The following is a 57,671-nucleotide window of genomic DNA, read 5'->3' on the forward strand; positions in this document are numbered from 1 at the left end:
AGTGCCGGCCGCTGGCCGGCAACCTGGTTCACCGTGATGCCGGCCAGCGGCCGGCACTACCCAACCCGCAATGCCGATGCGGTGCCGACCAACGGTCGGCACCCACCATCATCAGGGGTCAGACCTGCGCCGCACCCGGCGTGGCGTACAACCGGCTGGGACTATCCACGTTCGGCAGCTGGACCACCCCACGTTCCTGCATGCCCAGCCCCAACAGGATGCGCCCGGAAGCCACATTGTCCAGGTCGGTGATGCCGTAGAGATCATCGATGCCCAGCTCCGCACGCGCATGCGCGAACACCGCCCGCGCCGCCTCGCTGGCGTAGCCGTGCCCGGCGAACGCCGACAGCACCGCGTAGCCGATATCCGGCCCCGGCAGGCCATCGCGCCGCACCAGGCCTGCATTGCCCAGCCAGGCACCATCGGCCAGCCGTTCAATCGCGTACATGCCGAACCCGTTCAACGCATAGCTGTGCAGCACCCGCAGCGCGATGTATTCCCGCGCCTGTTCCTCGCTGCGCACGTTGCGGTCACCGATGAAACGCAGGAAGCCCGGATCGTTGAGCAGTGCCAGCATCGGCGCAGCATCCCGGTCTGGCTCCAGGCGGCGCAGCCGCAGGCGTTCGCTTTCAATGGGTTGCATGCGCGGATCTCCGCTGGGATAGGCCGATTGTAGAGCCGAGCCAATGCTCAGCTGATCCGTCGATGCGCACGCCGAGCATGGGCTCGGCTCTACAGCTGCGCTCCGCTCAATCAAACAGCGCTTCGATGGCGGCCAGACCCGCCGTGGCGCGCTCTTTCTTGCGCGCTGCATCGGCCACCGGGTCGGCACCATCGCGCTGGATCTCTTCAGCCGGAATCTCATCGAAGAACCGGCTCGGCTTCAACCGCACATGCTCGCCGAACTTGCGCGTCAGCTTGCTGTAGCTCATCCACAGCTGGATCTTGGCGCGGGTGATGCCGACGTACAGCAGGCGCCGCTCTTCCTGCAGGTTGCCCTCGTCCAGGCTGACCTGGTGCGGCAGCACGCCGTCCTCGCAGCCGACGATGAATACATACGGGAATTCCAGGCCCTTGGAGGCGTGCATGGTCATCATCCGCACCTGGTTGCCGCCCTCGTCCTTGTCACTGCGCGACAGCAGGGCGAGCTGGCCGGCCAGATCGGCGGCGGTGGCACCACGCGGGCCGCCCTCGAACCACTGCGCCAGTTCCTCGATGTTGTTGGCGCGGCGCTGGTAGCTGGCCTCTTCCTTGGCCTGCTGGCGCAGCTCGCTCAACAGCCCCGACTCCTTGGCCACCTTGCGGATCATGTCGCCGGAGCTGACCTGGCGCATCTGCGCGCGCAGGTCGCGCAGGATGTCGGTAAAGCGCGCCAGGCTGTTGGCCGCGCGCGGCGGCAGCTGCTGCAGCGCGCCGATGGCCTCGGCCGCCTGCGCCATCGGCATGTCTTTTTCCTGTGCCAGTTCGGCCAGCTTGGCCAGGGTTCCGGCGCCGACATCACGCTTGGGCGACTGCACCGCACGCATGAACGCGGTGTCATCGTCGGGGTTCACCAGCAGCCGCAGCCAGGCCAGGGTGTCCTTCACTTCCTGGCGTTCCAGGAACATGGTGCCGCCGGTCAGGTGGTAGGGAATGCGCAGCAGCTGCATCGCCTTTTCCAGCGGCCGCGACTGGAAGTTGCCACGGAACAGGATGCAGAAATCACTCCAAGGTACCTTGCGCGCCTGCGCCACGAAGGCGATCTCGGCGGCGACCTTTTCCGCTTCGTGTTCGCTGTTGCGGCACTCCCACACGCGGATGCGCTCGCCGTCGGCCTGGTCACTCCACAGCTTCTTCAGGTGTTCGTGCGGGTTGTTGGCGATGAGGGCATTGGCCGCGCGCAGCACGCGGTTGGAACAGCGGTAGTTCTGTTCCAGCTTGATGATTTCCAGCGCGGGATAATCGCGCCCCATCTGCTGCAGGTTTTCCGGGTTCGCACCACGCCAGGCATAGATCGACTGGTCGTCGTCACCCACGCAGGTGAAGTTGCCCTTGTCGCCCGCCAGCTGCTTGAGCAACCGGTACTGCGCGTCGTTGGTGTCCTGGCATTCGTCCACCAGCAGGTAGCCGATGCGCTCGCGCCAGGCCACAGCGATATCCGGGTTCTCTTCCAGCACCTGCACCGGCAGGCGTATCAGGTCGTCGAAGTCGACCGCGTTGAACGCGGTCAGGCGCAGCTGATAGCGCTCGTAGACGCTGGCCGCTTCCTTCTCGCGGTTGCTGCGCGCGGCAGCCATCGCCTGTTCGGGCGACAGGCCGGCGTTCTTCGCGCGCGACACCAGGTTCTTCATGTCCTCGATGTCGTCGGGCTTGGCACCGGACATCAGGTCCTTGATCTGTGCGGCGGCATCGTCGGCATCGAAGATCGAGAAACCGCGCTTCAGGCCGACCGCCGCGTGTTCGATCTGCAGGAACTTCAGGCCCAGGGCGTGGAAGGTGCAGATGGTCACCTCGTCGGCGTCCTGCTCACGCAGGCGCTTGGCCACGCGCTCGCGCATTTCCTTGGCCGACTTGTTGGTGAAGGTGATCGCGGCAATGCGGCGTGCGGGGTAGCGCCCGCAGCCGATCAGGTGGGCGATCTTCTCGACGATCACGCGCGTCTTGCCGCTGCCCGCGCCGGCCAGCACCAGCAGGGGGCCTTCGATGTGCAGGACGGCGGCGGCTTGGGGGGGATTGAGACCGTGCATTGGAGGGGGATTGTAGCGGGCCCGAATGGCGACCACAGCCGCAGGCCGGTGGGGATGCTGAACGGCTTCGGCGGGCCGGGGCGGCGGCGTACAATCGGACGATGGCCAAGCTCTATTTCTACTATTCGGCGATGAACGCCGGCAAGACCACCACCCTGCTGCAGAGCGCGCACAACTACCGCGAGCGCGGCATGCGGGTGGCGATCCTGACCCCGCGCCTGGATGACCGCGCCGGTGCGGGCGTGGTCGCCTCGCGCATCGGCCTGCGCGCCGAGGGCATGGCCTTCGACCGCGACAGCGATCTGCAGCGCTGGGTGGCCCAGGATCTGGCCGACAACGGCCCGATGGGCTGCGTGCTGGTGGACGAAGCGCAGTTCCTGACCCGCGCGCAGGTCTGGCAGCTCAGCGAGGTGGTCGACCAACTGCGCATTCCGGTGCTGTGCTATGGGCTGCGCACCGATTTCCGCGGTGAGCTGTTCGAGGGCAGCCAGTACCTGCTGGCGTGGGCCGACGAGATGCAGGAGATCAAGACGATCTGCCACAGCGGCAAGAAGGCCACGATGACCGTGCGTGTGGACGAGCATGGCCACGCGGTGCAGGACGGCCCGCAGGTGGAGATCGGCGGCAACGAGCGCTATGTGTCGGTGAGCCGGGCGGAGTTCAAGAAGATCACCCGCGGGGAAGGCCGGATCGACCCGGCGCAGGCGCCACTGCCCTTGTAAGGGGTCTTTTCGCAGGGCTTGCAGCCCTGCACCTGCGGTAGTGCCGGCCGCTGGCCGGCAACCTCAACATCAACAGCGGCATTCCGTGGGATGGCGGGGCACTGTGGGTGCGCGGGGACGGCGCAAGTACATCCATGTAGCCTTGGTCGCGCCATCCATGGCGCTCACACCCCGCACACCCACAGTGCCCCGCCTTCGACAGGTTCACGCAGCTGTTGGTAGGTGCCGACCGTTGGTCGGCACATCAGTCAGATATCGAACGAATTCATCCACGCATGGCGTGGATCTACTGTGTCGACCAAGGTCGACACCCACCAAAGCAGAATGCCGTTCCGACAGCTCGCGGGAAACTGTCGAAGGCGGGGTGGGTCCGGTTGAGGGGGCGTGAGCCGCATGGATGCGGCGACCGAGCTTACAGGGACGTACTTGCAGCGTCCCCCTCAACCGGACCCACCCCGCCATCCCACGGAATGCCCGCTTTTGACGTTGACGTTGACGTCTGCGGGTGCAGGGCTGCAAGCCCTGCAATCCCAACCCACTCAGTACAGCGTGCGCTCCGGTGCGCCCGCCGGCGGCGGGGTGTACTGGTATAGCCAAGTCTCGGTGAGCGGCTTTCCCCCCCTGCGCAGGTACAGGCGGATGTCGATCTGCTCGCTACTGCCCTCCGGCGGCACCAGGTCGAACATCGCGCGGTAACCCTTGATCTCGCGCAGCGGCCGCGCCGACACGATCTCCACCCGGCCGCGGCTGGCTTCCACCACTGCCTCGACGTCGCCCTTGTCGATCAGGCTGGCCAGTTCGCCGCCTTCAAAGTCCACCGCAAAGCGCCAACTGAAGTACTCGCGTTTCTTGCCCACCACGCCACCGAGGCCGGTGCGGGTAGCCACGCAGTGCGCCAATGGCGTGCGTGCCGGCGGCTCGGCACCCCAGAACAGACGGTAGCCCACCAGCACTTCCTGACCCGGCTGCGGCTTTTCACTCGGGTTCCAGAACGCCACGATGTTGTCGAACGTCTCGTCCACGGTGGGAATCTCCACCAGCTGCACCGAACCATTGCCCCAGCTGCCCTTCGGTTCCACCCACAGGCACGGGCGCTTCTCGTAGAACACGCCGTCATCCTGGTAATGGTCGAAGTTGCGGTCGCGCTGCAGCAGGCCGAAGCCGCGCGGATTGTTATCGACGAACATGTTGAAGCGCAGGTTGCGCGGGTTCACCAGCGGGCGCCAGATCCATTCGCCGGCACCGGTCCACATCGACAGGCCATCGGTGTCATGGATTTCCGGGCGCCAGTCCCAGCCCATGCGGCGATCATTCTCGCCCACCTGGTACATGCTGGTGCACGGTGCGATGCCCATGCGCTCGATGGCCTTTCTCGGGTACAGCGCGCTGTCGATGTCCATCAGCAGCACGTCGCCATTGGTGATGGCAAAGCGGTAGGCACCGGCCACGCTGGGCGAATCGAGCAGCCCATAGACCACGATCGTGTCCGAGTCGGCCGCCGGCTGTTCCAGGTAATAGGCGATGAAGTCGGGGAATTCCTCCGGCTTGCCCATGCCGGTATCGATGGCCAGCGCGCGCGCCGACTGGCCATACTGGCCTTCCTTGCCGACGGCGCGGAAGTAGCTGGCCCCCAGGAAAGCGGCAAAGTCGCGGTCGGTGTCCGTGCGGGTGTTCAGGCGGAAGCCGGCGAAGCCCAGATCGGCCGGCAGCTCGCCGTTCCTGATGCCGCTCCTGCCGTAATTGAAGGCGGCACCGTCGTAGGCAAGTTCCTGTGCCTTGCCATCGACCACATCGAACATGCGCACGGGCGAATGGAAGTACAGGCCCAGATGGAAGAACTTGGCCTGGAACTTGCCCGCCTGGTCGGCCCACAGGGCATGGTCCTGCCGGTAGCTGATCGATTGGTACTGGTCCCAGTCCAGCCCCTCCAGGCGCCCGGGCAGCACCCGCTTGTGGCTCTGGTAGGGCGCCTGCGCCAGCGCGCGGGCCTGGCCCTTCAGGGTGGCGAAATCGAACGGCTGCGGCTGGCCGAGCCGGCGCAGCCCGAGCTGGCCACTCTTCCCGGCCGCGCAGGCCGGCAGGATCGGCAGGCCGAAGGCGGCCAGGGCCAGGGAGGCATTGCGGAGGAAGTCGCGTCGTTGCATGCAGGCGCGGAAGCAAGGGAAAGGTCGGCCATCATAGGCACACAAACGTTAACGGGCAGCGGAGGGCTGCATGCCCGGTTCAGCCTTCGCCAACATAACCTGCTGTGTGTCCAGATCGCGAAGGGCCGGGGCCTGTGGCCCGCGCTGGGCCAGCAGCAGCTGGCGCGCTTCGGCCAGCGCGGCGTGCGCGGCGACGGGCTGCCCGGCCTGTTGCAGCGCCTGCGCCTGGGCCAGCAGCGCCTGCGGCAGCAGGGCGGTGTGGTCGGGCTGGCGCCAGATCGCCACCGCTCGTGCGTAGTGCCGGGCCGCCAGGGCGAAATCGCCGCGCTTGCTGGCCCACTGCCCCAGTGCGAACTCGCCCTGGCCCACCTCACGATGGGCCGGGCCCAGCGCGCGCAGCTGCTGCGCCTGCACCTGCTGCAGTTCCTGCCCGGCCCACTCACCCTGCCCGCGCTGCAGCGCAAGCAGCGCGCGTGCGCGGCGCACCACCAATGTCTCGGGGTGGCGCGGGCCCCAGGCATCCTGGGCGGCATGCCAGGCCAGATCCAGTTCGGAGGCGGCGGCCTCGGTCTGGCCCTGCCGTGCCAGCACCTCGCCCAGCTGACGGTGCAGGGCAATCACCTGCGGGCTGCGGCCGTCCGCGGGCTGGCCCAGCAGCGCCAGCGCCTGCTGGTAGCCAGCCCGTGCGGCCGGCAGGCGCCCGGCGCTGGCATCCAGCGCGGCCAGATCGGCCAGTGATTCGGCGCGGCCAAAGCGCTGGCCGATACCCTGGTGGCGCAGGGCGAGCGCTCGCTCGAACGAGGCCCGCGCCGCGTCCGCATTGCCCAGCTGCGCCTGGCAGCGACCCAGCTGGCTGTGGAATTCGGCCACGGTGGCCGGCAGGGCATCGGCCTGGCGGGCGGCCAACGGCTGCAGCGGCTGCAGGTGCGCCAGGCAGTCGCGGTCGCGGCCCAGCATGCGCAGCGCGCGCCCGCGCTGGGTCACCGCTTCCAGCTGCAGCACCGGCGGCACCGCGTCCACCTGCTGCAGCAGCCGACGCTGCTGGTCCAGCGTCTGCAGGGCCAGCTGGTAGTCGCCCAGGCCGATGCGCAGGCGACCGATCACCCCTTCCAGCTCGGCCAGCGCCAGCGGCTGGTCGGCCAGTTCGGCCTCGCCGCGCTGCTGCCCGGTGGCCAGCAGCTGGGGCACGTCGAAATGGCCGTGGCGCTCGCTGGCCGCCTTGTCGAACAGGCTGACGGTGAAATCCTGCATGGCCTGTGCGCGGGCCATTTCCACCTGCGCCTGACGCGCCTGCCAGAGCGCGATGGAGGTCGTGGCGAGCAGGGCCAGTACCGCCACCGAGGCCAGCGCCACACCCCAGCGGTGGCGGCCGATGTACTTGTTCACGCGGTAGCCCACGCCAGGCGGCCGGGCCTGGATCGGCCGGCCCTGCAGGTAGCGTTGCAGGTCGCCGGCCAGTGCCTCGGCCGAGGCGTAGCGTTGTGCGGGATCTTTCTGCAGCGCCTTTTCCAGCAGCATGTCCAGATCGCCGCGCAGCTGCCGGGCCTGCCGCCGCAGCGTGCGCCGTTCTGCACCGGGCTGCTCGGCCAGGCGCAGCAGCAGGGTCGATGCACGCGGCACCTGCACATCCAGGATCGAACGTTCCCATTCGGCATCGCTGTGCCGGCGCAGGCGGTAGGGTTTGTGCCCGGTCACCACCTCGAACAGCACCACGCCCAGTGAATAGACATCGGTGAGGGTGGTGACCGCCTCACCGCGCACCTGTTCCGGTGCGGCGTAGTGCAGAGTGAACGCGCGCACCTCGGTGGACGGGTGGGTGGCGTCGGCATCATCGTGGTCAAGCAGCGCGGCGATGCCGAAATCGAGCAGCTTCACCGTGCCATCGGCGCGGACCAGGATGTTGGACGGCTTCAGGTCGCGGTGTACCACCAGGTTGGCGTGGGCATGGCTGACCACCGCGCAGACTTGCAGCATCAACTGCAGGCGGGCGTCCAGCGAGGGCTGCAGGCGCCGGCAGTAATCGCTGATCGGCTCGCCTTCCACGTAGTCCAGGGCCAGGAAGGGCTGACCGTGCTGGTCCACGCCGGCATCCAGCAGCTGGGCCAGGTGCGGGTGCTGCAGCCGGGCCAGGATCTGCCGCTCGCGGCCGAAGCGCTGCCGCAGGCCCGGATCGGCCACGCCACTGCGCAGCAGCTTCAGCGCCACCTGGCGCTGGTACAGGCCGTCGCAACGTTCGGCCAGCCAGACTTGGCCCATGCCGCCCTCGCCCAGCGGGCGCAGCAGCCGGTAAGGCCCCACCTCGGTACCGGCACGGCCCGGCGGCGCAGCCGTCCACAGCGGTTGGGCCATGAACTCCTCGCTGTCGGCCTCCTGCAGCAGCAGGTGCTCCAGGTCGCGGCCCAGGGTCGGGTCGTGCTCGGCCAGGCGCTGCAGGCGCAGCTGTCGCGCTTCCGGGGCCAGCTCCAGCAGCTGGTCCAGCCAGCACGACAGTTGCTGCCAGCGCGCAGCGTCCATGGTCGGTCTGCGCGCCTCAGTCGCCGCGCATCGCTGCCAGCAGGAACAACCGCGCTTTCTGCCAGTCGCGGCGGATGCTGCGTTCCGAGCGCTGGCTGAGTTCGGCGATCTCCTGTTCGGACAGGCCGGCGAAGTAGCGCAGCTCGACCACGCGCGCCAGGTGCGCGTCGACCGCCTGCAGCCGTTCCAGCGCCACGTCCAGGGCCAGCAGGTCCTCGTCCAGGCGCACGCCGCTGCTGCTGTTCTCGGGTATCTCGGCCACGCGTTTCAGGTCGCCACCGCGCTTGCGCGCCAGCCGGTTGCGCGCGTAGTCGACCACCACGCTGCGCATGGCCGAGGCCGCATAGGCGAAGAAGTGCGCGCGATCTTCAAAGCGCGCCGCGCCGCGGCTGCCGAGCAGCTTCAGGTAGGACTCGTGCACCAGCGAGGTGGCGTCCAGGGTGCGCCCCTGCTGGCCGGCCAGCTGGCGCCGGGCCATGCCGTGCAGCTCCTGGTACAGCGTGGTCAGCACGCGGTCCAGCGCCGTGCGGTCACCACCGCGCGCGGCATCGAGCCACACGGTGATATCCGGAGCCTCGTCCATCGCAACCTCCCCCGCAGCGGATGCTGTGCGGACTATAGCGCTGCCGGTGTGCGCTGCATGAAGCGGTTCAGCGCTGGCAGCGGCTGCACCACACGCTGGCGCGCTGGCCGATCATCGCGTGCTTGAGCGGACGGCCGCACTGCGGGCACGGCAGGCCGTCACGGCCATAGACCAGCAGCTCCTGCTCGAAATAGCCCGGGGCGCCATCGGGGCTGATGAAATCGCGCAGGGTGGTGCCGCCCCGGGTGATGGCGTAGCCGAGGGTGTCCTTCACCTCGCGGGCCAGCCGCCGGTAGCGCTCGCGCGACACCTTGCCGGCCTCGCGCAGCGGGCTGATGCCGGCCTTGAACAGGCTTTCGGCGGCGTAGATGTTGCCCACCCCGACCACCACCGCCTGGTCCATCAGGAAGGTCTTCACCGGCGCGCTGCGGCCGCGGCTGCGCTCGAACAGGTAATCGCCGTCGAAGGCCTCGTCCAGCGGCTCCGGGCCCAGCCCCTGCAGCAACGGGTGGATCTCGCCGGCCGGCTGCCAGAGCAGACTGCCGAAACGGCGCGGATCGTTGAAGCGCAGCAGGCGGCCGTTGTCCAGGCTGATGTCCACGTGGTCGTGCGTGCGCAACGGGGTGTCACCGGGCAGCACGCGCAGGCTGCCGGACATGCCCAGGTGCAGCACGGCGCTGCCCACGGCGGTGTCCAGCAGCAGGTATTTGGCCCGGCGGCGCACCGCGTCGATGCGCTGGCCCGGCAGCTGCTCGGCCACCTCGGGCGGAATCGGCCAGCGCAGGTCGGCGCGGCGCAGGATAACCCCGTGAACACGGCGGCCTTGCAGATGCGGCGCCAGGCCGCGGCGGGTGGTTTCTACTTCGGGCAGTTCAGGCATGGAGGGATTCTACGCCGGGCCATGCGAAGCCGCCGGGCATGGCCCGGCGCGGGCTACGATTCCAGACTGTCTGCTTCGACAAGGAAGGCACCCTCGACCAGTGCGCCCCGACCGCCCAGCCGCCAGAACGCCAGGTAGGGAGCGAAGTCGATCGCCGTCGGCGCCAGTGGCTGGGTGATGTACCACCCCAGGTAGAGGTCGGACGCGATGTGGTACAGCACCTCGTCCAACCCATTCACCTGCGGGGTCTCCACCGTGCGTGCCTCGCGCACCACATCGCAGATGACATCGTGGAGGTAGTCGGCCGGGCCCGATCCGCGCCAGGCCGCGTCCAGTCGCGCCGCCGGAGCGATCACCACCGGCACCTCGCGCAGCGTAGCCTGCAGTCCAGGTTCGCCGGCGGCACCGGCCGCCTTCGCCAGTTCATCAAGCCAGGCACGCGCGGCAGTCGTCCGTGCCTGCGCATCACCTACGGTAGCTGGTTGCAGGTACAGATGCTCGCCCCACTCGCCAGCAGCAAGCACGTCCAGCGCGCGTGTCCGTAGCGCATCGGCGTGCGCGAAGCTGGCAAACACCGCCGCCAGCGTATCCGGGTCGGTCACGCCCTGCAGCAGGCCGGAGAAGTACCAGCCCTCCTGCTCGCTGCGCCCGGCGCAGAAGTCGATCCATTCCCCGAAAAGCTCGTCGTCCATCTGTTCATCCATGGTCAGCGCGGCGGTGCCGAAAGTTCGCGTGCATCCAGGCAGCCATCACCGTTGGCGTCCTGCTTGTGGAAGCGCTGCACGATGACCTGCCGCTGCTGTTCGCGGGTGATGGTCCTGCCCTTGCCGCCGGGCAGTTCGTCGGCGGTCAGCACGCCGTCGCCATTGCGGTCCATGTGGTCGAAGGCGTACAGCATCCACTGCACATACTCGGCCTCACTGACCTTGCCATCGCCGTCGCTGTCCATGCGCTGCAGGTAGGTGGCCGTATCACTGACCTGCGCGGAGGCGGCCAGCGGCAGCAGGCACAGCAGTGCAACCAGCAGCTGCCTCATGCGCCCACCAGGGTGTAGCCCTTCAGCCGCGCGGCATAGGCCTGCAGGGCGGCGATGCCGCTTTCCTCGGCCTCGTGGCACCACGCCTGCAGCTGGCGCAGGCGCTCGGCGGCGTCATGGCCGCGGGCTTCCAGCAGTGCAGCCAGGCGCGCGCGGTGTTCCACCAGAGTGCGGATGCGTGGGCGCTGCGCGACCCATTCGCTGAGCTGGGCGCGGCTGTCCGGCTGCAGCCAGCGGCCATCGTTGACCAGGCCGCGGCGCAGGCGGCGCGGCAGCAGACGGCGCAGCTTCGCCCCGGCATGGGCGGCTTCCTCGCGCAGGGCCGGCATGAACACGTTGCGCTGGTAGTCGGTCATCGCCTGGAAGCGGTGCGACAGCAGCGCCTTCAGCGTTTCGGCATCGGGCACGGCGATGTTCGGGCGCACGTCCATGGCCGGTGCCACCCGCAGCACCTTGGCCAGACGCAGCGCCTGCAGCAGGCGGATCGCGCTCCAGCCGATGTCGAACTCCCAGCGCCGCATCGCAAAGCGCGCCGAGCTGGGGAACGCATGGTGGTTGTTGTGCAGTTCCTCGCCACCGATCCAGAACGCCCAGGGCGTCAGGTTGGTGGAGGTATCGGCCGACTCGTAGTTGCGGTAACCCCACCAGTGACCCAGGCCGTTGACCACGCCCGCCGCCCAGAACGGAATCCAGGCCATCTGGATCGCCCACAGGGCCACGCCGGGCAAGCCGAACAGCACGCTGTTGATGGCCAGCAGCAGTACCGGGCCGAGGGTGGCGCGCGGCGTGTACAGGTGGCGCTCGATGGCGTCGTCCGGCGTACCACGCCCGTACTGTTCGATGTCCGCACGCATGCCGCGCGCCTCGCGGTACAGCTCCACGCCATGCCAGAACACCTTGCCGATGCCGCGGGTGACGGGGCTGTGCGGGTCGTCCTCGGTTTCCACCTTGGCGTGGTGCTTGCGGTGGATGGCCACCCATTCGCGGGTGATCATCGAGGTGGTCAGCCACAGCCAGAAGCGGAACACGTGCGCCACCACGGGATGGAAATCGACCCCGCGGTGGGCCTGGCTGCGGTGCAGATAGAGCGTGACCGAGAAGATGGTGAGCTGGGTGAAGACCAGCAGCACCGCCAGCATGGCCCAGCCACCCAGGCCGAGCACGCCACCGGTCAGCAGGGAGATCAGGGCATCGGGCATGGCGGCACTCCAGATCGACGCAGGGTTGGCAGACATGATGGGCGCTTGCGTTGCAAACTGTACCCTCGCGGCGGTATTCCTGCACCGTCATGAAGTGGCACTGTTCACAGTTGGGGACCTGAGTTGTCGAGTCTTGATCCGCGCGCCCGCGCCGTTACCACTGCCCCCTCCGGCGGGGAGCTGCCCTCCCTGATCGAACTGGACCATGCCAGCGTCATCCGTGGCCAGGTGAAGGTCCTGCACGGGCTGAGCCTGCGCATCGCCCAGGGCCAGCACACCGCGCTGCTGGGCCCGAACGGCTGCGGCAAGTCGACCTTCATCAAGCTCATCACCCGCGAGCTGTATCCGCTGGCCCAGGCCGACGGTCGGGTCGCGGTGAAGGTGCTGGGGCAGAACCGCTGGCAGGTCGACCGCCTGCGTTCGCAGCTCGGCATCGTCACCGGCGATCTCAGCAGCAATCTGTCCGACATGCCCGGCCTGACCGTGGAACAGGCGGTGCTGTCGGGTTTCTTCGCCAGCTACGTGGTGCCAGCGTTCCGCGAGGTGACGGCGGACATGCGGGTGCGGGTGGGCGAGACGTTGGCGATGACCGGCGCACTGGCGCTGCGCGAGCGTGCCTATGCCGAACTGTCGGCCGGCGAGACCCGCCGCGTGCTGATTGCCCGCGCCCTGGTCAACCGGCCGCAGGCACTGCTGCTGGATGAACCGTCTACCGGCCTGGACCTGGTAGCGCGGCAGCAGCTGGTGGCCACCATGCGCGTGCTGGCCCAGCAGGGCATCACCCTGGTGCTGGTGACCCACCACATCGAGGAAGTGATTCCTGAGATCGAGCGGGTGGTACTGCTGCGCGACGGCCGCGTGCTGGCCGATGGCACCCGCAGGGAACTGCTGCGCGATGAACCGCTGTCGGCGGTGTTCGGCGGAGCGATCCGCGTGGTCGAACACGAGGGACGGCTGACCGCGTACGCGGGGTAACGCGTCGGACTTGCGGGACGGCGGGACGGCGGGACGGCGGGACGGCGGGACGGCGGGACGGCGGGACGGCGGTAGAGTCGACTGTCAGTCGACTATCGCGCGCAGCGCGGGATTTTCGCGGTCCGAACGCAGAGCAGTCGACTGACAGTCGACTCTACCCCGTCGAGGTTCCGCCCCCGTCACCCTGCCGGTGGCGGGCCGGGGTATCCAGCCCGCCACCTTCCATTCAGAACCGCAGCGCCAGCGCGCGCGATTCGATCGGCGCCATCCGGCTCTGATCCTGCAGCTGCAGGTCACGCAGCTCATACGGTGCGCCGAAGCCAGCGGGCAACGCGGCCTGGTCAAACGGCAACACCAATGCGCCACGTCCGGGGCCCTCGAACCAGGCCGCCGCATGCGCCTGCGCCACCGGCCTCAACTGGCCATCGGCACCGGTGGCGTACAGGGTGCCGCGTGCTTCGTAGCGACCGGCAGCGGCCACCTGCAGCGGCAGGGCGACCTGGCGGCTGGCGACATCGGGCGTGGCCTGGCCGCTGAAACGCGCCGTCGGCTGGGCCACGGCGAACGCGACCTTGCCATCGCGCAGCACGCCGTCGGCCTGGGCAAATACCTGCAGTTCCCACAGCCCCTGCGTGGTGCTGGCCTCGGCCGGAATACGCACCTGCGCGCCCAGGCTGCCATCGGTGGTGCGCAGCAGGCGTTGCGGCCAGCTGCGCCCATCCGGTGCCACCAGCAGGGCTTCACCGCCCAGGCTGCCGCGGCGCGTGGCCAGCTTCGCCGTACTGGCGCCATCTTCCAGCAGGCGCGCCTGCAGCTGCACGCTGCCACCCGCCAGCACCTGCGCCTGGTCGGCCTGCACTTCCAGGCGCACCGGGCTGTTGGGTTCCAGCACCTGCACCACGTAGCGTCCCTGCGCCTGCGCGCTCTGCAGCCGGTAGGCGCCCACCGCGCTGCCGGCCCCGGTGCGCAGCATGCTGCTGCCATCGCTCACCGGCATGCCGGCGGCCTGCAGTTGGCGTGCATCGACACTGCGCGCCACGCCGGTGAGGCCGGCGGCATCGCGTACCTGCAGCGCTTCGGCGGGCAGCGCGCGCGCGCCGGCAGCGGGGCTGAGCTGTATCACCGCATCCGGTGCGGTCAGCGGCAGATCCACGCCGCGCTGCAGTTCGGCCGCGTCGACCTGCTGCCAATAGCTGCGGCTGACCGCCGCGTAGACGCCCGGGGCCTGCAGCGGCTGCGCCGGGTCCAGCGCCCAGGCGAAGGCCAGCGGTACGCGTTCGCTGTCGCTGGCCGGCAACGGCGCTGCCACCAGCGTCGCCGGAACCTGGTCACCGGCGATGGCGGCACGCAGCGTCTGCGCGGCCTGTGCGGGTGCGGCGGCAACGGTGGCAGCGGCGCCCATTACGGCCGCAGCCAGCAGGGTGGAATGCATCTTCATGGTCATCTCCCTCACTGGGTCAGGTCGTTGCGCAGGATCGTGCCAAGGCCGAAGCACTCACGGCGGCTCTGGTTGTGGCTCAGCGGCTCGGCGCCCTGGGTACGCGCCTTGTCGGTGAACAACAGCGTGCCGGCAGCCTTCTGGCTGCTGCATTCCAGGAAACCGTCCGAACAGGACGACAGCCAGTTCTGGGTGAACTCCAGGCCGACATTGGCCGCATAGCCACCGCAGTAGCTGTTGCTGTCCCAGACGGCCGATTCCACATCGCTGCCGACCACCGCGCGGAACGGCTTGGGCAGCGCCGGGCGGCCAGCCGTGCCGTACAGGTTCTGCGCGTTGTAGGTGGCCATGTGGCTGACCTGCTGCATGCGTACCGCATCGTTCTGGTAGCCCAGCAGCCACCCCAGCGAGGTTTCAAAGCTGTTGCCGTTGAGCACCGCTTCGGCCAGCGGCGTACCGGCCGAGGACGGTGCCAGCGCGGTCACCTTGCGCAGCCTGCTGATGATCTTCGGGTAGCGGCTGTCGTAGGTGGGGTTGGACAGGATCCAGCGCACCACGTTGCCGCCGTTGGAATGGGTGATGACCACCAGCTGGGTGATGCCACGGCTGTCGATGAAGCCGGTGAGCTGGCTGGCCAGGCAGCCGGCGGCCTCCGGCTTCCACATGTACTGGGTGAAATCGCAGTTGATGACCACGTAGTTGCTGGTGTTCGGCAGACCCTGGCGCACGGTGTCGATGATGGCCGGCTGCCAGTAATCCTGGGTGGCGTTGGTCTGTGCGCCGGTGCCGTGGACGAATGCCACGCCATAGACATCGGCGGCCTGCGCCGGGGTGCAGGCCAGGCCCAACAGCAGGGCCAGGACGGTACTTCCTGTTGCGGTGCTGCGCATCGCATCTCTCCCTTGTCAGCGGATCCCCCCGGCCCGGCTGTGCGCCGATGCTGGCCGCGAACGCGCGTGAAAGTCCGTGCGCTGCGCCCAAGTTCGGGCCATTGGCGACCTGCCGGCGTCTGTTGCAGGTTCGTGACCCTCCACACGCACCATGCCAGGTCTGGCCGTATGACCGATGGCCGCTGCGGGCAGCAGGACGGACTGCGATCATGGCCGCTGTGTTTCCTGTCCTGAGCCTGCCCATGTCCTTGCCCGCCCTCCCCGCCCGTGCCCTGCTCGGCCTGGCCGTCACCCTGTCGCTGGCCGGCTGCGCGACCACCGCCCCCCCGCCAACGGCGGTGGAAGCCTCTGTGACCACCAAGGCGGTGGGTTACCTGGACAAGGCGGCCGTGCCGGCCAGCATCGCTCTGGTGCCATCGCCACCGGCCACCGGTTCGGCCGGTTTCGCCCTGGACGAACAGGTCAGCCGCGAGGCCCGTGCCCTGCGCGGCACGCCGCGCTTCGCCCAGGCCAACCGCGATGCCGAACTCGGTTTCCCCGAAGGCGCCAACCAGTTCTCCTGCGCGGTGGATATCGACGTGGACGCGGTGAAGACCCCCGCCCTGTACCGCCTGCTGGAGCGCAGCCGCATCGATGCCAGCGCGGCCACCAAGGCAGCCAAGAACCAGTACCAGCGCCCGCGCCCGTTCATGGTCAACGGCGAGCCGACCTGCACGCCGGACGATGAAGCCGGGCTGCGCAAAAACGGCTCCTATCCGTCCGGCCACACCTCCATCGGCTGGGCCTGGGCGCTGATCCTGTCGGAGATCGCGCCGGACCGCGCCGATGCCATCCAGGCACGCGGCCGCAATTACGGCGAGAGCCGCCTGGTGTGCAACGTGCACTGGCAGAGCGACATCCTTGAAGGGCGCTTCATGGGCGCGGCTGCCGTTGCCCGCCTGCATGACAACGCGGCGTTCAACCAGGATCTGCTGGCGGCACGCAAAGAGATCGCCGCTGCACGCAAGGCCGGCCTGCATTCCAGCCGCGACTGCGCGGCCGAGGAAGCGGTGCTGAAGGTGCGACCGGAAAGCGCGCTGTAAGCGTCCGTAACGGATCAATCGTTGCCGGCCAGCGGCCGGCACTACCACGTGGGGTATGGGTAGCGCCGGGCCATGCCCGGCGGCCCTGGAAAGCAGAAGGGCCGGCAGTGCGCCGGCCCTTCTTCATTGCATCACGCCATCAACCACATCAGAACTTCGCGGTGAACTCGACGCCGAACGTGCGCGGCTCGTTGAGGAAGCCGGTCAGGTTGTTGAAGTCGATCGCGCCCACCACGCGGGTCTGGTTGGTCAGGTTGCGGCCGAACACGGCTACGTCGTACTGGCCGTAATCCCAGTTGTAACCCACGCGCAGGCCACCTTCCAGCGAGCTGCGGCTGCGGAACTCCGGCGACTCGTACAGGAAGAAGTTCACCGGGCTCTTGTAGGCCCAGTCGGTGTAGACGTAGATCTCGCTGGCGTCGTTCACCGGGAAGCCGGCACGCAGGGTCAGGTTGTGGATCCACTTCGGCGCCTGCGGCAGCGGGTTGCCGTTGACCAGCGCGTAGGTGCCGCCGTTGATGACGGTGGTCGGGTCGGTGATGGTGCAGCCACCGCCACAGATCGCCACCGCAAGGTTCTTGTCCTTGATTTCGGTGTCGTTGTAGCTGCTGCCCAGGGTCATCAGTACGTGGTCGGTCAGGTAGGCCTCGAAGTCCAGCTCGAAGCCTTGGCCAAGGGTCTTGTCGGCATTGAGCAGGGTGGCGGTGTTGTTGCTGCCACCCACGGCGATCAGCTGCTGGCCATCGACGTTGTAGCGGAACACGTTGAAGCCCAGGCGGGCGCGACGGTCGAACAGGTCGGCCTTGATGCCGGCTTCGTACGAGATCACCTTCTCTGAATCGGCCTGGGTGACGCCGCCGAAGGCCAGGCGGCCCTGGATCGACGGTGCACGGAAGCCCTTGGCCACGCGCGCATAGGCGTTGATGTTGTCGGTGATCTGGTAGACGCCGCTCAGGTCCCAGCTGACATCGTCGACATCGCTGTTGGCCAGGTACGGGCCACTGACCGGCGTGCCGCCCGGCACGGCCTGCAGCACGCTGGCGGTGAAGTCCTTCTTGTCCTGGGTGTAGCGCACGCCGGCACGCAGCTTGAAGCGGTCGGTCACGTCCAGGTCGCCGGAGGCGAACGCGGCCCAGGCCTTGTTGCGCTGGCTCTGCACGGCGTGGCCGGTCTGCGGGTTGCCCGGCGTCAGCGAATCGTAGTTGAAGCTGTCGATGGTCACGTCTTCATCGAAGTAGAAGACGCCGGCCTGCCAATCGAAGCGGCCCCACTCGTTGGATTCGACGCGGAATTCCTGCGTCCACTGGCGGTGGTGCGGCAGGCCGTCAGCCGATTCGGACGGGAACGGAATGTTGCCCGGGCCGTAGTTGCCCGCGCCCAGGAACGAGGCGCCGTAGCCACCATCGACGTCGCCGTGGTTCAGCGATTCGGCGGTTTCATAGCCGGTGATCGAGTGCAGGGTGACGCGGCCCAGATCCCACTTGATGCGTGCGCTTCCGCCCCAGGTTTCCAGGTTGGAGAAGTTCAGGCCATCGGTGGAAACCTTGTCGCGGTCGAAGTTCTCGACCAGCGCGTTGCTGCCGGGCTGGATGATGTTGGCGCGGAACAGGCGGGCAGTGCCGTTGAGCTTGCGCTTGTGCAGGTTGAACAGCGCTTCGACGTCATCGCCTTCGTACAGGAACTGCACGCGGCCAGCGGCTTCGTCATAGCCTTCAAAGCCCGAGCTGGGCGCGTTGGCAACCGTGTTGTCCACGTAGTTGTCGCGGCGCTGGTACAGCGCCGACACGCGGGCCGACCAGCGGCTGGTCAGCGGGCCGCCGTAGGCACCCTGCACGTTCCAGGTGTCATAGCTGCCGTAGGAGACCTTCATGTAGCCATCGGCGTCCTGCGACGGGCGGGCCGAATCGAACTTCACCACGCCAGCCGGGGTGTTGCGGCCGAACAGCGTGCCCTGCGGGCCGCGCAGCACTTCCACGCCAGCCAGATCGAACAGCGGGAAGCCCTTCAGCAGCGGGCTTTCCTGCACCACGTCGTCATACACCAGCGACACCGGCTGCGACGCGTTGAGATCGAAATCGGTGTTGCCCAGGCCGCGGATGTAGAAGCGCGGGAAGGCACGGCCGTAGGACGATTCGATGTTCAGGCTGGGCACGCGCGCGGACAGGAAGCGGATGTCATCGCCGGCAGAGCCGAGCACATCCAGCTTCTCGCCCTGGATCGCGGTGATCGCGACCGGCACGTCCTTGGCGTTCTCGACGCGGCGCTGCGCGGTGACCTGGAGGGCGTCAAGGGCAACCGGATCCTTGGCAGCGGGGGTTTCCTGGGCGGCTGCTACCAGCGGCAGCAGGGCGGAAAGAGCGGCAGCGAGGGGACGCGCGACCGGAAATCGGCCACGGGAAGTGCGGGTCGGAGACATGGCGGTAGGCTGTGTTTGGAGGGGTGGTAAAACGGCGCTACCAGATAATTGTTGCAATACAGCACGCACGCCGCAAATGCCGATCATTCATGCCGCCCTTCCAGCAGGGCCACGTGCGTGCCGCTAGACTCTGGTTCTTCCCCTTGCAACGGACCTGCTGTGATGACCCAGTGGTACTTCCATGCTGCCGGCCAGGCCGAGCGCATCGGCCCGCTCGATGAAGACGCCGCGCGTCATTTTGCACGGGACAATCCACGCGCACTTGCGTGGTGCCAGGGCATGGGCGGGTGGACACCCGTGTCCGAAGTGGCTGCATTGCAGGGTGCCGTGGCCCCGGCGGTGCCCTCCACGGCACCGCCTGCCCCGCCCGCTGCCGCAGCCATGCCGACCATCAACAGCGGCGGCGGCCACGGCGATCCCATCGATTTCCGCATCGTCGGCCATGAAATGCAGTTCGTGGAAATCGGCCTTGACCCGGGCGAAAGCGCGATCGCCGAGGCTGGCGCGCTGATGTTCAAGGAATCAACGGTGCAGATGGACACCGTGTTCGGCGACGGCTCGCAGGCCAGCAGCGGCTTCATGGGCAAGGTGATGGCCGCCGGCCGCCGGGTGGTGACCGGCGAGAGCCTGTTCGCCACCGTCTACACCCAGACCGGCACGGGCCGCGGCAAGGTGGCCTTCGCCGCGCCCTACCCCGGCACCGTGCTGCCGATGAAGCTGGACCAGCACGGCGGACGCCTGATCTGCCAGAAGGACAGCTTCCTGGCCGGCGCGCGCGGCGTACGCATCGGCGTGCAGTTCCAGCGCAGGATCATGACCGGCCTGTTCGGCGGCGAGGGCTTCATCATGCAGAAGCTGGAAGGCGACGGCTGGGTCTTCATCCACGCCGGTGGCTGCGTGGTCGAACGCGAACTGGCTGCGGGCGAACGCCTGGACGTCGATACCGGCTGCGTGGTGGCCTACCACCCGACGGTGGAGATGGATGTGCGCCGCGTCAGCGGCATCAAGAGCATGGTATTCGGTGGCGAGGGCGTATTCCTGGCCACCCTGACCGGGCCGGGCAAGGTCTGGCTGCAGTCGCTGCCGTTCTCGCGCCTGGCCGGGCGCATGTGGATGGCGGCGCCGCAGGGCGGCGGCAAGCGCCGCGGCGAACGATCGTTCCTGGGCGGCGACAACGGGTTCTGAACGCTTGGTAGTGCCGGCCGCTGGCCGGTAAACTCACCTGGCTGCCGGCCAGCGGCCGGCACTACCCACGGATTTTGCAGCTTCGGTATGCTGGCGCCCTTTCCTGAATCCGGCGCCCCGAGCGCATTGCCGATGAGCCTGTTCCACCCCCGCGTACTACTGTCCGTCGCCCTGCTTGGCCTGCTGGCCGGTTGCGGTGGCGAGGAGGTCCGCCCCACGCCGCCGCAGCAGCCCACCGTGGTGCCGCAGGCCAAGCCTGTGAAGATCGGCATCGCCCTTGGCGGCGGTGCAGCCAAGGGGTTTGCCCACATCGGCGTCATCAAGATGCTGGAAGCCAACGGCTTCGAACCGGTGGTGGTGTCGGGCACCAGCGCCGGCAGCGTGGTAGGCGCGCTGTATGCCAGCGGCATGGATGCGTTCCAGATGCAGAGCAAGGCGGTGGCGCTGGATGAAGCCAGCATCCGCGACGTGCGCCTGTTCTCCGGCGGCCTGGTGCAGGGCCAGAAGCTGCAGGACTACGTCAACGAACAGGTGGCCAACCGCCCGGCCGAGAAGCTGAAGAAGCCCTTCGCCGCGGTCGCCACCCAGCTTGAAACCGGCGAACGCGCGATCTTCGTGCGCGGCAACGTCGGCCAGGCCGTGCGCGCCTCCAGCAGCATTCCCGGTGTGTTCGAGCCGGTGAAGATCGGTGGGCGCAACTACATCGATGGCGGCGTGGTCAGCCCGGTGCCGGTCGATGCCGCGCGCCAGCTGGGCGCCGAGTTCGTCATCGCCGTGGATATTTCCAGCAAGGCCAGCGGCAAAGCGCCGACCGGCATGCTGGGCATCGTCAACCAGTCGATCGCGATCATGGGCCAACGCTTGGGCGAGCAGGAACTGGCCCGCGCCGACATCGTGATCCGGCCGAAGGTGCTGGACATCGGCGCTGCCGATTTCAGCCAGCGGGGCACCGCCATCCTCGAAGGCGAGAAGGCCGCGATGGCAGCAATGCCGCAGATCCGCGCGAAGATCCAGCAGTTGCAGAAGGCACGTGCCGCTGCACTGGCACCGGCCGCACCGGTGGTACCGAAGTGCGATGAACCCTCGCGCCTGGGCAAGCTGATGGGGCGCAAGGACAAGTGCTGAGCTGACGCCGGCGCCTAGCGCACGGGCCGGTAGCCACTGGCCTGCTGCCGCTCGCGCCGGCGTGCCTGCCGCGCCTGCTCCTGCAGCGCGGCGGTGTGCTGCAGCTGTTCCATGCCATCGACGGGTACGTGCAGCTGGCGCCGCGCGCGGGTCAATGCCAGGTACACCGCGCGCACCGGGTTGTGCCAGATGTGCGCGCCCTGCCCCGCACTGAAGCAACCGGGCGACAGCGAAACCACATCGAACTGCAGGTTCTTCGCGTGTTCGGCCAGGCACAGCACCACGCGCGTATCGGCAGGTGTGTCCTGGTCATCCAGCACCTGCAGCAGGGACTGCACCCGATCAGCGGAGGCGAACAGGTCCAGCAGCGCGCCCTGCCCGTGCCCGGCCTGCGTGGCCAGCAGCCGCTCCCATTCCTGCGCCGGTTGTCCGTCGCGGCGTCGCCAGGCATCCAGCGGCCGCTGCAGCGCGCCGCGCAGCGCGCGCAGCGAGGCCGGGAGCAGGTAGGGCCGCAGTCCGTGCGCGTGCAGCTGTGCGGCATCCACGGCCAGATCGACGACGTTGCCGTGGACGCGCAGACCTTCGCCTGGCACCTGTGACCAGTCGCGGTAGTGCAGCACGCCGGTAGCGCGGTCGGCCGCACCGACGAACGGGCCGCTGTCCTGGCCCAGTCCGTCCAGTGCCAACGCCTGGTTGACCAGGCCATCGACCTGGTTGCCCTGGCGCACCGACTGGTGCATTTCCAGCACTTTCGACGCGGCCCAGCGCGGCACCGTACCCGTCAGGCACTGGTGCGGGTCACCCAGGCTGACCACACCGGGTGCGTGCCCGGCCAGCAGCTGCTTCCACGACGGGCTCAGATCGTGTGCCTCGTCCACCAGCAGCATGCCCATGTCCTGCGGCGGGGTGACACCGCGCAGCGCCAGCCACTTGCCGATGTGCGCCGGGCTCAGGCTCAACAGCGCGCCGCGCTGCAGGTCGGCATCGAACATGCTGCGCCACACCTTCTCGGCTGCGGCCAGATAGGGCGCCACATCGAGCATCGCCGCCGGCACCGAGCGGTCGAAATGCTGGAACGCCATGCGTGGTGCGGACGAGGCACACCAGCGGTTGATGGCCTCGAAGGCGGTCAGCAGCACCTGTTCGGGGCTGCGCCCACCGATGCCCTGCAGGCCGATGCGGCCGGCGATCTCGCGCGGCGTGCGGGTGCTGCGCCGGTAGCTGGCGATGAAGCCGCCGGTCTGGCCACTGCGCGCGGCGTGCTGGGCCACGCGGTTGGCGAATTCGATCTGGGTCAGCAGGCGCACCGCGGTGCTGGCAGGCACCCGGGCGCGGAAGGCTTCGACCTGGCCACGCGACGGTGCGATGTAGGTGTAGCGGCCCGGCCGCGCGTCCATCAACGCAAGCACCAGATGGCCCTTGCCCGTACCGGCATAGCCATCAAGGTCGATCAGTTCATCGGGGTTGGCGGCGATCGCGCGCAGCACGCGGGCCTGCTCGGAGGTATACAGGCCATGGTGTTCGACCGCGCGCACGTCGCTGGCGACGGCCTGGTCCTGGTCGGCATCTTCACCGTCGCTGGCGAAGGTCGCCGGAAAGCGGATCCCATGTTCGGCCAAAGTTTCCTGGCAGGCCTGCTGCAATGCCAGGCCGGGATACGCACGCGGCGACTGCACGATGAAGTCCTGCAGAATTTGCGCCGGTGCCAGCAGCACGCCGTGGGCGGCCAGCGCGGCCAGCCACGCATCCCGTTCCAGCTGGCCACCGCCACCGCTGCCGGTCAACTGCGCGGCGGCGGCATCGTTGCCTGCGAACAACGCGCAGGCGTCGTGCAGCAGGCGCTCGATCTCGGCCGGCGCATGCAGGCGCGTGCGGCACAGCTGCGCGGCCATCAGCCCGGCCTGTTCCAGCGCGGTCTGCGGCGGCGTGCCGTGGGCGATGTAGCGCGCCAGCGACGTGCGCTGCAGCGGCAGGAAGGTGGTGGTAAGTACCGGGTGCTGGAGTTCGGACATGCCTGGAGCCGGAAAGAAGCGCTGCGGCGGGCGCAGGGCGGTGATGCTCGGCTACCCGACCGGCGCCGTCAAATCACGGCCAGCGGTCTATTCCAGCTGCGACAGCGGCAGCGCCTGGAAGCCCTTCACCGTGCGCAGCACGAAGCTGGAGTTGGCGTCGGCCACGCCACCGGCATTGAGCAGCTTGTCCAGCAGGAAGTGCGAGAAGTGCTCCAGGTCGCGCACGTAGACATGCAGCAGGTAGTCCATGTCGCCGGTCAGGGCGTGGCAGGCCACCACCTCATCCCAGCCCTGCACGCTGTCCACGAAATGGCCGATGGCGGCCTGGTCGTGCTTTTCCAGCTGCACGCGGACGAAGGCCTGCAGGCCCAGGCGCAGCTGGCGCGGTTCCAGGCGCGCCCCATAGCCGACGATCACCCCTTCGCTTTCCAGGCGCTGCAGACGGCGCAGGCAGGCCGACGGCGACAGATTCACCCGCGTCGCCAACTCCGCGTTGGTGGCGCGACCATCACGCTGGATCTCGGCCAACAGGCGTATATCCGTGCGATCGAACTGGACTTCTCCGGCCATTGCTGCCCCGCAACATGGTGAATACGCAAGGATATTGCGCCATACATGACATTCCGCGCAACGTTTGCAACCCTGTTGCGCGCGCCCTGCCCTAGCATCGTTGCATCCCTCAAAGGAGTTCCCATGGACCTCGCCCAGCCCCGCCGCGTCGAACACCAGCAGACCGACAAGGGCTACGTGCCGGTGTACACCACCGCGCTCGTCGAGCAGCCGTGGGACACCTATACCGGTGACGACCACGCCACCTGGAGCACGCTGTACCAGCGCCAGCGCGAACTGCTGGTCGGTCGCGCCTGCCAGGAATTCCTCGACGCGCAGGACGAGATGGGCATGAGCGCGCACATGATCCCGCGCTTCGACCAGCTCAACGAAGTGCTGGGTGCGGCCACCGGCTGGACCCTGGTGGGCGTGGAAGGCCTGCTGCCGGAACTGGATTTCTTCGACCATCTGGCCAACCGCCGCTTCCCGGTGACCTGGTGGATCCGGCGCCCGGACCAGATCGACTACATCGCCGAGCCGGACCTGTTCCACGATCTGTTCGGCCACGTACCGCTGCTGATGAACCCGGTGTTTGCCGACTACATGGAGGCGTACGGCCGCGGCGGCGTCAAAGCCCACGCCATCGGCCCGGACGCGCTGCAGAACCTCACGCGCCTGTACTGGTACACGGTGGAATTCGGCCTGATCGACACGCCCGAGGGCCTGCGCATCTACGGCGCCGGCATCGTCTCATCGAAGGGCGAATCGCTGTACTCGCTGGAATCGGCCGCGCCCAACCGCATCGGCTTCGACCTGCAGCGGATCATGCGTACGAAGTACCGCATCGACACGTTCCAGAAGACCTATTTCGTCATCGACAGCTTCGAACAGTTGATGCAGGCGACCTCGCCGGACTTCACCCCGATCTACGCCGCACTGGCCGACCAGGCACACCTGCCCGCCGGTGAGGTGCAGGACGACGACCGCGTGTTCCAGGCCGGTACCGGTGAGGGCTGGGCGGACGGCGGCGACGTCTGAGGCCACCCTCTGACCCCGAAGAATGCCGGTCAGCGCGGCCGCTCGTGAAGCGGCGCGGGTAGCTGATTGAGCCGCTGCAGGACCGCGTGCGCGTGATAGGTGCGCCCCCAGCGACGATCGTTGCCGGGGACAAGGATTCCCTCTGACTCAAGCGCGTAGATGCCCGTCAGGGCTGAGCGGTCAGATACCTCAAGCAGCGCAGCCACCTGGCCTGCGGTCACCACCGGATGGCCGACCAGCAGCGGCGGAAGGCGGCGTGCCACCGAATCGCGGCGATACCCCTGGAGTTGAATCTCCCACGCTGCCGTCAGCCGGGACATGTCATCGGCGATGGAAATCGCGTCATGGGCAGACTCCACCACGGCCTGGCACAACATATCCATCCACGGGCCCCACTCACCACGAAGCTGCACGATGTTGAGGGCATCGTAGTAGGCGGTTCTGTTGCGCAGCAAGGCGCCTGAGAGATAGAGCGGTGGGTGGTGTTCAGCGGCCAGGATCAAGGGCAGCAGCAGTCTTCCCGTGCGCCCATTGCCGTCCTTGTAGGGGTGGATGGTTTCAAACTGGGCATGGGCAATTGCGAGCTGCGCGATGATGTTGAGTTCGAACTGCTCTTCCTCGGCAGGCTCGTATTTCAACATGGCGTGCTCGAGTTCCCGCATTGCCTGGTCAATGCGATCGGGCGGCGACGGCACGAAGCGGGCATCTTCCGGTCGTCCGCCCAGAGCTCCGATGATGGCCTGCTCCTGGCGATAGCGGCCCTTTGGAAAATCGTCGGCGGCGTCCTGCATCAATACCGCGTGCAGTTGGTTCACCAGCGTGAGATCGAGTGCCTTGCGTCCATTGGCGCGCACGGCATCGAGGCCCAGTTGCAAGGCCTGCACGTAACGTTCGGTCACCACGACATCGGCTGGCAGACCATCCAGGCCGAGGGTGGCTTCAAACACCAGCAGTTCATCCAGGTTGGTCTGGGTTCCCTCGATCTGGGAGCTCTGGACGGCTTCACGCCGCGCCAGGGTCCGGGTGACCAGATCGGGGGCAGCCCATTGCCGCATTGCCTGGTCCAGGCGATCCAACGAGGCATTGGCCGCGATGAGGCGTTGCCGCGAACCCGCGTGCCCTTCGGGCAGTCTCCGAGGCGTCGGAGGGGGAGCCATGGCCAGCAGATTGGGCCGGCTTTCCACGGGAACGAGGTAAGCCTGCAAAGGCCCTGCAATGTCTGCCCGGCGCATCGCACATCTCCGCAGAGGTCAGTTTTCCTTCGAAAGCCTCCCACGCTTTTGAAGTTTAATCAAGTAAACTTCAAATATGGAGGGCACAATTGAAGTTTAGGGGCGCATCACCCGTCCCGCTATCCTGCACGGCATGACTGATGTGTTTGCCGCCCTGCGCGTTATCGACGTCGCCTTCGACGACGACTTCATACTGCTGACCCTGGCCGATGGCCGCCGCACCCGCCAGCCGCTGCGCTGGGCGCCCGCTCTGTTCCAAGCCACGCCTGAACAGCGCGCGCAGTGGGTGGCCACCGCCAATGGCCTGGGCGTGAACTGGCCCGCCCTGCTGCCACCGCGCGAAGAGGGCGTGGTCGACATCCCCAACCAGGTGTGGGACGACCGCTACGAGGCGGCGCTGACGCGCTTGCAGGCGGCCGCGTGGTCACTGGACGCGCTGTCCGACGAGGACCAGCAGCTGGTGGCGCTGTGGCGCATGGAAGCGGACATCAACAACGGCGGCTTCATGCAGTTCCTGTGCAACTGGGGTGACCCGACCTGCCAGCTGGCGCTGCGTGCGCTGCAGGCGATGGGCGCGGTGCAGATGCACGCGATCCTGGCCGGCATGCGCGGGCTGCTGGACCGGCTGGAGGACGACCCGCAGATCAAGCAGCTGCATGACCTGTACGGCGCGATGACCGAGGATGAGCAGGCCGCCCTGCACGCCTTCGACGAAGCCTATTTCGAGCGCCCGGACGACCTGGCGAGGTTGGGGCTGAAGCACTTCGGCCCGGAGCCGCTGTAAAGCCAAGCCGAGCATGGGCTCGGCTCTACACGGGTGGCGCGGATCTGTTCGGCTGCGTTTCAATCACCGCGGGTACGCCAGCAGCAGCACCAGATCCTCCTCACCCACCTGCTGCAGCGCATGCGTGCTGCCCGTGCGGGTCAGCAACGCATGGCCGGCGCGCACGTCATGCTGCGTTCCATCCAGTACGTAACTGCCCTGCCCGCTGACGATGTAATAGATCTCGTCCTTGTGCTGCGGGTGCAGGCCGATGCCGGCCCCCTTGTGCAGCACGCGCTTGCGCAGCACGAACGGCAGGTGGGCCGCGTCGGCGAAGAACGGGTACGCGGTCGTCGGCCCGCCGCCGCCATGCGGGCCCGGCTGCGTGCGTGCGACCGCATCCTCATGCACGACCTGCGAGGGCCGCGTGGTATTGGTGCCCTGCCCTGCATGCATCACATCGCAGTCGATGTCACGCACCAGTGCCGGTTGCAGCGCCGGCAGCAGCGGCACCGCCTCGCGCAGCACCAGGCAGGCCACCGCGTTGGCACCGGCCACACTGAAATGGGTACCGTCGGCCTTGTTCTGTTCCGGCACGAACAGGAAGTACGGGCGCGCGCCCTGCTCGCCCAGCGCGCGGATCCAGCGCATGCTGCGGTCATTGAGTTCGATCAGCGCGACGTGCTCACGCGCGGCCAGCTGCTGCATTGCCAGCGTGTAGCGCGCATGCGTATCCAGCAGTGAGCCGAAGTCGTACAGCAGCCGCGCCACGGGCGTGATCAACACCGGCGTGGCGCCCTTGTCGCGCGCCACCTGCACATAGCGCATCAGCAGGCGCGGATAGTCAGTATCCGGATCGGTATAGCGCGTGCGATCTTCGAACTTCGCATCGTTGTGGCCGAACTGGATCAGCAGCACATCACCACGGCGCAGCTCGCCGGCCACCGCATCCAGGCGCCCTTCGTCGATGAAGCTGCGCGTGCTGCGCCCGCCCTTGGCGTGGTTGCGCACGTCGAAACGGACCGGGTCGAGATAGCTCTGCAGCGCCTGGCCCCAGCCTGCCTGTGGCGCCCGTTCCGGACCATACTCGGCCGCCGTGGAATCGCCTGCGATGAACACCCGCACCGGCGCCGCCTGCGCGGTGGTGTAAGACAGCAGCAGCAACAGCAGGACGTGGCGCATGGCGTGGCCCCTGGTAGAGCCGAGCCATGCTCGGCTGCTTTTCGATCATCGCGCAGCAGCCGAGCATGGCTCGGCTCTACAGAACAGCTCGCGTCAGCGCGCCAGCCAACCACCATCAACCGGCAACACGGCGCCATTCACGTAATCCGACGCCGACGAGGCCAGGAACACCGCCGCACCCGCCAGATCATCAGGCGTCCCCCAGCGACCGGCTGGAATGCGGTCCAGGATCGACTGGTTGCGTGCTTCGTCGGCACGCAGCTGCGCGGTGTTGTCGGTGGCCATGTAGCCCGGCGCGATGGCGTTGATGTTCACGCCCTTGCCCGCCCATTCGTTGGCCAGCAGGCGGGTGATACCGGCGATACCGCTCTTGCTGGCGGTGTACGAGGGCACGCGGATGCCGCCCTGGAAGGACAGCATCGAGGCGATGTTGATGATCTTGCCGTGGCCCTGTTCGATGAAGTGGCGACCGGCCGCCTGCGAGATGAAGAACGCCGACTTGATGTTGACGTTCATCACGTCATCCCAGTCCTGCTCGCTGAAATCCACCGCATCGGCACGACGGATCAGGCCGGCGTTGTTGACCAGGATGTCCAGCCCACCCAGGCCTTCGATGGTTTCGCGCACCACGCGCGCCACCGGCTCGATGCTGATCAGGTTGGCCTCGATGGCCAGGCAGCGGCGGCCCAGCGCGGTGATCTTTTCGATGGTTTCGGTGGGCGGGGCGATGCCGGCCACGGCGACATCGGCGCCAGCGGCGGCCAGTGCCACGGCGATGCCCTGGCCCAGGCCGGTATTGCCACCGGTTACCAGAGCGACCTTGCCTTCCAGGCTGAAGGGATTAGCCATTGCGTATGCGTTCCTTGGTAGAGGCGAGCGGGGAGTGCGGTGACGGCCGCCGGCACGCGGTGCGCGGCGGCCGGGCAGGGCTTACTTGAGCTGGCAGATGTCCAGCACGTGCATGTCGGTGTAATCCAGGTTTTCGCCACCCATCGCCCAGATGAAGGCGTAATTGCTGGTGCCGGCACCCATGTGGATCGACCACGGCGGCGACACCACCGCTTCATTGTTCTGCATGACGATGTGGCGCTGCGCGTCCGGTTCGCCCATGAAGTGGTAGACGCGGTCGTTGGCGCCCAGGTCGAAGTAGAAATAGACCTCGCTGCGGCGGTCATGCAGGTGCGGCGGCATGGTGTTCCAGACGCTGCCCGGCTTGAGCACGGTCAGGCCCAGCAGCAGCTGCGAGGACTGGCAGGTGGCCGGCACGATGTACTGGTAGATGGTGCGCTCGTTGCTGGTTTCCAGCGCGCCGCGGTCCAGCGCCACCGCGTCCTTGATCGACAGCTGCTTGGTTTCGAAGCGCGCATGGGCCGGGGTGGAAGCCAGATAGAACTGCGCCGGGTTGGCGGCGTCCTGCGAAGCGAACACGACATCCTTGCTGCCCATCGCCACGTACAGGCCGTCCTTCGGCCCCAGCGTGTAGACGGTGCCATCGACGGTGATGGTGCCGGTGCCGCCGCCGACATTGATCACGCCCAGCTCGCGGCGCTCCAGGAACGGATGGCCGGCCGCCGAGGCCGGTTCGGTCTGCGCCGGCAGCGCCAGTGGGGCATCGACCGGGGCCGCGCCGCCCAGCACGAAGCGCTCGTAGTGGGTGTACTTCAGGGTTACCTGGCCGGCGTTGAACAGGCCGTCGAGCAGGTACAGCTCGCGCAGCTGGTCGTTGCTGGCGCCCTTGATGGCGTCGGGATGGGTGGCGTAGTGGGTCTTGCAGTACATGGCTTCTCCAGAGCAGGGGGCGGGCCGAAGGGTTCGGCCCCGGCGCGGTTCGTGGTTGATTCTAGCGGTGTTGGTAACCGGTGTCATTTTGCGCCGCACGATAGGGGGGACAGGGAGTCACGACCAACGGTCGTGACCCACCAACGGTGGTGACCTACCGGATTGAGGCCTGAAGGTGTCGCGACCAACGGTCGCGACCTACAGGACTGATGCCGCAGGCATCAGTCCTCTGGCGGCTGGCAGGAGTCGCGGACGATGAGGTGGGGGCGCACGCTGGCGATCTGCAGCGCGGCCTGGCTGTCGGGCTGGATCAGCATTGCCGCGGCGGTACGGCCGGTGTCGCGGGTGTGGCGGCGCACCGAGGTCAGCGACGGCCACAGGCGCGAGGCCAGTGGGCTGTCGTCGTAGCCGACGATGGACAGCTGGCGCGGGATGTTGATGCCCGCACGCAGCGCCACCTTGTAGATGCCGGCAGCCATTTCATCGTTGCCGGTGAAGATGGCGGTGGGCCGGCGCTTGCCCAGCAGCAGCTTCTCGGCGGCGGCAACGCCGGATTCGAAGGTGTAGCCGGCTTCGATGATGCGGTCCTTGGGCAGCTCGATGCCACGCTGGGACAGCGCATCGATGAAGCCGGCGGTGCGCTCGTGCGCCGAACGGTAGGCGCTGGGGCCGGTCACCAGGGCAATCTCGCGGTGGCCCAGCGACAGCAGGTAGTCGGCCGCTTCGGCCGCACCGTCGCGGTCGTGGGTCACCACCATCTGCGAGCTGTCATCCAGCGGCAGCGCGGCCACGCGGGTGAAGCGGCAGCCGATCTCGTCCAGCATGTCGGCCAGCGCCTGGTCTTCGGACGCGCGCGGCACCAGGATCACCCCGTGCAGCTTCTGCTGCTGCACGAAGCGACGCACGCCGTCGATGTAGCCTGGGCTGCGGCTGTCGCAGGGGTGCACCACCAGCTCGAAGCTGGAACCGCGCAGCGCGTCCAGCGCGCCGTACTGCATGTCCACGATGTACTGGGCGGTCGGGTTGTCGTAGACCATGCCGATCAGGAAGGAGCGGCGGAAGGCCAGGCCACGGGCCAGCGGATCGGGCGTGTAACCGACCTCGCGCATCAGCGCCTCGACCTTGTCACGCGTGTCCTTGCGCACCAGGGGCGAGTTGTTGATGATCCGTGAAACCGTTTTCTTCGATACTCCCGACAGTCGCGCGATGTCGTTGATCGTGGCGGCCTTGCCCTTCGCCAATGCCGGCGTGGCGGCATCGTTCTTGTTGCGCACTGACATGTAGTGAACCCGGTAAGTCTGGGGATTCCAGCGCGCGCTCAGTCCAGCGCGCGATAGCGGAAGCTGCGGAAGGTTACCGCACCGTCGCCGGCCGCATACAGGGCCGGTTTCAGTGCCAGGAACTTGCCTGCCACATTGTGATGGTAACCGGACACTTCCATCTGAACCGGGTACTTCTCCCAGCGCTGGCCATCGGTGCTGGAGTGGATGGTCACGATGTGGCGGTTGTTGGTCACCCGCAGCCACAGCTTGCCGCCCTTTGCACTGGCCGCCAAGCGGGTGGGGCGCTCCTCGCCGTAGCGGTGCATGATGAACTTCTCGCCATTGCTGCCCACGCCCACGTACAGCCGTTCGCTGTAGAACAGCAGGGCGCCGCCCACCGCGCCCGGGGCGATGTCCATCTCCACCTCGAACTGGTAGGCCTTGTCGCCAGCGATGGCGGTCAGCGGCGAGGCATCGCGCGGTGTGCTGCCCTTGCCCTGCAGCACCAGCCCCTGGCCACTGAAGCCCAGCCGCCGGTATTCATCCTGGGCCGGGTTGAAGAACGACCACTGCGGGCCGAGCGCCGCACCGCGGAAGTCATCGGACAGGGGCATGCCATGGGCGCCGACCGATTCACCGGACGGCTTGCGCAGCGGCTGGCCGAGGTCGCCGCCCTTGGCCACGAACCAGCCGTCGTCGGTCCACTCGATCGGCTCCAGCAGGGCCTGCCGGCCCAGCGTCCAGTACCCGTTTTCATAGCCGTGGTACATCATCCACCAACGGCCGTCGGTACCTTCGATCACCGTGGCATGGCCGCGCGACCACCACGGTTCGGCCGCCGACTGCGTGCGCATGATCGGGTTGTTGGGCGCGTTCACCCACGGCCCATGGATCGAGCGCGACCGCGCGGTGATCACCATGTGCCCGGTCGGCGGGCCGGCAGTGCCGCCTACGGCGGTGGTCATGTAATACCAGCCATCGCGGAAGTGGATCTTCGGGCCTTCCTGCGCGTAGGACTCCACGTCCCAGCTTTCCGGGTATTTCCAGCCGTCATAGACATGCTTCGGGGTGCCGACCACGCTCAGGCCGTCATCGGCCAGCTGCACGTAGTCGCCGCCGCTGAGGAACAGGTAGCGCTTGCCGTCCTCGCCTACGGCATGGCCCGGGTCGATGTAGCCGCCCAGGCCGATGTCGATGGGCTCGCTCCAGGGGCCCTGGATGCTGTCGGCCCAGACCACGTAGTTGCTGCGGTGTTCGCCGGTGCGTGCCGGAAAGTAGATGTAGTAGCGGCCTTCGTGCTTGACGATGTCCGGCGCCCAGATCGCGCCCACGTTCTTCGTGATCGCATGGCCCAGCGGCTGCCAGTTCACCAGGTCGCGCGAGTGCCAGATCGGCAGGCCCGGGTAGGCATCGAACGAGGACAGGGTGAGGTAATAGTCCTGGCCGTCCTTCAGTACCGACGGGTCGGGGCGGTCACCGGCGAACACCGGGTTGAGGTAGGTACCGTCGCCCAGATCAGCCTGGCGCTGGTTCTCGATGCCGCGTTTCCACGGCGTCGCCGGCGTTTCGGCCAGGGCCAGCGCCGGGACCACCAGCAGCGCGGTGGCAGCAAGCAGGGATTTCAGAGTCATGCGGGACACCATCGGGTTCCTCCGTTGTGCGGATGCGGTATCAGGGAGCAGGGTGGCCGGTGCGCGCGCGCCAGGCCGGCGCGTCGCGGTCGAGCAGGGCCTGCGGCCAGGTGCCGTACCAGTGGTAGCCAGTGCGGCGCTCGCGGCCGACCTGGTCGTAGTTCTGCAGGCGTTCGCCCTGGCGGTTGGCCAGCACCACGCTGTTGTCGGCCAGGTCGTGGAAGCGGCCCCACAGCAGCGGCGCGGAAGGGTCGGCCAGCAGGCGGCGGTCGACCGTGCTGCGGTGGTGGGCGAACTGCTCGGGCGGTGCGTCGAAGGTCTGCAGGCGCAGGCCGTGCAGGGCGTTGGCCTGGAACCACGACAATGCGCCTTCGATGGCCTGCACCGTCTGCGGCGAGGGATCGGGAATGGACATCAGGTAACGCACCACGCCCACGCTTTCATCGGTCACCAGCGCGGCCAGTTCGAACTTCCGACCGGGCCCCGGCTGCAGCGTGATGGGATCGTACTGGCCGGCCCACAGTGTCGGCTGGCCGTGCTGGCGCACCTGCAGCCGCAGCAGGCAGGCATCGCCGCGCTGCACGGCCGCAGCCACCCGCGCACGGCGCGCAGCATCGACGAAGGCAAAGCGCGGTGCCGTCTGCACCTGGCGCAGGGTGGTCAGCACGCCGCTGGTGACATCGTCTGCAAAGGTGATGCGGTCATGGTAGCCGGTGCGCGCCGGCACCGAGTGCGGCCAGCCCCCACAGCGCTGGATCTGCTGGTCGAGGATGAAATCCAGCCCGCGCAGTGACGCATCGCGATAGCGGGTATCACCACTGAGGGTGAAGGCTTCGGCCAGATAGTCCACCTGGGTGTAGGTGGTGCGGTTGTCGAAGCTGCCGCCGGGCTCATCCTGCGCCTTGCGTGCGGCCTCACGGGCCGGCGCCTCCAGTATCCGCAGCGGGTCCTGGTTTACCGGCCAGCCGCCGGAACGGCGCTGCTGCAGCAGCAGGTTGTCGGCAATCTGCCGGTACTGCTGCGGTTGCAGCCGCGCGTAGCCGTCTGCATGGCCACTGCGCCAGTGGTTCACGCCATCGTTGAAGCTGCCCACCGGAATCGCGGGGGATGCCGGCGGCGGCGCGGCCTGGGCCGCCGAGGCGACCATGCACAGGCCCAGCAGCAGTGGCAGGGCGGGGCGGCGCATCACCCGCGCAGCGCCGCCGGCAGCCACAGCGACAGCTGCGGGAAGAAGGTGACGATCAGCAGCACCGCCAGCGCGGCGAACCAGAACGGCCAGATGGTGCGCATGCTCTGGCCCACGGTGATCTTGCCGATCGACGTACCGATGAACAGCACCGAGCCCACCGGCGGCGTTACCAGGCCGAGGCCACCGGTCAGCACCAGCACCAGGCCGAAGTGGATCGGATCGATGCCGTAGGCTTTTGCCACCGGCAGGAAGATCGGCGTGCAGATCAGGATCATCGGTGCCAGATCCATGAAGGTGCCCAGCAGCAGCAGCATCACCACGATCATCAGCAGCACCATGAACTGGCTGTGGGCGAAGGACTGCAGGAAGTCCACCGCCGCGGTGGGCACCTGCAGATAGGCCAGCAGCCAGCCGAACACCGCGGCGGTGGCGATGACGAACAGGATGACACCGGTGCTGCGCGCGGCATGGATGACGGTGTCGAAGAACTCGCGCCAGCGCAGCTGCCGGTACAGCACCGTGGTTACCAGCAGGGCGTAGACCACGGCGATGGCCGCGCTCTCGACCGCGGTGAAGATGCCCGCACGGATGCCGACGAAGATCAGCGCCACCAGGCCCAGGCCGGGCAGGGCGGAGACGATGCGCAGCAGCATCGCACGCCAACCGGGGAACACTTCCACGCCGTAGCCGCGACGCCGCGCCACGGCATAGCCGGTCAGCATCAGGGCGACGGTCATCAACAGGGCCGGCACGATGCCCGCAGCGAACAGGTCGGCGATGGACAGGCCACCACCGGCCGCCGCCGAGAACAGGATCAGGTTGTGCGAGGGCGGCACCAGCAACGCCACCAGCGCGGCGGTGATGCTGACGTTGACGGCGAAGTCGCGGTCATAACCGCGCTTGACCATCTGCGGGATCATCGTGCCACCGACTGCCGAGACATCGGCGATGGCCGAACCGGACACGCCACCGAAGAACAGCGACGACAGGATCGACACCTGGCCCAGGCCACCGCGCATGCGACCCACCAGCGAGGACGCCAGTGCGATCAGCCGCTCGGAGATGCCACCGCGCATCATGATCTCGCCGGCGAAGATGAACAGTGGAATGGCGATCAGCGACGCCGACCCGGTGCCGGCCGAGATCTGCTGCACCAGCACGATGCTGGGGATGTCCAGGTAGAGCAGGGTGGCCAGCGCGGCCGCAGCCAGTGCGTAGGCCACCGGCACGCCCAGCAGCAGCAGCACGGCGAATACGGAGAACAGAAGGGTGATGCCCATGGATCAACGGTCTCCTTCAGCGTCATCGCTGCCAGCGTCGCTGGCCTGCAGCGCTTTCCACGCACGGTTCAGTGCGAACAGCACCATCAGCGCACCACCCACTGCCAGCGGCAGATAATTGATGCTCTGCGGCAGCTGGGCGCCGGCGGCCTTGATGTCCAGCCCGTCCAGCAACAGGTCGGCCGACCAGAAGGCGATGAAACCGCCCAGCACGGCCACGACAAGCTGGATCAGCACGTCCACGGCGCGGCGCAGGCCGGTGCCCATGTAGGCGTGCAGCAGGAAGAAGCCGAAGTGGCGGTTGGTATGCACGCCGCAGGCCGCGCCCAGGCTCATCGCCGTGGCCAGCAGCAGCAGGGTGACCGGTTCGGTCCAGCTGGGCGAATCGTTGATGACGTAGCGGGCGAACACCTGCCAGCCCTGCACCACCACCAGCCCGAGCAGGGCGGCGACGGCGCAGTAGATGGCGATGTCGGCGATGCGGTCCAGCAGGCGCTGTCCCGGCCCGGCGGCGGGCGTCGTCGTCTCGGTCATGGCAAGGTCCTCAGGCAGCACGGATACGGTCGACCAGCGCGGCGATGTCCGGCTGTTGCAGGTACTGCTTCAGCAGCGGCCGGGCCGCCGCACGGAAAGCAGGCATGTCCACTTCGTTGGCTTTCACCCCGTAATCCAGCACGGCGCGGCGTGCGGCACTTTCCGAGGCATCCCACTGCTCGCGCATCACCTTCACCGAAGCGCGGGCGGTATGCAGCAGCAGCTGGCGATCATCAGGGCTGAGCCGTTCAAAGCTGGCACGTGACATCAGCAGCACGTCCGGCGCATACGAGTGGTCGCTCTGCGACCAGTAGTGCGCGGCCTCGAAGTGGCGGCTGGAATGGAAGCTGCGCATGTTGTTCTCGGCACCGTCGATCATGTGCGTTTCCATGCCCGAGAACGTGTCGCCCAGCGACATCGGCGTGGGGTTGGCACCGAGCAGGCGCATCAGCTGGATGAAGATGTCCGAGGACGCCACGCGCAGCTTCAGGCCATGCAGGTCTTTCGGCGCGATGATCGGATGCTTGGTGTTGTAGAAGCAGCGCGCGCCGGAATCGTAGATGGCCAGGCCGACCAGGTCGCGGCTTTCAAAGCTGCGCAGCACCGCCTCGGCCACGCCGTCATCCAGCGCGGCGCGCTGGTGCGCGACCGAGGTGAACACATACGGCAGGCACAGCGCCTGGGTCAGCGGGAACGCGTTGTTCAGCGCCCCGGCATAGACGCGGGTGATGTCGATGGCGCCGAAGCGGGCCATGTCGATCGCTTCCGACTCGCGGCCGAGCTGGCCCGAGTGGTACTGGCGCAGGCGCAGGCGGCCGTTGGTCTCGCGCGCCAGCGTTTCGCCGATCCACTTCACCGCGGTCACGGTGGGGTAGTCGGCCACATGCACGTCGGTGGCAGTCAGCAGGGTACTGCCGCCCATGCTGGCGGCCGGCCCACGGCCGCAGGCCGCGAGCATCGGCACGGCCAGGGCAGCAGCACCGCCGGCCAGGAAGTTACGTCGTGTGATCATCTGCGCCCTCCCGCGCGTGTTCACCAGGGCAGGCCGACGGTCATCCCGCTGGCACGGCCCGGCAGGCAATGTCGCCGAAGCCGGCGAAACGCACCAGCGCGGTCTGCCCGGCGGTGATGTCATGGATACCGGTGGCGTTGCCGGTGGCGATCAGGTCGCCCTTGCGCAACGGCCGGCCACGCAGCGCCGAACGGGACAGCGCGAACGCGTAGGCTGCGCGCAGGCCACCGGGCAGGCGCGTTGCACCACCGGTGCCGACCACTTCGCCTTCGATCAGCGTCTCGGCGCGCAGCGAGGTTTCATCGCGTGCGGTCCAGTCGACGATCTCCGGCCCCAGCACCAGGCCGTTGTTGTTGCCGAAATCGGACACCACCACGCGCGGGCCGAGTTCGTTGATGGTGGCCAGCGGACTGCTGGCCACTTCCACGCCGATGTAAAGGCGCGCGGGCAGGGCTTCGGCCTGTTCCGGCGACCAGTGCAGTTGTTCGGCCGGAGCGTCCTCCAACAGCTCCAGCACGTACTCCGCTTCGACCGCGGCAAAGCCGCCGACGAACACCGGAATGTCCGTTGTTCCACCGGTAGCATTTTTCAGCTGACGAGAAAAAACCGGGCCCAGCAGGCGGTCGTCCGCAGACACATCACGGCGCTCGGCGGCGATGTAGCCGACCTTCCAGCCGACCACGCGGTCATCCCAGGCGGCGATGGCCAGGTCCTGCACCTGATAGGCGGCCACCAGGGTGTCGGGGACGGTGCCCGGGAACTCGGCCAGTGACTGCCCGGTGCGGCGGGCGGTAGTGAAGGCCTGGGCGATCGCGGCCGCATCGTCCGGCGGCGGCGTCTGCCCATGTGTGCCGTGTTCGTTGCTCAAGAACGGTCTCCCTGTGTTTGTTGCACTGCCCATCGACAGCGTCTGCAGGAGGTGTATATGGTAAACCGGTGTCATCGTGCAAGCCGCAGCGCATCACGCGCCGCCCCCCCAATGCACCCGGCACCCTGTCCCCGTCCTGCCGGAGCCGTTGCCTGCCATGCGTCTGCGTCCTGTCGTGCTGTTGTTGTCCGGGCTGCTGCTGGCCCTGCCGTTGACCTCTCCCGCCGCGCCGCTGCGCGGGAAAGAACGCCCCGGCCAGGAGCTGGCCGGCGAGCAGATCGCCCTGTGGCCGGCCGGCCAGGTTCCCGGTGAGCACGGCACGGCACGGCCAGCGCGCGTGGTCGAGCGCAGCCGTGATCCGGTGCATCCGGACCGCTATGTCGACCAGATCGATGCGCCCTACCTGCTGGTGCATGTGCCGGCACGGCCCAACGGGCGCGCGCTGCTGGTCATTCCCGGTGGCGGCTACCAGCGCGTGGTGATCGACAAGGAAGACAGCGCCCTGCTGCCGGACTGGGTGGACCGCGCCGGCTATACCCTGTTCGTACTGCGCTACCGCCTGCCGCAGACCGGCCGCGACCGCCAGGCCGCGCTGGCCGATGCGCAGCGCGCGCTGCGCGTGGTGCGCGACCAGGCCGCGCGCCGCGGGCTGGATGTCGGCAGTGTGTCGGTGATGGGCTTTTCCGCTGGTGGCCATGTCGCCGCGCGGCTGGCCACCGCCTTCGATGCCAACGCATACCCCGCGCGTGATGCCATCGACCGGCTGAGTGCGCGCCCGGCGCGTGCGGTGCTGGTCTATCCGGTCATCGACATGGGCGCCGATGCGCACAGCGGCTCGCGCGGGCGCCTGCTGGGCGAACACCCCGATGCGATGCTGGCGGCGCAGTACTCGATGCAGCACCAGGTGCGCGCGGACATGCCGCCCACCCTGCTGGTGCACGCCAACGACGACCGCGTGGTGAACGTGCGCAACAGCGAGTTGATGGCGGCGGCACTGGCCAGAGCCGGGGTCGAGCACGAACTGCATCTGTTCGCCCACGGCGGGCATGGCTTCGGCATGCGCGTGCCGGCGGGTTCGACCCTGGCGGTGTGGCCGGCGCTGGCGCAGGCGTGGCTGGTGGCAGTTGCGGAGATGGGGTCAGAGCCACCCTCCGGTGGAGAGGGGATCCGACCCGGCGGCAATGCGGAGTACGGCCGATGAGCGCGGTGCCCGACGATCTGCAGCGCCGCCGTTTCCTGCGCGACAGTGCGCGCTGGGCGATGACCACGGCCACCGTGGCGGCACTCCCGTCGGCCCTGGCGGCACCCGGCCCGCGCGCTGACATCCAGGTGCTGGCGCGGGTGCGCGGAGGCCGCGTGCGCGGCCAGCGCGAGCAGGGCGTGCTGGTGTTCCGCGGGCTGCGCTACGGCGCCGACACGGCGGGCTACCGCTTCCAGCCACCGCGCCCGGAGGCCCCGTGGCGCGGCATCGCCGATGCACTGGACTACGGCGCATCGGCGCCGCAGGGCGGGGCAGATGGCCCCGGCAGCGAGGACTGCCTGTTCCTCAACGTGTGGACACCGGCCCTGAACGACGGCGGACGCCGCCCGGTACTGGTCTACATCCACGGCGGCGCCTTCAGCAACGGCTCCGGCAGCGACCCGCTGTATGACGGCAATGCACTGTGCCAGCGCGGCGACGTGGTGGTGGTCACGCTCAACCATCGCCTGAACACCTTCGGTTACCTGTACCTGGGCGCGCTGGGCGACCGGCGCTATGCGATGTCCGGCAACGTCGGCCAGCTGGATCTGATACAGGCGCTGCAGTGGGTGCGCGAGCATGCGGCCACGTTCGGTGGCGATGGCGGCAACATCACCGTCTTCGGCCAGTCCGGCGGCGGCGCGAAGATCGCCACGCTGATGGCCATGCCCGCCGCAGCCGGCCTGTTCCAGCGCGCCTGGACCATGAGCGGGCAGCAGGTCACCGCCGCCGGCCCGCGCGCGGCAGCGCAACGCGCCACTCTGGCGATGGCGGCCGTACACGCACCGGATATCGACGCGTTGCTGCGCCTGCCTGCGGCCGACCTGCTGGCGGTCACCCGCGCCCTCGATCCCTCGCGGGTGGAAAACAGCGCGCTGTACTTCGGGCCGGTGCTGGACGAGGTGGTGCTGCCGGTGCATCCGTTCTGGCCACAGGCGCCACGGCAGTCAGCGGCCATTCCGATGGTGATCGGCAACACCCGCGATGAAACCCGCGCGTTCCTCGGCAATACCCCGGCCAACTTCGCCCTGGACTGGGACACCTTGCCCGCGCAGCTGGAAAAACAGCAGTTCGTCGATCTGCTGCCCTCGGTGGTGATTGCCGAATACCGCCGCCTGTACCCGCACTACACGCCTTCAGAGGTGTTCTTTGCTGCCACCACCGCCGGGCGCTCGTGGCGGGGCGCGGTGGAGGAACTGGAGGCGCGTGCGCGGCAACCGGCCACGGCGGCACCGACCTGGGCCTATCAGCTCGATTGGCCCTCGCCGGTGGAGGATGGCCGCCTGCGCGCCTTCCACACGCTGGACATCCCGCTGGTGTTCGACAACGCCGGCCTGCCCACGGCGCGCACCGGTGGCGGCGAAGATGCGCGCGCATTGGCGGCGGCCATGAGCGGCGCGCTGATCGCCTTCGCCCGCCACGGCAATCCCAACCACGCCGGCCTGGCGGACTGGGCGCCCTACACCCTGCCGCAGCGGCGCACGATGCTGTTCGACGTGCACAGCCGCGGTGCCGACGACCCGCGCGGTGGTGAGCGGGAGCTCTACCAGCGCGTTCCCTTCCTGCAACGAGGTACTTCCTGAGATGCGCCTGCTGCTGCCCACCCTGCTCGCCCTGGCCACCACCGGCCTCGCCCACGCCGCAGTTGATCCCGCAGTGACCGACCGGCCACCGCCCACGCCCATCCGCGCCAGCAAGATCGTGCTGGTGGGTGATTCCACCACCGCCGTGCAGGGCGGCTGGGGGCCGCGCTTCTGCGGCGACCACGTGACCTCGTTCGCCGCCTGCCTGAACCTGGCGCGGGGCGGACGCAGCAGCTACAACTACCGCGCCGAAGGCTCCTGGGCGCTGGTGGAGGCGGAAATGCGCACCCCGGGCTATGCCAACACCTGGGTGCTGATCCAGTTCGGGCACAACGACCAGCCCGGCAAGCCGGGGCGCTCGACCGACCTGCAGCGTGAGTTCCCCGACAATCTGCGCCGGTACGTGCAGGAGGTACGTGCGGCCGGGGCGAAACCTGTACTGCTGACCCCGCTGACGCGCCGCCAGTTCGAACAGGGCGTGCTGATGGATGACCTGGGCCCGTGGGCCGACAGCGTGCGCGCCGTCGCCCGCGAACTGAAGGTGCCGCTGGTGGACCTGCATGCCCGCAGCCGCGCGCTGGTGCAGGCGCTGGGCCCGGTGCCGGCCATGCAGCTTGCGCAGGCCCCGGCCTCGCAGGCCCAGGTGGCCACCGCGCTGGGCGGCACCACGGTGGGGGCCAACCCGGCCCTGGCCGGTGCGCCAGCAGCCGTGCAGAACGCGGCGCTGGAACCGATGGGACAGGCCAAGCAGGCCTTCGACTACACCCATCTGGGCGACGAGGGCGCCCGCGTGTTCGCCACACTGGTGACCACGGAACTGGCCCGCGAGGTGCCCGAACTGCGGCCACTGCTGTTGCCCTGATGCGCCAATATCGCGCCAATGTCGGCCATTTCCGTCAAATATGGGGGTAAAAGACATCGGCGCGACCGTGCCGGAACGGTCCAACATTCTGTTAACCCGGCCCGCCTACACTGGCGGGTATGGGAGACACATTCACGCCACTGCCGTTCGCGGGCCGCGAGCGCCTGCTTGCCGCCCTCGATGGGGGCGTGTGCCTGGGTGACCCCCGCGCCATCACTGCGGCCCTGCAACGGGTGCTGCGGGAGGCGATCACCGACCCGCTCATCCAGTTGCCCGCGTGCGTGCACCGCCCGGTGGACGGCCACTACGCGCGCCGCGAACTGCACCGCAGCCCCACCCTGGGCTACAGCGTCATCGCCATGTGCTGGGGGCCGGGCCAGGGCACGCCATTGCATGACCACGACGCCATGTGGTGCGTGGAAGGGGTCTGGCAGGGCGAACTGATCGTCACCCCGTACGCGCTGCTGGAACGGCGGGGCGAACGCCACCGTTTCGCCGCACAGGAAGCGCTTTACGGCTGCCGCGGCAGTTCCGGCAGCCTGATCCCGCCGCACGAGTACCACACGCTGCGCAACGCCAGCGATGTGGAGGTGGCGGTTTCGGTGCATGTCTACCAGGGCGTGATGGAACGCAGCGCAGTGTTCGACCCGCAGGGCAATGGCTGGTACCAGCGCCGGGTGAAGGTGATGGAAACCGACGCGGCGTGACCGCGTCCCGCCGGGCATGGCCCGGCGCTACCCACCTCCATCACAACCATTCCCAGTAGCGCCGGGCCATGCCCGGCGGCTCCGCTTCCGCTCAACGCGGCACGGCGGCCACGTTGTTCAACCGTGTCACTTCCTCACCGCCGTCGGCCAGCGCCACGCGCACGCGCCGGCCACTGCGGTCACCGGCCGGCAGCGGCAGCGATACAACGGCGGTTTTCGGCTGCAGGTCGCTCGGCGCGGCCATGGCCGGTACCTCGGTGCGTGCGATCTCGCGGCCACGCGCATCCTCCAGCACCGCCATGCCCACACCGCTGCCGGCATGGCCCAGGCTGTGCACGGTCACGTGCACCTGGCGTCCGTCCACGCGCACGTCGCCGCGGCCGATGCCCAGGTCTGCGCGCATTTCCACCGGCGTGCCGGCAGCAATCCGCTCGAACTCGAACACCTCGGTACGCCCCGGGCGGAACTGCATCGGCACCGATACGCTGGTTTCCAGCTGCACGGTGCGTTCGGCGGCGGTGCCGTCGATCCGGCCATCACCATCGGCATCCACGCCACTGCGGATGCGCCAGGTGCCACTGGCCACGTTCCAGCCCGTCATGTCGGCACCGATGTTACGCGCCCCCAGGTTGTAGCTGGTCACGGTGAAGCGTTCGCGCGAGGGCGCATGCACCAGCAGCGCTACCTGTTCGGCGGCACCGTCGCGGTCGAAGCGCCAGCTGACGGTGTGGCCGGGCCAGCTCTGGTTGCGCTTCAGCGCGATGCCGCCCAGGCGTGCGCGCTGCAGGAACTCGCTGGGCGCGTCCACGCGGTCGGACCACCAGTGGCCCTCGGTGTTCATGTAGGCACGCTGCACCTTGGCCTGCAGGCCATCGGCATGCAGCGCATCGATGTACTTCGTATCGCCGCTGGCCTGCCATGCCATCAGGCTGGCGAAGCCGGTCTTTCCGGCATCGGCCTCGGCGGTCAGCGTCGGGTACCAGTCCTGCTGGCGACCCAGCACCTCCACGTAATTTTCGCCGAGGTTGGCCAACGCACCCGGGCCGCCACGGGCCACACGGTAGTCCAGCGCCTGCAGGTACTTCGCATCGCCGGTCCAGCGCCATGCGGCCCAGAACGTGTGCATGATGTCGCCGCTGCCCGAACCGTTGTTCAACTCGCCACCACGGGTGTCGCCGGTGGCCCAGTTGATCTCGTTCGGCAGGGTGAAGCGGCCCTTCTCATCGGTGCCCGCATGGGCCAGATAGCCATCGGCCAAGCCGATCACCAGCCTGCGGCCGGTCGCATCGGCGTTGTACTGGCCGAGCAGGAACGCCGGGTGCAGCACCGGGAACGAATAGGGCTTCTGCCATTGCCAGTTCGGCTCGCGGTAGACCTTGTTGCCGCCGAACCAGTTGCTGGAGAACAGCAGATGGCCCTGCGGGTTGCGCAGGATGATGCGCTCGTCGAAGGCTTTCACCGTTTCCATCAGACGCTCCAGCGTCAACGGGTCGCCCCAGTTGAGGTAGAGCATCGCGCTGTTGGTGTTGATGCCTTCCTCGTAGGAATGCAGCTCGTCGGTCTCGATGGTGCTCAGGCCGTTGCTGAACATGCCATTGCGGTACACCGCGTCGGACAAGGCGGTCAGCGAGGCATTCAGTCGATCCGGCTGCACGCCCATCAGTGCCAGCCCCGGCCACTGCTGTGTCAGGTCGGAATCATCGGAAATGCCGCCGCCGAAATCACCATAGGCCACCTGGCGCTCATCGATCCACCAGTCCACGAACTGCCGCACCTGGGCCAGGTCCTGCACCTGGTGGAACGCCCACGCCGGCACGCCTTTGGGCACGGCCGGTGCGGTGTAGGGCGGGCGGCCCTGGCTGTTGTAGCTGATGTAGTTCCAGTACAGGCGGCCGAGTTCATGGTCCGGATCCACCCGCAGCAGATCGCTCAGGTCGGCATACACGCGGGCATACAGGCGCTGGCGCTTGGACGTGGTGTGTTCCTCCACCAGGAAACCCCAGTTGTCGCGCACCTGGTTGAAGCGGTCGGCCACGTGTTCCTTCAGTGCTTCGGCGCGCGGCTTGAACACCAGCCGGATCTGCGCCCCGTCCAGCGCGGCGGCATCGAAGCCCGGCGCGGCCGAGGCGATGCTCAGCCACAGGCTGTCAGGGGTAAGGATGCGGTCGCGCAGGTCCAGCCACAGGGTGCGCTTCTGTCCCGGCTGCACCGACACCGAGACATCGATCATGTCACGCGCCGGCCAGATCGGATCCTTGATGCGGATGTTCAGCGGGATCAGGCCATCGTGCGTGGCCGGCAGGTCCAGCGCCGGAATATCGATGGCCACGCCGTCCAGGCCGTCGTGCATGTTCTCCCAGCTGTAGGCCCAGCTGCGGATCAGCGGCTGGTTGGCCGGTGCATCGCCCACGCCCGAGGGAATCAGCACGTGCACGATCGGCCGCGGCTGCACCGGCAGGCTGTCGGCACCACGGCGGCGCGAACCTGCGCCCTTGGGCAGGGCCATCACCGTGCTGCGCTCGGCGGCCGGGAAGCGTCCATCGATATATTGCCGCAGCGCATCCAGGTTGGTGTAGTCGGGCAGCGCCCGGCTGTCGATCACGTAGGTCTGCTTCACCGTGCCTTCCGGCTCGGCGCCTTCGCTCACGTTGTAGGCCCAGACTTCCTGGATCGGTGTTTCCTGTTCGACGTTGCTGAAACGCAGAACGCCGCCCTGCTGCGCGGGAATGTCCTGCACGCTGCGCACCACGCCGCGCGGGCGGGTGGCCAGTACCTGGGTGGCATGCTCTGCATCCGGCCCGTGCGCCAGGGTACCGAAGGCCGCACCGCGGATCTCCATGCGGTTCACCGTCTCGCCGGCCGGCAGGGTCAGGTCCAGGTGCTGGCCGCTTTCCACGTAGGTGTTCCAGTCCGGCAGCTGGAAGTAGTCGTTGCGGCCAGGCAGGCGCGAGCGGTTGTAGACGCCCGGCCAGGTGGTTTCGGCGATGCCGTCGGTGGCCTTCCACATCCACGCCTTCAGGTCGCGGGTGTCGGCCAATTCGATCTTGCGGATGCGCGTGCTGCCCGAAGCCAGCGCCGGCGGTGCGGCGCCTTCCCAGCCGAAGCGATGCCGCCAGGCGCGCTCGTCACTGCCTGGCGCCACCGCGCTGGCCGCGACCTTGCCGGCAGCCACGGCCTGCACGGCGGCCGTATCCAGCATGCGGTCATACACGCGGATGTGCTGGAAATCGCTGCCGCGCAGGAAGTTGTAGCGGCTCTGCACCTGGTAGGGGGCCATCACTCGCCCGGCCAGGCCAAGCTGGTCCAGCGCGGCATCGTAATCACCGGTGGCCTGCGCGCGCGCTACTTCGCGGCCATCGACGAACAGGCGCACGCCCTGGTCTTCATCCCAGGCGAAAGCCAGGTGCAGCCACTGGTCCGGCCGTGGCGGCGTGTCCATGCGGAACGACACGCGGGTGCGCGCCAGGTTGGCATCGGTGACGAAGGCATCGAAGCCGTGCCCGTTCCAGTCGATGCGCAGCCAGGCCATGTCCCAGCTGCTGTGATCGGCATAGCCGACGCGGAAGATCACGAACGGTGCTGCGCCCACCGCGTAGCGCGGCCGCCAGTCGAAGGCCAGGGTGCCGCGCTGGGCCAGGATGTTGCCCGGTGCGTCCCAGGCCAGCACGCCATCGTCCTCCCACTGGATGGCCTTGCCGCGTGCACCGTCAGCGACCACGTCCACTTTGTCGCGGAAGTTCGGTACCGCTTCACCCTGCGCCGTGACGGCCGTCAGCCCCTGGTTGGCGTCGACGTGGAACAGCAGCGTCGGTGCCGGTGCAGCCAGCGCAGGCAGGGCGGTGGCCAGTGACAGCGCCGCCACCAGCAGGCGATGGCGTGGGCGGGACAGGTCAGAGGCGGTACGGAGCATGGAACCTTCCTTTCAGCAGCATTCGACGGTGCAGCGGCATGGCGGCGGTACGGTACGGCGGGGCGGGGCGTGCGCTCAGAACTTGTAGCGCAGGCCCAGGTAGTACTGGCGCCCGGTGTGGGTGTAGCGGTCGGGCAGCGACAGCGCCGAATCGACGTAACGCTCGTCGGTGGTGTCCAGCAGGTTGATCGCCTCGAAGCTGACGGTCAGCTGCTTGTTGAACTTCCAGGACATGTTGAAATCCACGTTCTTGACGCTGTACTTGCCGGTCACGTCGGCGGTGGCGTACGGGTTGCCGTCCAGGTCCCAGACGTTTTCCTGGCTCAGGATCTGGTTGATGTAGGCATCGCGGTAGCTGGTGGACACACGCGCACTGAAGCGGCCGTCGTCGTAGTACACGGTGGCGTTGTACGAGTTCGGCGACAGGTTCAGCAGGTCGTTCTCGGTGTACGTGGTGACGATGGTGTCGCCACTGCCGGTACTGAACAGGTATTTGATCTTCGAATCCACGTGCGTGTAGTTCAGCTGGATGCCGAAGTTCTTCCAGAAGCCCGGCAGGAAGCTGAAGGGCTGCTGGTAGGTCAGCTCATAGCCCTTCAGAGGGCCGCCCGGCGTATTGAAGTAGCTCTGCACGTTGAACAGCGAGTTCGGGCTGAAACCGGCCGGCAGCAGGTCCAGCGAATAGCCCATGTCGGCCCAGGTGGTCAGCAGGCGGGTGCGCTGTACATAGGTTTCGATGTCCTTGTAGAACACCGCCGCCGACAGCAGCGCGCCTTCCTGGAAATACCACTCCGCACTCAGGTCGTAGTTGGTGGAGCGGAACGGATCCAGCTTCGGGTTGCCCAGGTTGATCGAGTAGTAGCGGTCCTCGTCGAGGAAGCTGGTGGGACCACCGCTGACGCTGGGCGACAGGTTGGACAGGGTCGGGCGGGCCATGGTCTTGGCCGCACCGAAGCGCAGCACCACGGTGTCGGTCAGGTCCCAGGCCAGGTTCAGCGACGGCAGCCAGTCGTCGTAGCGGTGGCCGACGGTGGTGGCCACCAGCAGGCGTTCGCCCGCATCGGCAGTGGCGCTGGCCACGCCCAGGAACGGCTCGCATGCCGAAGAAAGATCGCCGCTGCTGGCGGCCTGGCACGGCGCGTAGCCGCTGGCGTCGATCTCGGTGCGTACATAGCGCAGGCCGAGGTTGCCGCGGAACGGGCGGTCCCACAGCTCGGTATTGAAATCCAGCTGCAGGTAGCTGGCGTAGCTCTTCTCGGTCACGTCGAAGTTGTTGTTCGACGCGCCGTAGTGGCCAACGCCGGCCAGGCGGTAGTCGCCGCCCAGCGTGCCGGTGTTGCAGTTGCAGTAGATGTCCAGCAGCTCGGCGATGCGGTTGAAATCCGGGATCAGCCAGCTGCCCGGGGTGGTTCCGTCCAGGCCCTTGCCAAAGCCCCCCAGCGTGGTGGACAGGTCACCCACGCCGACGCCACCGGGCAGTGCCTGCGACATGCGGCCGTAGCTGATGTTGCGGTACTCCTGCGTACTCATGCCGTAGTCCTTGTAGGCCAGGCCGCCACGCAGGGTGAAGGTGGGCGACACGTTGAAGGTCAGGTCGACCTTGGCGGTGTCAAAGCTGTTGTCTACGTACTGCGGGTTCAGCCGCACTTCGCTGATGTTGCCGCCACGCGCGGTGCCGTTGGCGTTCACCGGCGCGGTGCCGTAGCCCAGCCACTGCCAGGAAGCTGCATCGCCCAGCGCGAAGGGGAACGTCATCGACGGCATGCTGGCACCGTTGCGCATGTCCAGCACGAAGCCATCCAGGTTGCTGTTGTCGAAGCTGACCATGGAGAACACCGGTCGTTCGAAGCTGGACGAGGAATGGCCGACCAGCGCGTCCAGGCGCACCGCATCGTTGAAGCGGTGCTCGAAATTCAGGCTGGCCTGCTTGAACTCGGTGCTCTCTTCGATGGCGGTCGATTCGGTACGGAAATCGACGTTGTCGAACACTCCGTAGACCAGCCGGTTCTGCGCATCCACCTGTGCTTCGCGCACCACGATCTGGGTCTTGCCGCCGTACTGCGCGGTGCGGTGCAGGTTGGCGCCCAGCGAATCCTCGCGCTGGTCCTTGTCCAGCTTCGAATACATCAGGTCCAGGTTGAGCAGGCTGTCCGGGCTGAAGCGGAACTGCAGCGCGCCGGTGACACCCAGCCGTTCAATCTCGTGCTCGGTACGGATGTAGCGCGGGTAGCGCGGGATCCACGCATTGGTGGCAGTTTCGTAGGCAGCGATGTTGTCCGCGGTTGCTGCCGGACGGTCGATGCCGGTCCCGCAATGGGTGGCGTCGATGCCATAGCTGCCCCAGCCATTGCTGCGCGCCTGGTTGGCGGCGCTGCCCACGCCCTGTGCGGTTTCATTGGCCGCAGGGTTGCGCGGCGTCTGCGGGTCGTAGCCGACCGGGCTGCAGAAGCCGTAGGTGCCGTTGTTGGCGGCAGTGGACTGGTTCGAGTTGCGGTAGTTGCCGTGCTCCCAGCGCACCGGGTTGTAGCCTTCCTCGAAGATCGTGCGCTTGCTCCACGCCGCCGACACCAGCGCACCGAAGCGGCCGTCGGCCCAGGTATTGCTCAGCAGCGCCGACACGCGCGGGTCTTTCGAGCGCGACAGCTCGTTGTAGCCATACTGGCCATTGAGCGAGGCCTGGAAACCCTCGAAGTCGAACGGCCGCGACGCGCGCAGATCGACCGTGGCCCCCAGCGAACCCTCATCCATCTGCGCCGACTGGCTCTTGTTGACCTTGACCCGGCTGAACAGTTCCGAGGCAAACGTATTGAAGTCGAAGCCACGGCTGCGGTTGACGCCGGTAGTACCGCTGCCGGCGGTGGACAGGGCTTCCAGGCCGTTGATCCGTACGCGGGTGAAGTCCGAGCCGAGGCCGCGCACGGAGATCTGCTGGCCTTCGCCGCCTTCGCGGTCGATCGACACGCCGGCGATGCGCTGCATCGATTCGGCCAGGTTCAGATCGGGAAACTTGCCGATGTCCTCGGCATAGATCGCATCCACCTGCTCCACGCTGTAGCGCTTTTCATCCAGCGACTGCTGCAGGCTTTCGCGGTAAGTGGCTTTGACCTCGACCTTGTCCAGGTCGACCGCATCGGGTGCGGCAGCGGCCGCTTCCGGGGTCTGCTGGGCCTGTGCTGCATGGCTCAGGGCCAGGCCGATCGACAGCGCAAGCACGGTGAGCGGCGCACGGCCGCGATGAAGCGCGAACGACGAATCCATCTGTAATCCCCTCCCAGGGCGTCCTCAAGCGTTGCGAGATCGTTGCTGCGTGCGTGCCGGCCTCCTCCAGCACGACGCGGGCGCAACGGCTTGCTGACACCGCGGGTCACGCGTGAACGTAACAAAGCCCATGGGGGCGCGGCATCTTGCGCCGCAGCAGCAGGCGGCGATATCCGTTGCGCGGGAATGCGGCGGCGTGCAGGCACGCCGCCGCGCCTGGATCAGAACTTGTAGCGCACGCCGAGCAGGAACTGGCGCCCGGTTTCGGTGTACTGCAACGGCAGTCGGCCGGTGGCCGGCGAGTACACCCACTCATCCGACGCTTCGTTGGTCAGGTTGATGCCTTCCAGGCTCAGCTCCAGCTGCTCGCTGACCGTGTAGCGGATGGAGGCATCGATGACCGTGGTGCCGGTCATGCCGTGGTAGCCGTCCAGGTTGAAGCCGGTTTCCTGGCCCGGTGCCTGGGTCAGGTAGTCGTCGCGGTTGGTGGCCGACACGCGGCCGGCGAAGCGCTCGCCTTCGTAGAACAGCGTGGCGTTCCAGGACGACTTGGACAGGCCGGTCAGATCGGTCTTCATCACCGGCTGGCCCGCCGAGTTGAGGTACTGGATCTTCGATTCCACCCAGGTGTAGTTCAACTGCACGCCCAGGTTCGACCACCTGCCCGGCAGGAAGGTGAACGGCTGGGTGTAATTGGCTTCCACGCCGTGCAGTTCGCCGCCGGGCGTGTTGACCGGGCGGGTGTAGGTGAAGTCATCGCTGGGCGACGCACCGGTGCCGGCCAGCAGAGAGGCAGGCAGGCCGCTGTCGCTGTAGGGACGTACTTCGCGCGTGGTCTGCACGAAGCTGTCGATGTCCTTGTAGAACAGACCGACGCCGGCCATCGCGCCTTCGGCGAAGTACCACTCGAAACCGAGGTCGACATTGGTGGCGCGGATCGGGTCCAGCGTCGGGTTGCCGCTGGAGATGGTACGTGCGCCGCCGGCCACGGCCACGGTCGCGCCCGGGGTCAGGCTGCCCAGGCCCGGCCGGCTCATCACCTTGGCCGCGCCGAGGCGGATCAGGAAGTCCGGAGTGACTTCAGCCACCAGGTTGAACGAGGGCAGGGTGTCATCGTAGGTACGGCCGACCGTGGTTGCGGTGGTGCCGCTGGCCAGCGTCGACAGGCCGGTGGACGACTGCTTGGTGCGGACATAGCGCACGCCGAAGTTGCCCGACAGCGGCAGCGACCCCAGATCGGTGGAAAACTCGCCCATCAGCCAGGCGCCACGGTCCTTCTCTTCCACGCTGCGCACGTTGTTGGCCCGCGGTGCGACGGCAAAGGAGCCGCTGTTGCTGTAGATGTCGAACTGGTCGGCGATGGCACCCAGGTCCGGCACCACCCAGTTCGACGGGCTGCCGCTGATGCCCTTCAGGCCGGCCGGACTGGTCACGTCCACCGGCACGATGCGCGTGCCGTCGGCGAAGGTCGGCACGGCCAGTTCACTGGCGCGGCGCAGTTCGGTGGTCCTGAACGTGTAGTCCTTGGCCAGCACGCCGCCCTTCAGGCGGAAGCCGGGGCTGATGTTCCAGTTGAAGTCGATCTGGCCGGTGTCGAAATCGTTGTCCACGTACTGCGGGCGCAGGCGGATCTCGGCCAGTTCCCAGCCACGGGGATCGGTTGGATCGATGCCGTAGTTGATGACCGGGAAGCGGCTGTTGCCACGGTAGTCGTAGCTGTACCCATCAACATCGTACTTGTCCATGATGACGGTGGTCTGCACCGGATTCTCGTGCCTGGAGCGCGAGATGCCGATCTTTCCGGACAGGGTGAAATCATCGCCGAAGCGGTGCTGTCCATTCAGGCTGAGCTGCTTGAATTCGGTGCTCCACTCGTCGTGGCGGTTTTCGGTACGGATATCGACGTTGTCGAACTCGCCATACAGCAGCGCGTTGTCGCGGATCTCACCGTTCCTGACGATGGTGTTCGGCTTGCCCACCAGGCGTGGCGTGGTGCTGGTACCACGGCTGAAGGAAATCGCTTCGATGTAGTTCTCATCGCGCGTCGCGTCGATCTTCGAGTACAGCGCGTCCAGCGAGATCTCGGTGGCGTCGCTGGGCTTCCACTGCAGCGAACCGGTCACGCCCAGCCGCTTCTGTTCGTGCTCCATCTGCACGTAGCGCGGGAAGCGCGGGTGGAACACGGTAGCGCTGCGTGCGGCGGCGAACGGCGAGGACGCGGAGAAATTGCCGTTGCTCGGGCCGTTGGCCCAGCGGCCGGTGTTGGAGCCTTCTTCCAGCGCCTGGCGCTCGGAATAGGCCACCGAGAGCAGGGCACCGAAGGTCCCGTCGGCGAACGTATTGGAGATCAGCGCCGCCAGGCGCGGGTCGGCCTTTTCGGCCATGCCGTTGTAGCTGGCCTGGCCACTGGCGGCGAAGGTGAAGCCATCGTAGTCGAACGGGCGTGCGGTGCGCAGATCGACCGTGGCACCCAGCGAGCCCTCTTCCACATCGGCCGAGGCAGTCTTGCGCACGATCAACTGCGAGAACAGGTCCGAAGCAAACACGTTGAAGTCGAAGCCGCGACCGCGGTTGGTACCGCCGCTCTGGTCACCGGCACCCACCGTGGTCAGCGCTTCCATGCCATTGATGCGCACGCGGGTGAAATCCGGACCGAGGCCGCGCACCGAGATGTTGCGGCCTTCGCCGGCTTCACGGGTAATGACCACACCCGGGATGCGCTGCAGCGACTCGGCCAGGTTCAGGTCGGGGAACTTGCCGATGTCCTCGGCCACGATGGCGTCGACCACGCCGGACTCGCTGCGCTTGATGTCCAGCGCCTTCTCTACGCTGGCGCGGTAGCCGGTAACGTTCACCGTATCCAGGTTGGTAGCGCTGGGCGACTCGCTCTGCTGCTGGGCGGCGGCGCCGGCCGACAGGGCCAGGCTGACCGCCATGGCGAGCAAGGTAACCGGTGTCTTTTTTGCATGGTTCCGAGAATGCATGCCTTTCCCCTCTCCCAAAGGTCTGGTCTCGCGAGTGTTTCAGCGGAATGACACCGCTGGTCATGGCGGACGGTAACAGCACGATCCGGATACGGCATCTTGCACCGCAACAGATCGGCAATGTCCCCGAGATGCTTGCGGGACAATGGCTCCAGCAGACAGACGGGCTGCGGACACGACGGATCGGCACTAGAATGACACCGATAGCCAAACGCCACGCCATCGCGTGGTGCGGTTCCACGCCGCGCAGCAGCACCGCTGGCGGCCAGCGCAAGGGAGCGAACATGGGTCGTGTCGTATGTTTCGGGGAGTTGCTGCTGCGCCTGGGGGCGCCCGGCCATGAGCTGCTGATGCAGTCGCCGCAGCTGCAGGTACATGTGGGCGGGGCAGAGGCGAACGTGGGTGTCTCGCTGTCCCGCTTTGGACACGAGGTGGCCATGGTCAGCACCGTGGCCGGCAACGCCTTGGGTGCCCACGTGCTGGGCGAACTGCGCCGCCACGGCGTCGATACGCGCAGCGTGCGGCAGGATCCGGAAGGCCGCATGGGCCTGTACTTCCTGACCACCGGCGCGGTGCAACGCGCCAGCGAAGTGGTATATGACCGTGCCGATTCGGCATTCGCGCGCAGCACCGCCGCCGACTACGACTGGCCATCGCTGCTGCAGGGTGCGCAGTGGCTGCACCTGTCCGGCGTGAGCCCGGCGCTGGGGCCGGACGTGGCCCAGGCCACCCTGGCCGCCGCCCGTGCGGCACGTGCGCTGGGCGTGCGCGTGTCCTTCGACGGCAACTTCCGGCCCACGCTGTGGCAGCGCTGGGGCGGTGACGCCCAGGCGATCCTGCGCGAGCTGTTCGCCCAGGCCGATATCGTCTTTGCCGATTACCGCGACATCGAAGTCATCCTCGGCCAGCAGTTCGAGCAGCCTGACGTGGTGGCCAAGGTCGAAGCCGCAGCCGCAGCCGCGTTTGCCGCGTTCCCACAGCTGCAGTGGATGGCCTGCACCCAGCGCCAGGCCCTCAGCGTGGACCACCATGCGCTGGGCGCGCTGCTGCTGGGCCGCGATGGTACGCGCGCGCAGGCGCCGGTACGCCAGCTGCAGGGCATCGTTGATCGCATCGGCGGGGGTGATGCGTTCGCGGCAGGCATCCTTCATGGCATCCTGTCAGGCTTCGATGCCGAGGCCACCGTGCGCTTCGGCCTGGCGGCCGGCGGGCTGAAGCACTCCATTCCCGGCGATTTCAACCCCGTCAGCGAAGCTGACGTACTGGCCCTGGTGGGCGAGGAGCGATTCGATGTCCGGCGCTGATCCACGCGTTCGCGCGGTACTGAAACTTGCACCGGTGATTCCGGTGTTCACCCCCGATGACGTGGACGATGCGGTGCAGGTGGCACAGGCATTGTTCCGTGGCGGCCTGCCGGTGATTGAAGTGACGCTGCGCACGCCGCGTGCGCTGCAGGCGATCAGGGCGATGGTCGAAGCAGTGCCCGATGCAGTGGTGGGTGCCGGCACGGTGCTGACCCCGGCGCAGATGGCGGCGGCCAAGGCCGCCGGTGCGCGTTTCGCGGTGTCGCCCGGGGCGACGCCGACGTTGTACGCCGCCGCGCGCGATGCCGACCTGCCGTACCTGCCGGGCGTGGCCACCGGTTCGGAACTGATCCTCGGCCTGGAAGCCGGCCTGGACACGTTCAAGTTCTTCCCGGCGGTGCAGTCCGGCGGTGCGCCGCTGCTGTCGGCATGGCATGGCCCGTTTGCCGATGTGCGCTTCTGCCCGACCGGCGGCATCAGCGCACAGACCGCGGCGCAGTTCCTGCACCTGCCCAACGTGCTGTGCGTGGGCGGTTCGTGGCTGACCACCGCTGCCCTGATGCAATCGCGCGACTGGGACAGCATCGAACGCCTGGCGCGCGAAGCGGCAGTGCTGGCCGGCTGACCGGCGCCATGTGTGGCGCGGTCTCGTAGCGTCGAGCTTGCTCGACTGCCGTTGCCCTTGCTCCGGTAGATGTCGAGCTTGCTCGACAGCCGTTGGCGAAGATCAGAAACGGTCGAGCAAGCTCGACCGCTACCCGAAGCGATGAGCACCTTCAGCGCGCGGCAGGCTGCCCCAGCCGCCGGTACAGGGTGCTGCGGCTGATGCCCAGTTGCCTGGCTGCGGCGGAGACATTGCCATCGGTGGCCTGCAATGCCTGCCGCATCACGTCCTCGGCAATGTCACGCAGCCCGCCCTGCGCAGGGTTGGCAGCAGCTACGGGTGCAGGCGGCGCCTTCAGCAGTTCGGCAGGCAGATGGGCGAGGCTGATCTGCTCACCGGGATCACTCAACGTCACCAGCGTGCGCAGGCAGGCCTGCAGCTGCCGCAGGTTGCCGGGCCAGCGCTGTTTCTGCAGCACGTCCAGCACCTCGGCCTGCAGCACGCGGCCCTGTGCCATCGGCGCCCACAGCGCCTGCAGCAGGGCACCGCGTTCGTCCAGCTCGCGCAGGGCCGGCAGGTGCACCACATGGTCGGCGATGCGGTAGTACAGGTCGGCGCGGAAGCACCCTTCGGCCACGGCCTGCTGCAGATCGCAGTGGCTGGCACAGACCAGGGCGAAGTCCAGCTTCACCGGTCGACCACCGCCCAGCGGTGACAGCTCGCGTTCCTGCAGCACGCGCAGCAGGCGTGGCTGCAGGGCCAGCGGCATGTCGCCGATCTCGTCCAGGAACAGCACGCCACCCTGCGCCTGCCGCAGCAGGCCGGTGCTGCCCTGGCGGCGCGCGCCCGTGAACGCGCCTTCCTCGTAGCCGAACAGCTCCGCTTCGATCAGACCCTCCGGCAACGCCGCACAGTTCACCGCCACCAGCGGCTGGCCCGCACGCGCGCAGCGGCGATGCAGCTCGCGCGCGAACACTTCCTTGCCGGTACCCGTCTCGCCCTGCACCAGAACGGGCAGCCCCGCATCCAGCACACGCACGGCCTGGCGCAGCTGCTGCTGTACCGGCGCCGCCAGCACCGTGCCCGGCGCGGCCAGCACGGCGGCGGCGGCAGGGGCCGTGCGGGGAACGCGTGCGACCGGAACGCTGGCGGCCCGTGCGTGGCGCTTGTGTTCACCGTGGCCGTACAGCGCGCGCCCCTGCCGGTCCAGCAGCATGCCGTCGTCATGCAGGCGTGACAGCGGCTGGTCGAACAACGCCTCGTAGGACGCATGGCCGATGTCATGGCGGTCCAGCCCGAACAGCTCCAGTCCCACCCGGTTGGCAGCTACAAGCCGGCCGTTGCGGAAACCGAGCAGCGCCTCACGCGGGCTGCCCAGGAGCAGCGGCTGCGCGTGCAGGTGCAGCAGCTCGCAGTCGTCCAGTCCATCGGCGAAGTAACGATGCTCGATCTGGTCCACTGCGTGCCGGCCCAGTGCCAGCGCATGCAGGTGTGCGTGCCGTGCATCGCCGGAAATGTCGAGCACCCCCACGCGCTGCCCAAAGGGATCGAAGATCGGCGTGGCCGAGCAGGTCAAAATGCCGTGCGGGGCGAAGAAGTGTTCGCCGCCGCGTACCTGCAGGGCGCGACCCTCGACGATGGCGGTGCCGATGGCATTGGTGCCGACGGTGCCTTCATCCCAGCGCACGCCCGGCATCAGTGCCACCTGGCCGGCGCGATCAAGAAAGCTGTTGCTGCCCTCGGCATCCAGCACCCAGCCTTCCTCATCGGTCAGCAGCACGATGCCATCACTGCTGGACAGCGAGCCTGCCAGCCCTTCCAGCTCGGGCCGGGCCAGCCGCCACAGACGCTCCCGGCGCTGGCGCAGCTCACGCAGGGACAGCTCGGGCACCGGTGCGACCTCGGGGCGCGCGTCCACCGACAGGCCCTGGCGCTGGCAGCGCCGCCATGACTGCAGGATGGCGTCGGGCACTGCCCCGGCCGGCGATGCGCCGCGCTCGAAGAAGGCACGGCGCGCGCCACCTACATGCTCGGGAAGAATCGGCTGGAACACCCTGACGCTCCTGTGTCGCATTCTGCGACAGTTGTTGCGGGCACTGTTCCGATTAAAAGCACATCCTGTCTTCAAGCGCGATGATGACCGCTGGTGCACTGCCGCATTCCGCAGGGGGGTCATCAGCATCCGCACCGCCGCACCACGTGATGCGACGCAACACCTGCAGGGTTGGCACGCTCATTGCGTCACTGGACACAAGCCCCGGGTTGTCCGGGCCATCCAAGGAACGCCCACGATGAATGCCGTTGCCTCGCCCTCGTCCCACCCGGCCGACCCCAGCGCCCTGTTCAAGCCCCGCTATGACAACTACATCGGCGGCCAGTGGGTAGCACCTCGCAGCGGCCAGTACTTCGACAACACCACGCCCATCACCGGCAAGGTGCTCACCTCGGTGGCGCGCTCCAACGCCGAGGACATCGAAGCCGCGCTCGATGCCGCGCACGCCGCCAAGGACGACTGGGGCAAGCGCTCGACCACCGAGCGCGCCAACATCCTCAACCGCATCGCCGACCGCATCGAACAGAACCTGGAACGGATCGCGCGCGCCGAGACATGGGACAACGGCAAGCCGATCCGCGAAACACTCAACGCCGACATCCCGCTGATGGTCGACCACTTCCGCTACTTCGCCGGCGCGTTGCGGGCGCAGGAAGGCAGCCTGTCGGAGATCGACAAGGACACCGTGGCTTACCACTTCCACGAACCGCTGGGGGTGGTCGGGCAGATCATCCCGTGGAACTTCCCGCTGCTGATGGCGGCGTGGAAACTGGCACCTGCGCTGGCGGCCGGCAACTGCGTGGTGCTCAAGCCGGCCGAACAGACCCCGGCCTCGATCCTGGTGCTGATGGAAATCATCGGCGACCTGCTGCCGCCGGGCGTGCTCAACATCGTCAACGGTTTCGGCCTGGAAGCGGGCAAGCCGCTGGCCAGCAACCCGCGCATCGCCAAGATTGCCTTCACCGGTGAAACCACCACCGGCCGCCTGATCATGCAGTACGCCAGCCAGAACCTGATTCCGGTGACGCTGGAACTGGGCGGCAAGTCACCCAACATTTTCTTCGCCGACGTGATGGCCGAGGACGATGATTTCCTCGACAAGGCGGTGGAAGGCTTCGTGCTGTTCGCACTGAACCAGGGCGAGGTGTGTACCTGCCCGTCGCGGGCGCTGGTGCAGGAATCGATCTACGAGCGCTTCATGGAGCGCGTGCTCAAGCGCGTGGCCGCGATCAAGCAGGGGGACCCGCTGGACCCGGACACCATGATCGGTGCGCAGGCGTCTTCCGAACAGTTGGAAAAGATCCTGTCCTACATCGATATCGGCAAGCAGGAAGGGGCCGAAGTGCTGATCGGCGGCGAGCAGAACACACTCGGCGGCGACCTGGCCGGCGGCTATTACGTGAAGCCCACCGTGTTCAAGGGCCACAACCGCATGCGCATCTTCCAGGAGGAAATCTTCGGGCCGGTGGTGGCGGTAACCACGTTCAAGACCGAGGAAGAAGCGCTGCAGATCGCCAACGACACGCTGTACGGCCTCGGCGCGGGTGTGTGGAGCCGCGATGCCTCGCGCCTGTACCGCATGGGCCGCGCCATCCAGGCCGGGCGCGTGTGGACCAACTGCTACCACGCCTACCCGGCGCACGCCGCGTTTGGCGGCTACAAGCAGTCCGGCATCGGCCGCGAGAACCATAAGATGATGCTCGACCACTACCAGCAGACCAAGAACCTGCTGGTCAGCTACTCGCCGAAGAAGCTGGGCTTCTTCTGATCGATTGATCGGGATCAAGGCGCGGGCATGGGGCCGGCGCCATCCTGTCTGCAAGCGCACTACGGAGAAATTCGCATGAATAGAACCATGAAGGCCGCCGTTGTACGTGAGTTCGGCAAGCCGCTGGTCATCGAGGAAGTCGTGGTACCGCG

General features: G+C 67.7%; 44 protein-coding genes (1 of these 44 running past the window's edge). 15 read left to right on the top strand and 29 right to left on the bottom strand.

Going from position 1 to position 57,671, the window contains the following annotated elements; translation table 11 throughout:
- Window positions 1–118 precede the first annotated feature (118 nt).
- The gene (locus ACQKDV_RS00005; protein WP_427781756.1) at window positions 119–643 is read right to left on the bottom strand and encodes a GNAT family N-acetyltransferase; all 525 of its coding nucleotides are present in this window, start codon (window positions 641–643) and stop codon (window positions 119–121) included.
- A gap of 106 nt (window positions 644–749) precedes the next feature.
- Window positions 750–2,726 (bottom strand): UvrD-helicase domain-containing protein, encoded by a 1,977-nt coding sequence (locus tag ACQKDV_RS00010; protein ID WP_427781757.1) that lies wholly within the window; start codon window positions 2,724–2,726, stop codon window positions 750–752.
- Window positions 2,727–2,827: 101 nt separating this feature from the next.
- Here ACQKDV_RS00010 and ACQKDV_RS00015 point away from each other — a divergent pair, with 101 nt between their 5' ends.
- Window positions 2,828–3,448, top strand: a complete 621-nt coding sequence (locus ACQKDV_RS00015) for a thymidine kinase (RefSeq protein WP_116864814.1) — start codon at window positions 2,828–2,830, stop codon at window positions 3,446–3,448.
- A 539-nt stretch (window positions 3,449–3,987) separates the two neighbouring features.
- Here the strand turns inward: ACQKDV_RS00015 and ACQKDV_RS00020 are convergent.
- The 7 genes from ACQKDV_RS00020 to ACQKDV_RS00050 form a co-directional block, all read right to left on the bottom strand.
- Window positions 3,988–5,592, bottom strand: coding sequence for a glucan biosynthesis protein (locus ACQKDV_RS00020; RefSeq protein ID WP_427781758.1), 1,605 nt, complete (start codon window positions 5,590–5,592; stop codon window positions 3,988–3,990).
- A 48-nt stretch (window positions 5,593–5,640) separates the two neighbouring features.
- Window positions 5,641–8,106 (bottom strand): protein kinase domain-containing protein, encoded by a 2,466-nt coding sequence (locus tag ACQKDV_RS00025; RefSeq protein WP_427781760.1) that lies wholly within the window; start codon window positions 8,104–8,106, stop codon window positions 5,641–5,643.
- 16 nt (window positions 8,107–8,122) lie between these two features.
- The gene (locus ACQKDV_RS00030; RefSeq protein WP_427781761.1) at window positions 8,123–8,689 is read right to left on the bottom strand and encodes an ECF-type sigma factor; all 567 of its coding nucleotides are present in this window, start codon (window positions 8,687–8,689) and stop codon (window positions 8,123–8,125) included.
- Window positions 8,690–8,756: 67 nt separating this feature from the next.
- Window positions 8,757–9,569 (bottom strand): bifunctional DNA-formamidopyrimidine glycosylase/DNA-(apurinic or apyrimidinic site) lyase, encoded by an 813-nt coding sequence (mutM, locus tag ACQKDV_RS00035; RefSeq protein ID WP_427781762.1) that lies wholly within the window; start codon window positions 9,567–9,569, stop codon window positions 8,757–8,759.
- Window positions 9,570–9,622: 53 nt separating this feature from the next.
- A complete protein-coding gene (locus ACQKDV_RS00040; protein ID WP_427781763.1) occupies window positions 9,623–10,261 on the bottom strand; it encodes a hypothetical protein in 639 nt (212 codons plus the stop codon).
- Between the two features lie 14 nt (window positions 10,262–10,275).
- Window positions 10,276–10,605 (bottom strand): EF-hand domain-containing protein, encoded by a 330-nt coding sequence (locus tag ACQKDV_RS00045; RefSeq protein WP_427781764.1) that lies wholly within the window; start codon window positions 10,603–10,605, stop codon window positions 10,276–10,278.
- Complete coding sequence (locus tag ACQKDV_RS00050; protein ID WP_427781825.1) at window positions 10,602–11,804, bottom strand: DesA family fatty acid desaturase; 1,203 nt, start codon at window positions 11,802–11,804, stop codon at window positions 10,602–10,604. Before ACQKDV_RS00050 ends, ACQKDV_RS00045 begins: the two co-directional genes overlap by 4 nt.
- A 189-nt stretch (window positions 11,805–11,993) precedes the next feature.
- Between ACQKDV_RS00050 and ACQKDV_RS00055 the strand changes: the two genes are divergently transcribed.
- A complete protein-coding gene (locus tag ACQKDV_RS00055; protein WP_427781826.1) occupies window positions 11,994–12,779 on the top strand; it encodes an ABC transporter ATP-binding protein in 786 nt (261 codons plus the stop codon).
- A 226-nt stretch (window positions 12,780–13,005) separates the two neighbouring features.
- Here ACQKDV_RS00055 and ACQKDV_RS00060 read toward each other — a convergent pair whose 3' ends face one another.
- Both ACQKDV_RS00060 and ACQKDV_RS00065 read right to left on the bottom strand, forming a co-directional pair.
- Window positions 13,006–14,217 (bottom strand): DUF4785 domain-containing protein, encoded by a 1,212-nt coding sequence (locus ACQKDV_RS00060; RefSeq protein ID WP_427781765.1) that lies wholly within the window; start codon window positions 14,215–14,217, stop codon window positions 13,006–13,008.
- A gap of 11 nt (window positions 14,218–14,228) precedes the next feature.
- A complete protein-coding gene (locus ACQKDV_RS00065; RefSeq protein ID WP_427781766.1) occupies window positions 14,229–15,107 on the bottom strand; it encodes a hypothetical protein in 879 nt (292 codons plus the stop codon).
- A 242-nt stretch (window positions 15,108–15,349) separates the two neighbouring features.
- On the opposite strand from ACQKDV_RS00065, the gene ACQKDV_RS00070 reads away from it, so the two are divergent.
- Window positions 15,350–16,189 (top strand): acid phosphatase, encoded by an 840-nt coding sequence (locus ACQKDV_RS00070; protein ID WP_427781767.1) that lies wholly within the window; start codon window positions 15,350–15,352, stop codon window positions 16,187–16,189.
- A gap of 148 nt (window positions 16,190–16,337) precedes the next feature.
- Here the strand turns inward: ACQKDV_RS00070 and ACQKDV_RS00075 are convergent, their stop codons facing one another.
- Complete coding sequence (locus tag ACQKDV_RS00075) at window positions 16,338–18,605, bottom strand: TonB-dependent receptor (protein WP_427781768.1); 2,268 nt, start codon at window positions 18,603–18,605, stop codon at window positions 16,338–16,340.
- Between the two features lie 162 nt (window positions 18,606–18,767).
- Here ACQKDV_RS00075 and ACQKDV_RS00080 point away from each other — a divergent pair, with 162 nt between their 5' ends.
- Both ACQKDV_RS00080 and ACQKDV_RS00085 read left to right on the top strand, forming a co-directional pair.
- Window positions 18,768–19,790, top strand: coding sequence for a TIGR00266 family protein (locus tag ACQKDV_RS00080; RefSeq protein ID WP_427781769.1), 1,023 nt, complete (start codon window positions 18,768–18,770; stop codon window positions 19,788–19,790).
- Window positions 19,791–19,922: 132 nt separating this feature from the next.
- Window positions 19,923–20,915 carry a patatin-like phospholipase family protein gene (locus ACQKDV_RS00085; protein ID WP_427781770.1) on the top strand — a complete coding sequence of 331 codons (993 nt, stop codon included), beginning with the start codon at window positions 19,923–19,925 and terminating at the stop codon, window positions 20,913–20,915.
- Window positions 20,916–20,929: 14 nt separating this feature from the next.
- Here the strand turns inward: ACQKDV_RS00085 and ACQKDV_RS00090 are convergent, their stop codons facing one another.
- Complete coding sequence (locus ACQKDV_RS00090; RefSeq protein WP_427781771.1) at window positions 20,930–22,927, bottom strand: hypothetical protein; 1,998 nt, start codon at window positions 22,925–22,927, stop codon at window positions 20,930–20,932.
- A gap of 87 nt (window positions 22,928–23,014) precedes the next feature.
- Window positions 23,015–23,497 carry an Lrp/AsnC family transcriptional regulator gene (locus ACQKDV_RS00095; protein ID WP_427781772.1) on the bottom strand — a complete coding sequence of 161 codons (483 nt, stop codon included), beginning with the start codon at window positions 23,495–23,497 and terminating at the stop codon, window positions 23,015–23,017.
- A gap of 123 nt (window positions 23,498–23,620) precedes the next feature.
- On the opposite strand from ACQKDV_RS00095, the gene phhA reads away from it, so the two are divergent.
- Window positions 23,621–24,514: a phenylalanine 4-monooxygenase gene (phhA, locus tag ACQKDV_RS00100; RefSeq protein ID WP_427781773.1), complete on the top strand. Its 894-nt coding sequence runs from the start codon at window positions 23,621–23,623 to the stop codon at window positions 24,512–24,514.
- Between the two features lie 29 nt (window positions 24,515–24,543).
- On the opposite strand, the gene ACQKDV_RS00105 is transcribed toward phhA, so the two are convergent.
- A complete protein-coding gene (locus tag ACQKDV_RS00105) occupies window positions 24,544–25,746 on the bottom strand; it encodes a Fic family protein (protein WP_427781774.1) in 1,203 nt (400 codons plus the stop codon).
- A 133-nt stretch (window positions 25,747–25,879) separates the two neighbouring features.
- Here ACQKDV_RS00105 and ACQKDV_RS00110 point away from each other — a divergent pair, with 133 nt between their 5' ends.
- Window positions 25,880–26,530, top strand: a complete 651-nt coding sequence (locus ACQKDV_RS00110; RefSeq protein WP_427781775.1) for a DMP19 family protein — start codon at window positions 25,880–25,882, stop codon at window positions 26,528–26,530.
- A gap of 63 nt (window positions 26,531–26,593) precedes the next feature.
- Here ACQKDV_RS00110 and ACQKDV_RS00115 read toward each other — a convergent pair whose 3' ends face one another.
- The 10 genes from ACQKDV_RS00115 to ACQKDV_RS00160 form a co-directional block, all read right to left on the bottom strand.
- Window positions 26,594–27,691, bottom strand: a complete 1,098-nt coding sequence (locus ACQKDV_RS00115; RefSeq protein ID WP_427781776.1) for a GDSL-type esterase/lipase family protein — start codon at window positions 27,689–27,691, stop codon at window positions 26,594–26,596.
- Window positions 27,692–27,784: 93 nt separating this feature from the next.
- Window positions 27,785–28,540 (bottom strand): 2-dehydro-3-deoxy-D-gluconate 5-dehydrogenase KduD, encoded by a 756-nt coding sequence (kduD, locus tag ACQKDV_RS00120; protein ID WP_324806103.1) that lies wholly within the window; start codon window positions 28,538–28,540, stop codon window positions 27,785–27,787.
- 81 nt (window positions 28,541–28,621) lie between these two features.
- A complete protein-coding gene (kduI, locus tag ACQKDV_RS00125) occupies window positions 28,622–29,470 on the bottom strand; it encodes a 5-dehydro-4-deoxy-D-glucuronate isomerase (protein WP_427781777.1) in 849 nt (282 codons plus the stop codon).
- A 221-nt stretch (window positions 29,471–29,691) separates the two neighbouring features.
- On the bottom strand, window positions 29,692–30,750 hold the full coding sequence (locus tag ACQKDV_RS00130; protein ID WP_427781778.1) for a LacI family DNA-binding transcriptional regulator: 1,059 nt from the start codon (window positions 30,748–30,750) through the stop codon (window positions 29,692–29,694).
- 38 nt (window positions 30,751–30,788) lie between these two features.
- Window positions 30,789–32,363, bottom strand: a complete 1,575-nt coding sequence (locus tag ACQKDV_RS00135; RefSeq protein WP_427781779.1) for a family 43 glycosylhydrolase — start codon at window positions 32,361–32,363, stop codon at window positions 30,789–30,791.
- A gap of 40 nt (window positions 32,364–32,403) precedes the next feature.
- Entirely contained in the window at window positions 32,404–33,549 is a 1,146-nt protein-coding gene (gene pelA, locus ACQKDV_RS00140; RefSeq protein ID WP_427781780.1) for a pectate lyase, read from the bottom strand.
- Window positions 33,549–34,832 carry a TRAP transporter large permease gene (locus ACQKDV_RS00145; protein ID WP_427781781.1) on the bottom strand — a complete coding sequence of 428 codons (1,284 nt, stop codon included), beginning with the start codon at window positions 34,830–34,832 and terminating at the stop codon, window positions 33,549–33,551. Before ACQKDV_RS00145 ends, pelA begins: the two co-directional genes overlap by 1 nt.
- 3 nt (window positions 34,833–34,835) lie before the next feature.
- A complete protein-coding gene (locus tag ACQKDV_RS00150; RefSeq protein WP_427781782.1) occupies window positions 34,836–35,366 on the bottom strand; it encodes a TRAP transporter small permease in 531 nt (176 codons plus the stop codon).
- 10 nt (window positions 35,367–35,376) lie between these two features.
- Window positions 35,377–36,378, bottom strand: a complete 1,002-nt coding sequence (locus tag ACQKDV_RS00155) for a TRAP transporter substrate-binding protein (RefSeq protein ID WP_427781783.1) — start codon at window positions 36,376–36,378, stop codon at window positions 35,377–35,379.
- Window positions 36,379–36,418: 40 nt separating this feature from the next.
- Entirely contained in the window at window positions 36,419–37,246 is an 828-nt protein-coding gene (locus ACQKDV_RS00160; protein WP_427781784.1) for a 2-keto-4-pentenoate hydratase, read from the bottom strand.
- A 157-nt stretch (window positions 37,247–37,403) separates the two neighbouring features.
- On the opposite strand from ACQKDV_RS00160, the gene ACQKDV_RS00165 reads away from it, so the two are divergent.
- The 4 genes from ACQKDV_RS00165 (at window position 37,404) to ACQKDV_RS00180 (ending at window position 41,638) form a co-directional block, all read left to right on the top strand.
- The gene (locus ACQKDV_RS00165; RefSeq protein WP_427781785.1) at window positions 37,404–38,447 is read left to right on the top strand and encodes an alpha/beta hydrolase; all 1,044 of its coding nucleotides are present in this window, start codon (window positions 37,404–37,406) and stop codon (window positions 38,445–38,447) included.
- On the top strand, window positions 38,444–40,069 hold the full coding sequence (locus ACQKDV_RS00170; protein ID WP_427781786.1) for a carboxylesterase/lipase family protein: 1,626 nt from the start codon (window positions 38,444–38,446) through the stop codon (window positions 40,067–40,069). Before ACQKDV_RS00165 ends, ACQKDV_RS00170 begins: the two co-directional genes overlap by 4 nt.
- A gap of 1 nt (window position 40,070) precedes the next feature.
- On the top strand, window positions 40,071–40,931 hold the full coding sequence (locus ACQKDV_RS00175; protein WP_427781787.1) for a rhamnogalacturonan acetylesterase: 861 nt from the start codon (window positions 40,071–40,073) through the stop codon (window positions 40,929–40,931).
- Between the two features lie 119 nt (window positions 40,932–41,050).
- Window positions 41,051–41,638, top strand: coding sequence for a cysteine dioxygenase (locus ACQKDV_RS00180; protein WP_427781788.1), 588 nt, complete (start codon window positions 41,051–41,053; stop codon window positions 41,636–41,638).
- A gap of 91 nt (window positions 41,639–41,729) precedes the next feature.
- Here ACQKDV_RS00180 and ACQKDV_RS00185 read toward each other — a convergent pair whose 3' ends face one another.
- The 3 genes from ACQKDV_RS00185 to ACQKDV_RS00195 form a co-directional block, all read right to left on the bottom strand.
- Entirely contained in the window at window positions 41,730–45,548 is a 3,819-nt protein-coding gene (locus ACQKDV_RS00185) for a LamG-like jellyroll fold domain-containing protein (protein WP_427781789.1), read from the bottom strand.
- Window positions 45,549–45,623: 75 nt separating this feature from the next.
- A complete protein-coding gene (locus ACQKDV_RS00190; protein WP_427781790.1) occupies window positions 45,624–48,806 on the bottom strand; it encodes a TonB-dependent receptor in 3,183 nt (1,060 codons plus the stop codon).
- A gap of 221 nt (window positions 48,807–49,027) precedes the next feature.
- Entirely contained in the window at window positions 49,028–51,790 is a 2,763-nt protein-coding gene (locus tag ACQKDV_RS00195; protein WP_427781791.1) for a TonB-dependent receptor, read from the bottom strand.
- A 284-nt stretch (window positions 51,791–52,074) separates the two neighbouring features.
- On the opposite strand from ACQKDV_RS00195, the gene ACQKDV_RS00200 reads away from it, so the two are divergent.
- Window positions 52,075–53,094, top strand: a complete 1,020-nt coding sequence (locus ACQKDV_RS00200; protein ID WP_427781792.1) for a sugar kinase — start codon at window positions 52,075–52,077, stop codon at window positions 53,092–53,094.
- The gene (gene eda / locus ACQKDV_RS00205) at window positions 53,081–53,719 is read left to right on the top strand and encodes a bifunctional 4-hydroxy-2-oxoglutarate aldolase/2-dehydro-3-deoxy-phosphogluconate aldolase (protein ID WP_427781793.1); all 639 of its coding nucleotides are present in this window, start codon (window positions 53,081–53,083) and stop codon (window positions 53,717–53,719) included. Before ACQKDV_RS00200 ends, eda begins: the two co-directional genes overlap by 14 nt.
- Before the next feature lie 151 nt (window positions 53,720–53,870).
- Here eda and ACQKDV_RS00210 read toward each other — a convergent pair whose 3' ends face one another.
- Window positions 53,871–55,751, bottom strand: coding sequence for a sigma-54-dependent Fis family transcriptional regulator (locus tag ACQKDV_RS00210; RefSeq protein WP_427781794.1), 1,881 nt, complete (start codon window positions 55,749–55,751; stop codon window positions 53,871–53,873).
- 238 nt (window positions 55,752–55,989) lie between these two features.
- On the opposite strand from ACQKDV_RS00210, the gene adh reads away from it, so the two are divergent.
- Both adh and adhP read left to right on the top strand, forming a co-directional pair.
- Complete coding sequence (gene adh / locus ACQKDV_RS00215; RefSeq protein ID WP_427781795.1) at window positions 55,990–57,519, top strand: aldehyde dehydrogenase; 1,530 nt, start codon at window positions 55,990–55,992, stop codon at window positions 57,517–57,519.
- Between the two features lie 75 nt (window positions 57,520–57,594).
- Window positions 57,595–57,671, top strand: partial view of an alcohol dehydrogenase AdhP gene (gene adhP, locus ACQKDV_RS00220; RefSeq protein ID WP_427781796.1) — the start only. Its footprint extends 952 nt past the window's final position; the window shows 77 of its 1,029 coding nt (coding positions 1–77); it begins with the start codon at window positions 57,595–57,597; its stop codon lies off the right edge, out of view.

The sequence above is a fragment of the Stenotrophomonas sp. NPDC077659 genome, from assembly GCF_050268705.1.
Taxonomy (GTDB): Bacteria; Pseudomonadota; Gammaproteobacteria; order Xanthomonadales; family Xanthomonadaceae; genus Stenotrophomonas.

Bases quoted from the DNA above. Each gene is read 5' to 3' on its own strand.
- ACQKDV_RS00005 (WP_427781756.1), bottom strand. From the start codon at position 643: ATGCAACCCATTGAAAGCGAACGCCTGCGGCTGCGCCGCCTGGAGCCA.
- ACQKDV_RS00010 (WP_427781757.1), bottom strand. From the start codon at position 2,726: ATGCACGGTCTCAATCCCCCCCAAGCCGCCGCCGTCCTGCACATCGAA.
- ACQKDV_RS00015 (WP_116864814.1), top strand. From the start codon at position 2,828: ATGGCCAAGCTCTATTTCTACTATTCGGCGATGAACGCCGGCAAGACC.
- ACQKDV_RS00020 (WP_427781758.1), bottom strand. From the start codon at position 5,592: ATGCAACGACGCGACTTCCTCCGCAATGCCTCCCTGGCCCTGGCCGCC.
- ACQKDV_RS00025 (WP_427781760.1), bottom strand. From the start codon at position 8,106: ATGGACGCTGCGCGCTGGCAGCAACTGTCGTGCTGGCTGGACCAGCTG.
- ACQKDV_RS00030 (WP_427781761.1), bottom strand. From the start codon at position 8,689: ATGGACGAGGCTCCGGATATCACCGTGTGGCTCGATGCCGCGCGCGGT.
- mutM (WP_427781762.1), bottom strand. From the start codon at position 9,569: ATGCCTGAACTGCCCGAAGTAGAAACCACCCGCCGCGGCCTGGCGCCG.
- ACQKDV_RS00040 (WP_427781763.1), bottom strand. From the start codon at position 10,261: ATGGACGACGAGCTTTTCGGGGAATGGATCGACTTCTGCGCCGGGCGC.
- ACQKDV_RS00045 (WP_427781764.1), bottom strand. From the start codon at position 10,605: ATGAGGCAGCTGCTGGTTGCACTGCTGTGCCTGCTGCCGCTGGCCGCC.
- ACQKDV_RS00050 (WP_427781825.1), bottom strand. From the start codon at position 11,804: ATGCCCGATGCCCTGATCTCCCTGCTGACCGGTGGCGTGCTCGGCCTG.
- ACQKDV_RS00060 (WP_427781765.1), bottom strand. From the start codon at position 14,217: ATGAAGATGCATTCCACCCTGCTGGCTGCGGCCGTAATGGGCGCCGCT.
- ACQKDV_RS00065 (WP_427781766.1), bottom strand. From the start codon at position 15,107: ATGCGCAGCACCGCAACAGGAAGTACCGTCCTGGCCCTGCTGTTGGGC.
- ACQKDV_RS00070 (WP_427781767.1), top strand. From the start codon at position 15,350: ATGTCCTTGCCCGCCCTCCCCGCCCGTGCCCTGCTCGGCCTGGCCGTC.
- ACQKDV_RS00075 (WP_427781768.1), bottom strand. From the start codon at position 18,605: ATGTCTCCGACCCGCACTTCCCGTGGCCGATTTCCGGTCGCGCGTCCC.
- ACQKDV_RS00080 (WP_427781769.1), top strand. From the start codon at position 18,768: ATGACCCAGTGGTACTTCCATGCTGCCGGCCAGGCCGAGCGCATCGGC.
- ACQKDV_RS00085 (WP_427781770.1), top strand. From the start codon at position 19,923: ATGAGCCTGTTCCACCCCCGCGTACTACTGTCCGTCGCCCTGCTTGGC.
- ACQKDV_RS00090 (WP_427781771.1), bottom strand. From the start codon at position 22,927: ATGTCCGAACTCCAGCACCCGGTACTTACCACCACCTTCCTGCCGCTG.
- ACQKDV_RS00095 (WP_427781772.1), bottom strand. From the start codon at position 23,497: ATGGCCGGAGAAGTCCAGTTCGATCGCACGGATATACGCCTGTTGGCC.
- phhA (WP_427781773.1), top strand. From the start codon at position 23,621: ATGGACCTCGCCCAGCCCCGCCGCGTCGAACACCAGCAGACCGACAAG.
- ACQKDV_RS00105 (WP_427781774.1), bottom strand. From the start codon at position 25,746: ATGCGCCGGGCAGACATTGCAGGGCCTTTGCAGGCTTACCTCGTTCCC.
- ACQKDV_RS00110 (WP_427781775.1), top strand. From the start codon at position 25,880: ATGACTGATGTGTTTGCCGCCCTGCGCGTTATCGACGTCGCCTTCGAC.
- ACQKDV_RS00115 (WP_427781776.1), bottom strand. From the start codon at position 27,691: ATGCGCCACGTCCTGCTGTTGCTGCTGCTGTCTTACACCACCGCGCAG.
- kduD (WP_324806103.1), bottom strand. From the start codon at position 28,540: ATGGCTAATCCCTTCAGCCTGGAAGGCAAGGTCGCTCTGGTAACCGGT.
- kduI (WP_427781777.1), bottom strand. From the start codon at position 29,470: ATGTACTGCAAGACCCACTACGCCACCCATCCCGACGCCATCAAGGGC.
- ACQKDV_RS00130 (WP_427781778.1), bottom strand. From the start codon at position 30,750: ATGTCAGTGCGCAACAAGAACGATGCCGCCACGCCGGCATTGGCGAAG.
- ACQKDV_RS00135 (WP_427781779.1), bottom strand. From the start codon at position 32,363: ATGACTCTGAAATCCCTGCTTGCTGCCACCGCGCTGCTGGTGGTCCCG.
- pelA (WP_427781780.1), bottom strand. From the start codon at position 33,549: ATGCGCCGCCCCGCCCTGCCACTGCTGCTGGGCCTGTGCATGGTCGCC.
- ACQKDV_RS00145 (WP_427781781.1), bottom strand. From the start codon at position 34,832: ATGGGCATCACCCTTCTGTTCTCCGTATTCGCCGTGCTGCTGCTGCTG.
- ACQKDV_RS00150 (WP_427781782.1), bottom strand. From the start codon at position 35,366: ATGACCGAGACGACGACGCCCGCCGCCGGGCCGGGACAGCGCCTGCTG.
- ACQKDV_RS00155 (WP_427781783.1), bottom strand. From the start codon at position 36,378: ATGATCACACGACGTAACTTCCTGGCCGGCGGTGCTGCTGCCCTGGCC.
- ACQKDV_RS00165 (WP_427781785.1), top strand. From the start codon at position 37,404: ATGCGTCTGCGTCCTGTCGTGCTGTTGTTGTCCGGGCTGCTGCTGGCC.
- ACQKDV_RS00170 (WP_427781786.1), top strand. From the start codon at position 38,444: ATGAGCGCGGTGCCCGACGATCTGCAGCGCCGCCGTTTCCTGCGCGAC.
- ACQKDV_RS00175 (WP_427781787.1), top strand. From the start codon at position 40,071: ATGCGCCTGCTGCTGCCCACCCTGCTCGCCCTGGCCACCACCGGCCTC.
- ACQKDV_RS00180 (WP_427781788.1), top strand. From the start codon at position 41,051: ATGGGAGACACATTCACGCCACTGCCGTTCGCGGGCCGCGAGCGCCTG.
- ACQKDV_RS00185 (WP_427781789.1), bottom strand. From the start codon at position 45,548: ATGCTCCGTACCGCCTCTGACCTGTCCCGCCCACGCCATCGCCTGCTG.
- ACQKDV_RS00190 (WP_427781790.1), bottom strand. From the start codon at position 48,806: ATGGATTCGTCGTTCGCGCTTCATCGCGGCCGTGCGCCGCTCACCGTG.
- ACQKDV_RS00195 (WP_427781791.1), bottom strand. From the start codon at position 51,790: ATGCATTCTCGGAACCATGCAAAAAAGACACCGGTTACCTTGCTCGCC.
- ACQKDV_RS00200 (WP_427781792.1), top strand. From the start codon at position 52,075: ATGGGTCGTGTCGTATGTTTCGGGGAGTTGCTGCTGCGCCTGGGGGCG.
- eda (WP_427781793.1), top strand. From the start codon at position 53,081: ATGTCCGGCGCTGATCCACGCGTTCGCGCGGTACTGAAACTTGCACCG.
- adh (WP_427781795.1), top strand. From the start codon at position 55,990: ATGAATGCCGTTGCCTCGCCCTCGTCCCACCCGGCCGACCCCAGCGCC.